56 protein-coding genes and 2 tRNA genes (2 of these 58 only partly in view) are annotated in these 56,637 nt (G+C 67.5%); 40 read left to right on the top strand and 18 right to left on the bottom strand.

All coding sequences use genetic code 11. The annotated features are described in order from the left end of the window. Positions 1-265 carry the final stretch of an NUDIX hydrolase gene (locus NWF22_RS01370; RefSeq protein WP_160900954.1) on the top strand. Its footprint begins 551 nt before the window's first position, so only the last 265 of its 816 coding nucleotides appear in the window; the start codon falls outside the window, past its left edge; the stop codon is at positions 263-265. 1 nt (position 266) lies between these two features. On the opposite strand, the gene ligD is transcribed toward NWF22_RS01370, so the two are convergent. Beyond that, on the bottom strand, positions 267-1,250 hold the full coding sequence (gene ligD / locus NWF22_RS01365) for a non-homologous end-joining DNA ligase (RefSeq protein WP_160900955.1): 984 nt from the start codon (positions 1,248-1,250) through the stop codon (positions 267-269). A 57-nt stretch (positions 1,251-1,307) separates the two neighbouring features. On the opposite strand from ligD, the gene NWF22_RS01360 reads away from it, so the two are divergent. The 3 genes from NWF22_RS01360 (at position 1,308) to NWF22_RS01350 (ending at position 4,404) form a co-directional block, all read left to right on the top strand. Further along, positions 1,308-2,096, top strand: coding sequence for an enoyl-CoA hydratase/isomerase family protein (locus NWF22_RS01360; protein WP_160900956.1), 789 nt, complete (start codon positions 1,308-1,310; stop codon positions 2,094-2,096). 66 nt (positions 2,097-2,162) lie between these two features. Beyond that, positions 2,163-3,140, top strand: a complete 978-nt coding sequence (locus NWF22_RS01355) for a class I SAM-dependent methyltransferase (protein ID WP_160900957.1) — start codon at positions 2,163-2,165, stop codon at positions 3,138-3,140. 49 nt (positions 3,141-3,189) lie between these two features. Continuing rightward, the gene (locus NWF22_RS01350) at positions 3,190-4,404 is read left to right on the top strand and encodes a THUMP-like domain-containing protein (protein ID WP_160900958.1); all 1,215 of its coding nucleotides are present in this window, start codon (positions 3,190-3,192) and stop codon (positions 4,402-4,404) included. A gap of 6 nt (positions 4,405-4,410) precedes the next feature. Here NWF22_RS01350 and NWF22_RS01345 read toward each other — a convergent pair whose 3' ends face one another. Next, positions 4,411-5,766, bottom strand: coding sequence for an outer membrane protein assembly factor BamB family protein (locus NWF22_RS01345; protein ID WP_160900959.1), 1,356 nt, complete (start codon positions 5,764-5,766; stop codon positions 4,411-4,413). 97 nt (positions 5,767-5,863) lie between these two features. On the opposite strand from NWF22_RS01345, the gene NWF22_RS01340 reads away from it, so the two are divergent. Beyond that, positions 5,864-6,610 carry an acyltransferase gene (locus tag NWF22_RS01340; RefSeq protein ID WP_160900960.1) on the top strand — a complete coding sequence of 249 codons (747 nt, stop codon included), beginning with the start codon at positions 5,864-5,866 and terminating at the stop codon, positions 6,608-6,610. Between the two features lie 17 nt (positions 6,611-6,627). On the opposite strand, the gene NWF22_RS01335 is transcribed toward NWF22_RS01340, so the two are convergent. From NWF22_RS01335 to NWF22_RS01320, 4 genes are read right to left on the bottom strand one after another with little or no spacing between them, the layout of a single operon-like run. Beyond that, the gene (locus NWF22_RS01335) at positions 6,628-7,296 is read right to left on the bottom strand and encodes an AIM24 family protein (RefSeq protein ID WP_160900961.1); all 669 of its coding nucleotides are present in this window, start codon (positions 7,294-7,296) and stop codon (positions 6,628-6,630) included. A 9-nt stretch (positions 7,297-7,305) separates the two neighbouring features. After that, positions 7,306-8,601, bottom strand: coding sequence for a glycosyltransferase family 4 protein (locus NWF22_RS01330; protein ID WP_160900962.1), 1,296 nt, complete (start codon positions 8,599-8,601; stop codon positions 7,306-7,308). Between the two features lie 19 nt (positions 8,602-8,620). Continuing rightward, positions 8,621-10,195 carry a 1,4-alpha-glucan branching protein domain-containing protein gene (locus NWF22_RS01325; RefSeq protein ID WP_160900963.1) on the bottom strand — a complete coding sequence of 525 codons (1,575 nt, stop codon included), beginning with the start codon at positions 10,193-10,195 and terminating at the stop codon, positions 8,621-8,623. A 16-nt stretch (positions 10,196-10,211) separates the two neighbouring features. Next, positions 10,212-10,979, bottom strand: coding sequence for a class I SAM-dependent methyltransferase (locus NWF22_RS01320; protein WP_160900964.1), 768 nt, complete (start codon positions 10,977-10,979; stop codon positions 10,212-10,214). 198 nt (positions 10,980-11,177) lie between these two features. On the opposite strand from NWF22_RS01320, the gene NWF22_RS01315 reads away from it, so the two are divergent. The 8 genes from NWF22_RS01315 to NWF22_RS01280 all read left to right on the top strand — a co-directional run bounded on the left by NWF22_RS01315 (position 11,178) and on the right by NWF22_RS01280 (position 19,245). Next, positions 11,178-11,963 carry an electron transfer flavoprotein subunit beta/FixA family protein gene (locus tag NWF22_RS01315; RefSeq protein ID WP_160900965.1) on the top strand — a complete coding sequence of 262 codons (786 nt, stop codon included), beginning with the start codon at positions 11,178-11,180 and terminating at the stop codon, positions 11,961-11,963. Between the two features lie 62 nt (positions 11,964-12,025). Then, positions 12,026-12,982, top strand: coding sequence for an electron transfer flavoprotein subunit alpha/FixB family protein (locus NWF22_RS01310; RefSeq protein ID WP_160900966.1), 957 nt, complete (start codon positions 12,026-12,028; stop codon positions 12,980-12,982). 172 nt (positions 12,983-13,154) lie between these two features. Beyond that, positions 13,155-14,036: a lysophospholipid acyltransferase family protein gene (locus tag NWF22_RS01305; protein ID WP_160900967.1), complete on the top strand. Its 882-nt coding sequence runs from the start codon at positions 13,155-13,157 to the stop codon at positions 14,034-14,036. A gap of 91 nt (positions 14,037-14,127) precedes the next feature. Beyond that, positions 14,128-14,613 carry a DUF4334 domain-containing protein gene (locus NWF22_RS01300; protein WP_160900968.1) on the top strand — a complete coding sequence of 162 codons (486 nt, stop codon included), beginning with the start codon at positions 14,128-14,130 and terminating at the stop codon, positions 14,611-14,613. 7 nt (positions 14,614-14,620) lie between these two features. Beyond that, positions 14,621-15,724, top strand: coding sequence for an NAD(P)-dependent alcohol dehydrogenase (locus tag NWF22_RS01295; protein ID WP_160900969.1), 1,104 nt, complete (start codon positions 14,621-14,623; stop codon positions 15,722-15,724). Positions 15,725-15,878: 154 nt separating this feature from the next. After that, a complete protein-coding gene (locus NWF22_RS01290; RefSeq protein ID WP_160900970.1) occupies positions 15,879-17,087 on the top strand; it encodes a cysteine desulfurase family protein in 1,209 nt (402 codons plus the stop codon). Continuing rightward, positions 17,087-18,232 (top strand): tRNA 2-thiouridine(34) synthase MnmA, encoded by a 1,146-nt coding sequence (gene mnmA / locus NWF22_RS01285; RefSeq protein WP_160900971.1) that lies wholly within the window; start codon positions 17,087-17,089, stop codon positions 18,230-18,232. Before NWF22_RS01290 ends, mnmA begins: the two co-directional genes overlap by 1 nt. Before the next feature lie 47 nt (positions 18,233-18,279). Continuing rightward, on the top strand, positions 18,280-19,245 hold the full coding sequence (locus tag NWF22_RS01280) for a uroporphyrinogen decarboxylase/cobalamine-independent methonine synthase family protein (protein WP_160901448.1): 966 nt from the start codon (positions 18,280-18,282) through the stop codon (positions 19,243-19,245). Positions 19,246-19,254: 9 nt separating this feature from the next. On the opposite strand, the gene NWF22_RS01275 is transcribed toward NWF22_RS01280, so the two are convergent. Then, positions 19,255-19,641 (bottom strand): MmcQ/YjbR family DNA-binding protein, encoded by a 387-nt coding sequence (locus NWF22_RS01275; RefSeq protein ID WP_160900972.1) that lies wholly within the window; start codon positions 19,639-19,641, stop codon positions 19,255-19,257. A 61-nt stretch (positions 19,642-19,702) separates the two neighbouring features. On the opposite strand from NWF22_RS01275, the gene ligA reads away from it, so the two are divergent. Then, positions 19,703-21,781 (top strand): NAD-dependent DNA ligase LigA, encoded by a 2,079-nt coding sequence (gene ligA / locus NWF22_RS01270; protein WP_160900973.1) that lies wholly within the window; start codon positions 19,703-19,705, stop codon positions 21,779-21,781. 1 nt (position 21,782) lies between these two features. On the opposite strand, the gene NWF22_RS01265 is transcribed toward ligA, so the two are convergent. After that, a complete protein-coding gene (locus NWF22_RS01265) occupies positions 21,783-22,451 on the bottom strand; it encodes an ACT domain-containing protein (protein ID WP_160900974.1) in 669 nt (222 codons plus the stop codon). A 104-nt stretch (positions 22,452-22,555) separates the two neighbouring features. On the opposite strand from NWF22_RS01265, the gene NWF22_RS01260 reads away from it, so the two are divergent. The 4 genes from NWF22_RS01260 (at position 22,556) to gatA (ending at position 25,505) form a co-directional block, all read left to right on the top strand. Next, positions 22,556-22,957: a VOC family protein gene (locus NWF22_RS01260; protein ID WP_258321291.1), complete on the top strand. Its 402-nt coding sequence runs from the start codon at positions 22,556-22,558 to the stop codon at positions 22,955-22,957. A 79-nt stretch (positions 22,958-23,036) separates the two neighbouring features. Then, entirely contained in the window at positions 23,037-23,627 is a 591-nt protein-coding gene (locus NWF22_RS01255) for an antibiotic biosynthesis monooxygenase (RefSeq protein WP_160900975.1), read from the top strand. A 79-nt stretch (positions 23,628-23,706) separates the two neighbouring features. After that, positions 23,707-24,021, top strand: coding sequence for an Asp-tRNA(Asn)/Glu-tRNA(Gln) amidotransferase subunit GatC (gene gatC, locus NWF22_RS01250; protein WP_160900976.1), 315 nt, complete (start codon positions 23,707-23,709; stop codon positions 24,019-24,021). Then, a complete protein-coding gene (gatA, locus tag NWF22_RS01245; RefSeq protein ID WP_160900977.1) occupies positions 24,018-25,505 on the top strand; it encodes an Asp-tRNA(Asn)/Glu-tRNA(Gln) amidotransferase subunit GatA in 1,488 nt (495 codons plus the stop codon). Before gatC ends, gatA begins: the two co-directional genes overlap by 4 nt. A gap of 4 nt (positions 25,506-25,509) precedes the next feature. On the opposite strand, the gene NWF22_RS01240 is transcribed toward gatA, so the two are convergent. Both NWF22_RS01240 and NWF22_RS01235 read right to left on the bottom strand, forming a co-directional pair. Beyond that, entirely contained in the window at positions 25,510-26,736 is a 1,227-nt protein-coding gene (locus NWF22_RS01240) for an alpha/beta-hydrolase family protein (RefSeq protein WP_160900978.1), read from the bottom strand. Further along, on the bottom strand, positions 26,733-27,377 hold the full coding sequence (locus NWF22_RS01235) for a hypothetical protein (protein ID WP_160900979.1): 645 nt from the start codon (positions 27,375-27,377) through the stop codon (positions 26,733-26,735). Before NWF22_RS01235 ends, NWF22_RS01240 begins: the two co-directional genes overlap by 4 nt. 141 nt (positions 27,378-27,518) lie before the next feature. Between NWF22_RS01235 and NWF22_RS01230 the strand changes: the two genes are divergently transcribed. From NWF22_RS01230 to NWF22_RS01220, 3 genes are all read left to right on the top strand, one after another. Next, positions 27,519-28,823, top strand: coding sequence for a sensor histidine kinase (locus NWF22_RS01230; protein ID WP_258321290.1), 1,305 nt, complete (start codon positions 27,519-27,521; stop codon positions 28,821-28,823). A 45-nt stretch (positions 28,824-28,868) separates the two neighbouring features. Next, the gene (locus NWF22_RS01225; RefSeq protein WP_202398370.1) at positions 28,869-29,489 is read left to right on the top strand and encodes a response regulator; all 621 of its coding nucleotides are present in this window, start codon (positions 28,869-28,871) and stop codon (positions 29,487-29,489) included. A gap of 123 nt (positions 29,490-29,612) precedes the next feature. Beyond that, positions 29,613-30,647 carry a 6-phosphofructokinase gene (locus tag NWF22_RS01220; RefSeq protein ID WP_160900981.1) on the top strand — a complete coding sequence of 345 codons (1,035 nt, stop codon included), beginning with the start codon at positions 29,613-29,615 and terminating at the stop codon, positions 30,645-30,647. 1 nt (position 30,648) lies between these two features. Here the strand turns inward: NWF22_RS01220 and NWF22_RS01215 are convergent, their stop codons facing one another. Next, positions 30,649-30,900 (bottom strand): PspC domain-containing protein, encoded by a 252-nt coding sequence (locus NWF22_RS01215; protein WP_160900982.1) that lies wholly within the window; start codon positions 30,898-30,900, stop codon positions 30,649-30,651. A 143-nt stretch (positions 30,901-31,043) separates the two neighbouring features. Between NWF22_RS01215 and gatB the strand changes: the two genes are divergently transcribed. Then, positions 31,044-32,546: an Asp-tRNA(Asn)/Glu-tRNA(Gln) amidotransferase subunit GatB gene (gene gatB, locus NWF22_RS01210; RefSeq protein ID WP_160900983.1), complete on the top strand. Its 1,503-nt coding sequence runs from the start codon at positions 31,044-31,046 to the stop codon at positions 32,544-32,546. Positions 32,547-32,551: 5 nt separating this feature from the next. On the opposite strand, the gene NWF22_RS01205 is transcribed toward gatB, so the two are convergent. Continuing rightward, the gene (locus NWF22_RS01205; RefSeq protein ID WP_373691999.1) at positions 32,552-33,652 is read right to left on the bottom strand and encodes a PQQ-dependent sugar dehydrogenase; all 1,101 of its coding nucleotides are present in this window, start codon (positions 33,650-33,652) and stop codon (positions 32,552-32,554) included. Between the two features lie 154 nt (positions 33,653-33,806). Between NWF22_RS01205 and NWF22_RS01200 the strand changes: the two genes are divergently transcribed. Further along, positions 33,807-34,985, top strand: a complete 1,179-nt coding sequence (locus tag NWF22_RS01200; RefSeq protein ID WP_258321289.1) for a DoxX family membrane protein — start codon at positions 33,807-33,809, stop codon at positions 34,983-34,985. A 51-nt stretch (positions 34,986-35,036) separates the two neighbouring features. On the opposite strand, the gene ilvD is transcribed toward NWF22_RS01200, so the two are convergent. Beyond that, the gene (ilvD, locus tag NWF22_RS01195; protein WP_160900985.1) at positions 35,037-36,881 is read right to left on the bottom strand and encodes a dihydroxy-acid dehydratase; all 1,845 of its coding nucleotides are present in this window, start codon (positions 36,879-36,881) and stop codon (positions 35,037-35,039) included. A gap of 117 nt (positions 36,882-36,998) precedes the next feature. Continuing rightward, a complete protein-coding gene (locus tag NWF22_RS01190) occupies positions 36,999-37,445 on the bottom strand; it encodes a PH domain-containing protein (protein WP_258321288.1) in 447 nt (148 codons plus the stop codon). 272 nt (positions 37,446-37,717) lie between these two features. Here NWF22_RS01190 and NWF22_RS01185 point away from each other — a divergent pair, with 272 nt between their 5' ends. From NWF22_RS01185 to NWF22_RS01155, 7 genes are all read left to right on the top strand, one after another. After that, positions 37,718-39,676, top strand: coding sequence for an acetolactate synthase large subunit (locus NWF22_RS01185; RefSeq protein ID WP_160900986.1), 1,959 nt, complete (start codon positions 37,718-37,720; stop codon positions 39,674-39,676). Continuing rightward, positions 39,673-40,176 carry an acetolactate synthase small subunit gene (gene ilvN, locus NWF22_RS01180; RefSeq protein WP_160900987.1) on the top strand — a complete coding sequence of 168 codons (504 nt, stop codon included), beginning with the start codon at positions 39,673-39,675 and terminating at the stop codon, positions 40,174-40,176. The genes NWF22_RS01185 and ilvN overlap by 4 nt, the downstream gene beginning before the upstream one ends. A gap of 42 nt (positions 40,177-40,218) precedes the next feature. After that, positions 40,219-41,232: a ketol-acid reductoisomerase gene (ilvC, locus tag NWF22_RS01175; RefSeq protein ID WP_160900988.1), complete on the top strand. Its 1,014-nt coding sequence runs from the start codon at positions 40,219-40,221 to the stop codon at positions 41,230-41,232. A 189-nt stretch (positions 41,233-41,421) separates the two neighbouring features. Then, the gene (locus tag NWF22_RS01170; protein WP_160900989.1) at positions 41,422-41,724 is read left to right on the top strand and encodes a type VII secretion target; all 303 of its coding nucleotides are present in this window, start codon (positions 41,422-41,424) and stop codon (positions 41,722-41,724) included. Further along, positions 41,721-43,025, top strand: coding sequence for a hypothetical protein (locus tag NWF22_RS01165; RefSeq protein ID WP_160900990.1), 1,305 nt, complete (start codon positions 41,721-41,723; stop codon positions 43,023-43,025). Before NWF22_RS01170 ends, NWF22_RS01165 begins: the two co-directional genes overlap by 4 nt. Beyond that, a complete protein-coding gene (locus NWF22_RS01160; protein WP_160900991.1) occupies positions 43,022-43,831 on the top strand; it encodes a hypothetical protein in 810 nt (269 codons plus the stop codon). The genes NWF22_RS01165 and NWF22_RS01160 overlap by 4 nt, the downstream gene beginning before the upstream one ends. Then, the gene (locus tag NWF22_RS01155) at positions 43,824-44,207 is read left to right on the top strand and encodes a hypothetical protein (protein WP_160900992.1); all 384 of its coding nucleotides are present in this window, start codon (positions 43,824-43,826) and stop codon (positions 44,205-44,207) included. Before NWF22_RS01160 ends, NWF22_RS01155 begins: the two co-directional genes overlap by 8 nt. An 80-nt stretch (positions 44,208-44,287) precedes the next feature. On the opposite strand, the gene NWF22_RS01150 is transcribed toward NWF22_RS01155, so the two are convergent. Beyond that, on the bottom strand, positions 44,288-44,953 hold the full coding sequence (locus NWF22_RS01150; protein WP_160900993.1) for a chymotrypsin family serine protease: 666 nt from the start codon (positions 44,951-44,953) through the stop codon (positions 44,288-44,290). Between the two features lie 313 nt (positions 44,954-45,266). Between NWF22_RS01150 and serA the strand changes: the two genes are divergently transcribed. From serA to NWF22_RS01130, 4 genes are all read left to right on the top strand, one after another. After that, positions 45,267-46,862: a phosphoglycerate dehydrogenase gene (gene serA / locus NWF22_RS01145; protein ID WP_160900994.1), complete on the top strand. Its 1,596-nt coding sequence runs from the start codon at positions 45,267-45,269 to the stop codon at positions 46,860-46,862. Continuing rightward, on the top strand, positions 46,859-47,869 hold the full coding sequence (locus NWF22_RS01140; RefSeq protein ID WP_160900995.1) for a 3-isopropylmalate dehydrogenase: 1,011 nt from the start codon (positions 46,859-46,861) through the stop codon (positions 47,867-47,869). Before serA ends, NWF22_RS01140 begins: the two co-directional genes overlap by 4 nt. Before the next feature lie 127 nt (positions 47,870-47,996). Further along, positions 47,997-48,350: a GntR family transcriptional regulator gene (locus NWF22_RS01135; RefSeq protein ID WP_160900996.1), complete on the top strand. Its 354-nt coding sequence runs from the start codon at positions 47,997-47,999 to the stop codon at positions 48,348-48,350. 46 nt (positions 48,351-48,396) lie between these two features. Beyond that, positions 48,397-49,368: a DUF1648 domain-containing protein gene (locus NWF22_RS01130; RefSeq protein ID WP_160900997.1), complete on the top strand. Its 972-nt coding sequence runs from the start codon at positions 48,397-48,399 to the stop codon at positions 49,366-49,368. Here the strand turns inward: NWF22_RS01130 and NWF22_RS01125 are convergent. Next, positions 49,325-50,557, bottom strand: coding sequence for an MFS transporter (locus NWF22_RS01125; RefSeq protein WP_233750884.1), 1,233 nt, complete (start codon positions 50,555-50,557; stop codon positions 49,325-49,327). The two genes, NWF22_RS01130 and NWF22_RS01125, sit on opposite strands and share 44 nt — an antisense overlap. A 113-nt stretch (positions 50,558-50,670) precedes the next feature. On the opposite strand from NWF22_RS01125, the gene NWF22_RS01120 reads away from it, so the two are divergent. The 5 genes from NWF22_RS01120 (at position 50,671) to NWF22_RS01100 (ending at position 54,073) form a co-directional block, all read left to right on the top strand. Next, positions 50,671-51,444 carry a fumarylacetoacetate hydrolase family protein gene (locus tag NWF22_RS01120; RefSeq protein ID WP_160900998.1) on the top strand — a complete coding sequence of 258 codons (774 nt, stop codon included), beginning with the start codon at positions 50,671-50,673 and terminating at the stop codon, positions 51,442-51,444. Continuing rightward, entirely contained in the window at positions 51,441-52,262 is an 822-nt protein-coding gene (locus NWF22_RS01115) for an alpha/beta fold hydrolase (RefSeq protein WP_160900999.1), read from the top strand. Before NWF22_RS01120 ends, NWF22_RS01115 begins: the two co-directional genes overlap by 4 nt. A 23-nt stretch (positions 52,263-52,285) precedes the next feature. Continuing rightward, positions 52,286-53,761 (top strand): glutamate--tRNA ligase, encoded by a 1,476-nt coding sequence (gene gltX, locus NWF22_RS01110; protein WP_160901000.1) that lies wholly within the window; start codon positions 52,286-52,288, stop codon positions 53,759-53,761. Between the two features lie 99 nt (positions 53,762-53,860). Continuing rightward, a tRNA-Gln gene (locus tag NWF22_RS01105) sits at positions 53,861-53,932 on the top strand. A 68-nt stretch (positions 53,933-54,000) separates the two neighbouring features. Next, positions 54,001-54,073: transfer RNA gene (locus NWF22_RS01100), tRNA-Glu, on the top strand. 53 nt (positions 54,074-54,126) lie between these two features. Here the strand turns inward: NWF22_RS01100 and NWF22_RS01095 are convergent. Together NWF22_RS01095 and NWF22_RS01090 are read right to left on the bottom strand one after the other, a co-directional pair. After that, positions 54,127-54,630 carry a PPOX class F420-dependent oxidoreductase gene (locus NWF22_RS01095; protein ID WP_160901001.1) on the bottom strand — a complete coding sequence of 168 codons (504 nt, stop codon included), beginning with the start codon at positions 54,628-54,630 and terminating at the stop codon, positions 54,127-54,129. A 34-nt stretch (positions 54,631-54,664) separates the two neighbouring features. Next, positions 54,665-55,402: an IclR family transcriptional regulator gene (locus NWF22_RS01090; protein ID WP_160901002.1), complete on the bottom strand. Its 738-nt coding sequence runs from the start codon at positions 55,400-55,402 to the stop codon at positions 54,665-54,667. A 59-nt stretch (positions 55,403-55,461) separates the two neighbouring features. Here NWF22_RS01090 and leuC point away from each other — a divergent pair, with 59 nt between their 5' ends. Then, on the top strand, positions 55,462-56,637 hold the 5' portion of the coding sequence (gene leuC, locus NWF22_RS01085; protein ID WP_160901003.1) for a 3-isopropylmalate dehydratase large subunit. It continues 261 nt past the right edge of the window; 1,176 of the gene's 1,437 nt are visible here — the first part of the coding sequence; the start codon lies at positions 55,462-55,464; its stop codon lies off the right edge, out of view.

Raw genomic sequence — 56,637 nt, 5'->3', positions numbered from 1 at the left:
CGAGGTCGCCGGTTGGGCCACGCCGCAGTCGGCGCTCGAGTTGTGGGCCGCAGACAAGCATGTCTTGCTGCCACCGACCTGGGCGCAGCTGACCCATCTCCGCGAGTTCGATTCGGTGGCCGACATCCTCGCCGCCGAACGCCGGGTCGAGGCCATCGAACCGTCGGTGGAGCCGGGCGCCGGCCTGGCCGGTCTCACGTTCGCGGGTTCGGACCGCTATTTCGCCGTTGCCGCCGAGCGTGAGGTACCCGGACTGAGTCGGTGATTCACCGATCCATATCGATGACGTCGGGCTGGTCGGTCCCGGCACCGATGTCGTCGCGGTCGGCCCACTCGAGCAGGGGGTCGAGGCGGTGGGCAACATCATCGATCTCGGCGTGCAGGTCACCGAGTTCGGCGAAGCGCGCCGGCATCGTCGCGATGGTGAAGTCATCCGGCGTGATGTGGTCGATCTCGTCCCACGCGATCGGCGCGGACACCGTGCCCCGTGGATTGCCGCGCACCGAATAGGCCGATGCCATCGTGTGATCGCGGGTGTTCTGGTTGTAGTCGACGAACACCGCAGCCGGATCGCGGTCTTTGCGCCACCAGGTGGTGGTCACATCCTCGGGTGCGCGCCGCTCGATCTCGCGTGCGAAGGCGAATGCGGCGCGGCGCACCTGGGCGAATCCCCACTCCGGTTCGATCCGGACGTAGATGTGCAGGCCGCGGCCGCCCGATGTCTTCGGGAATCCGCGCATCCCGAGTTCGTCGAGCATCTCCTCGACCACATGGGCCACCCGCTGGATACGTGAGAAGGGGCACTCGGGCATCGGATCGAGGTCGATGCGCCATTCGTCGGGGGCTTCGGGGTCGTCGCGACGGGAGTTCCACGGATGGAACTCGACGGTGGACATCTGCACCGCCCAGATCACACTGCCCAACTCCGTGACGCACAGTTCGTCGGCGGTCCGGCCGAACCGCGGAAACCAGAGCTCGACCGTCTCGAGCCAGTCGGGTGCGCCGGCCGGGATGCGCTTCTGGTGTACTTTCTTGCCGTCGACTCCCTTGGGGAATCGATGCAACATGCACGGTCGGTCTCGCAGTGCACGGACGATGCCGTCGCCGACGGCGAGGTAGTACTCGGCGAGGTCACGCTTGGTCTCGCCACGCTCGGAGAAATACACGCGGTCGGGACTGGACAGTCGGATGACCCGGTCGCCGACCCGTAGTTCGACCGGTTCGCCCGCATCGTTCGAGGCCTTGGCCATGGCTCAACTGTATGGCCTCGCCATCCGGTCGTGGCGGGCGAACGGTAGCCTTCGACCATGGCTGAGTTCGTCACACTCGAGACATCCGATGATCATCCCGGGGTCGGCACCATCCGGTTGCACCGGCCGCCGATGAACGCGTTGAACCGGCAGGTGCAGAACGAGCTCGCCGCCGCTGCCGACGAGGCGACCGTGCGCGACGACATCAAGGCCGTCGTGATCTACGGTGGCCCGAAGGTGCTCGCCGCCGGCGCCGACATCAAAGAGATGAACGAGATGACCTATGCCCAGATGAGCAAGGTCGCCGGCCGCCTGCAGTCGGCGCTCGGCGCCATCTCGGAGATCCCCAAGCCGACGGTTGCGGCCATCACCGGCTACGCGCTGGGCGGTGGACTCGAGGTGGCACTCGGCGCCGATCGCCGGATCGCCGGAGACAACGCCAAACTCGGCGTACCCGAAGTGCTGCTGGGCGTGATCCCCGGCGGCGGTGGTACCCAACGGCTGGCCCGGCTGATCGGACCGGCCAAGGCCAAGGACATGATCTTCACCGGACGCTTCGTCGCCGCCGCCGAGGCGTTGGAGATGGGGCTCATCGACGAGGTGGTGGCGCCCGACGATGTCTACGACGCCGCACTCGCGTGGGCGGGCCAGTTCTCGAACGCGGCGAGTATCGCACTCGCCGCCGGCAAGAAGGCCGTGGATCAGGGGCTCGGTGTGGACCTCACCACCGGTTTGAAGATCGAGGAGCAGCTGTTCGCCGCGCTGTTCGCCACCGAAGACCGTGCGATCGGCATGGCATCGTTCGTCGAGAACGGTCCCGGCAAGGCGCAGTTCCTGGGTCGATGAGGCCGCCCGGCACCAGGGGCGATGAGCCCCATCCGTCAGACCCGACCACGAAGAAAGCAGCTGTTGATGACCACGAACGTGACGCCGGGCACCGACCCCGAACCCAATCCGCATGCCACCGAGGAGCAGGTGCAGGCCGCGCTGGCCGACACCAAGCTCGCGCAGGTGCTTTACCACGACTGGGAGGCCGAGACCTACGACGACAAGTGGTCGATCTCCTATGACGAACGCTGCATCGACTATGCGCGTGGGCGTTTCGACGCAGTCGCCGCAGACCAGCCGCTGCCGTACGAGCGGGCGATGGAACTCGGTTGCGGTACCGGCTTCTTCCTGCTGAACCTGATGCAGTCGGGAGTCGCGAAGAAGGGGTCGGTCACCGACCTCTCGCCGGGCATGGTGAAGGTCGCCGTGCGCAATGCCGAGGGTCTCGGGCTCGACGTCGACGGCCGGGTGGCCGACGCAGAGAAGATCCCCTACGACGACAACACCTTCGATCTCGTTGTCGGACATGCTGTGCTGCATCACATCCCGGATGTCGAGCAGGCGCTGCGTGAGGTGCTGCGCGTGCTGCGGCCCGGTGGCCGGTTCGTGTTCGCCGGCGAGCCGACGACCATTGGTGACTTCTATGCGCGGTGGATGAGCCGCGCCACCTGGGCGGCGACCACGAACGTGACCAAGTTCGGACCGCTACGTGGGTGGCGGCGCCCGCAGGAGGAACTCGACGAATCGTCGCGCGCAGCCGCACTGGAGGCGGTCGTCGACATCCACACCTTCGATCCGGCAGAACTCGAACAGATGGCGCGCAACGCCGGCGCGACACAGGTGGGAACGGCCACCGAGGAGTTCGCCGCCGCGATGCTCGGCTGGCCGGTGCGGACCTTCGAGGCGGCCGTTCCGCCCGAAAAGCTCGGGTGGGGTTGGGCGATGTTCGCCTTCAACGGCTGGAAACGCCTGTCCTGGCTCGACGAGAAGGTGCTACGGAAAGTGGTGCCGCCGAAATTCTTCTACAACGCGCTGGTCACCGGGATCAAGCCGGACGCGTAAGTGGTATGGCTTCGCCGGACCGGGTGACGCGTCAGGGGGTTGGTGATCCATGGGATACCGCTTCACGCGCGACGATGTCGCCTTCCTGCGGTCGCAGAGTGGGTCCGAGGCACTCGAGTGCGCCTCGTCTCTCGCGCTGTCCTCGGCGACGATGCTGAGCGACATCGCCGAGTTGCGTGGCCGCTGGCCCTCGCACCATGCCGCGCTCATCGAGACGCTACTGTGTCGGCGGCGCGGGAAGACGAAAATCAATGCCGCCGAACGGATGTTGTTCACCGACGACGCGTTGCAGCAGGCGACCGCCTCCCCGGTCGCGGCTCATCGCGCAGTCGAGATCGCGACCCGCCATCCGGGTGCGGTGGTGCACGACGTCACCTGCTCGATCGGCGCGGAGTTGCGCGAACTCACTGCGCAGCAACATATCTCGGGTGTCATCGGTAGTGATCTCGACGATGTCCGCCTCGCCATGGCCCGGCACAACACGGTGCTCGATTCTCCACCGGCGACCCTGCTCGTCGCCGACGCACTCACGCCGACCTCGACGGCCGATGTCATCGTGGCCGACCCGGGCCGGCGTGCGGGTGCCGGACGGGTGTTTCGGCTCGATCAGCTCACGCCACCGCTGCTCGATGTGCTGACCACCTATGCGACGCGTCCCCTCGCGGTGAAATGTGCTCCGGGACTGGACTACCAGATATTGTGGGATCGGTTCGGCTTCACCGGTCAGGTGCAGCTCACGTCACTCGACGGCGCGGTCCGGGAGGCGTGCCTGTGGACCGACCGCGACGGTGAGCCACGCCGCCGCGCCACGGTGCTGCGCACCGACCCTTCCGGCTCGGTGCGGTCCTATGAGATCACCGACGCCGACGCCGATGACATCGGCAGCGGCGAGGTGGGGGAGTGGATCCTCGATCCCGACGGTGCGGTGGTGCGTGCCGGATTGGTGCGTCACTACGCCCGGCGGCACGGTCTGTGGCAGCTCGATCCGCAGATCGCCTATCTGACCGGGGACCGGATCCCCTCTGGTGAGCGCGGATTCCGTGTCCTCGAGGGGAGCGGCGTGTCGGAGAAGGAGTTGCGCCGTCGCCTCGCCGCATATGATTGCGGCACACTCGAGATCTTGGTGCGGGGGCTCGACGTGAACCCTGATCAACTACGAAAGAGGCTTAAACTCAAGGGATCACGTGCGCTGGCCGTGATCCTCACCAGAATCGGTCGCCGAGGTGTCGGGTTCATCTGCGAGCCCGGCGTGCGGATGCCGTGACGCGGGTCATCTGCTTTCCATCGATTGTTTGCTGTCGAAGAAGTAGACCTTGCCGATGTTGGTCGCCGTGGCGATCTGCCCGGACGGCGACACCGACACCCCGGTGGTGAAGCCGACCGATTCCGGCAGGCCCAGTGTCCGCTGCGTCGAGCCGTCGTCGGTGGAGACCTCGATGAGCGACAACGAGTCCTGGCCCTCGTCACGGATCACCGTCCACGCGGTGCCGGCGTCGGTCAGGGTGGACAGACTGACAACGGCGAGATCCTGGCGCTGCCAGACCTGTTCGGCGTGATCCCCGGCGTCGCGCAGCAGGGTCAGGGGGGCACCCAGCACACCGGTCGGGATGATCAGCCCGTCCGGCGACACCGTCATCGTCGCGAAACCGTGTCCGCCGTTGTCGTAGGTCCAGCGGGTCGTGCCCGACGCGGCGTCGAGGGCCACGATCTGGCCGAGCCGGCTGAACGCGTAGACCGTCGAGCCGTCGGCAGACAGCGTCGGTGGGCCGATGACGCCGCCCGGCACGTCGGCCTGCCAGATCTCGCGCATCGTCCGCGCACCGTCCTCGGCGCGGTAGCTCATCGCGCGGATCTGTGAGGCGATCGCACCCTGCGGCCAGAAGTTCAGGAAGAATCGTTCGTGCGCGGTGTCCACGGCGGGCGGTGCGGGGATCGGGCACCGCGGTCCGTTGGTGACGCATTCGCCGAAACCGAATGTCGGGTCGTCGGGATTCAGGTCGCTGCGCAACCGCACCTCGGGCGCGGTGAACTCACTGGTCTGGGAGTTCAGCAGCAGCAGTTGGCCCTGGGTGCTGGCCACCAGGACTTCGCCGGGGGCGGCGAACTTCGCCGACAGCGGCACACCGATCACCGGCATCCGCCAGCGGATCGCGCCACCGGCGTTGAACGCCAGGAACATCGACTCCTCGCCGACGTAGGGCTGGTCGTACTGGTCGACGAGCAGCGAGTTCACCTCGGTACCGGCCCGCATCCGCTTGCAGAAGTTCTTGCGCCCGTTGCGCGGATCTAGGATCAACAGGTTGCAGCCGTTGGCGGTGTTCGACGTCACGCCGACGTTGCCGTTGCCGGAGATGGTCAGCGGGGCCGTCACCGGCCCGCCGGTGGGACGTGTCCAGCTCAGTTCGAGATCGTCGGGGACCGCCGGATACGCGAAGTTGGAGTTCGCGGCGTTGCCGCCGTAGCTCGACCAGCCGGCGCTCGCCACCGATCGGATGTCGATGTGGCCGTCCGAACACGAGGTCACCAGCACCGCCACCACGCTCGCCAGGATCGTCGCGACGATCAGCGGTGTGCGTCGGGCCTTCTCGGTGCGGGCACCCTCACGTATCGGGGCTGCTGCAGCCATCGGCGCTCCTGTCTGGTCGCGGTTCGCCCCGTCGGTCGACGTGCCAGTCTCAGAGCCTAACGTGGGCGCATACCGTCCTCGATTAGGGTTTGTCGACATGACCACGATGTGGAACGCCTCCTTCCGCTCGCGTCTGCGCGCGGGCCGCCGTCGTGATCCGGCGCAGCCACGTTTCCTCACTTTCGACTCGTTGCGCTGGGTGAAACGCAATCGTGCCTACAGTCCGTGGTACCTGGTCCGCTACTACCGCTTGGCACGCTTCCGGCTGGCGAATCCGCATGTGGTCCTGCGGGGGATGGTGTTTCTCGGCCGCAACGTGGAGATCCACGCGACCCCGGAGATGGCGCGCCTCGAGATCGGGCGCTGGGTGCACATCGGTGACGGCAACTCGATCCGCTGTCACGAGGGCAGCCTGCGAATCGGTGACAAGACCGTCTTCGGGTGCAACAACGTGGTGAACTCCTACCTCGACCTCGAGATCGGCGGGTCCACCCTGATCGCCGACTGGTGCTACATCTGCGACTTCGACCACAAGATGGACGACATCACGGTGCCCATCAAGGATCAGGGCATCATCAAGGGCCCGGTGCGCATCGGTCCGGACACCTGGATCGCCGCGAAGGTGACGGTGCTGCGTAACACGATCGTCGGCCGTGGGTGTGTGCTCGGTTCGCACGCGGTGGTGCGCGGCGAGATCCCGGACTTCTCGATCGCCGTCGGCGCGCCGGCGCGAGTGGTGAAGAATCGCAAGGACGCCTGGGCGCAGACCGCGCAGCAACGAGCCGAACTCGAGCGTGCGCTGGCCGATATCGAGCGCAAGAAGGCGCAGACACACGATTCCTGAGGCCGCAGTGTCCGGCGTCAGCGGCCCACACCGGCCGCGACGCCTTCGCTCGGCTGGACGACGACGAACCCCGGTCCGTGGAAGGCGAGCTGGAACGACTCGCCCGAGCCGCGTCCGATCAGCGAACCGAGTTTGAAGTCGTTCTTGAGTCCCGGCGTGAGCGTGCTCGACCAGCACACCGCGGCCTGCGGGTCGACGAAGGTGGGCTGTACCGAGCAGTCGAGGATCATCGGCGGTCCGTCACTGGAGATCCCGACCGTGCCGTGACCGCTCACGGTCAGGTTGAACAGCCCACCGGCGAGCATGCCGGCGTTGCCGATGGAGGTGATCCGCCAGTCGAGCGACGCGTCGAAGGCGAGCAGGCTCGACGTGTTGATGGTGATCGAGTCGCCCTCGAGGTCGATGGTGAACACATTGCTGTTGGACCGCGCGAAGAACACCTCGCCCTGCCCGCGCACGCGCATCAGTTGGCCACCCTCGCTGGTGACCGCCTTCTTGAGGAAGTTCGACATCGATCCCGAGCTCTCGTGGGCGAAGTCGAACTGACCCTGGTAGGCCACCATCGCGCCCTTGGCCGCCAGTGCCTCGGGGCCGAACCCCACTCGCAACATCTTGTCCGACTGCAGGGTCCAGCGCTGGGCGCTCTGCTTCTCGTGGTTGACCTGATCGAAGATGGGACTGCGCACGAGGACTCCTCAGCTGTCGGTGTCGGTGGTCACCGTCGATTGTGGCCGATCGCGTTCGGGCAGTGGGCGTTGCGGGATGTGCGGTCGGCCGACCGGATGACGGACTCGTCGCTTGGCGGCGAGATACACGCCGGCGGTGCGTTCGGCCACCTCAGCCCAGGAGAACTCCACGGTGAGCCGTTCGCGGGCCCGCCGCGCGCGCAGGGCTGCCGCGGCCGGATCGCCGAGCCCCGCGCGTACCGCGGCGGCGATGCCGGCGACGTCACCCGGCGCGAAGGACAGACCGGTGGTCGGGTCCGACACCGCCTCGCCGAGCCCGCCCGCCGTCGACACGATCAGCGGGATGCCGGTGGCCGCCGCCTCGAGCGCCACGATGCCGAACGGTTCGTATCGGCTGGGCAGCACGATGGCGGCACAACGGTGCATGAGGTCGACGAGTCCGTCGTGGTCGACGGCGCCGAGGAAGCGGACCGACTTGGCGACCCGGTGGCGCCGGGCCTCGTCGCCGAGCCAGTCCAGTTGGGTGCCGGTGCCGGCGACGGTGAGTGTGGTGCCGGGGTGGGTCCGGCGGATACGCGGCATCGCGGCAAGGAGATCCTGGACGCCTTTCTCGTATTCGAGTCGGCCCGCGAACAACAGTTCCGGCGGTCCCGCCGCCGCAGGCCGGGGTGCGAACGGCCAGGTGCGGATGTCGATGCCGTTGTGGATCACCGACACATCCGGGATGTCCGGGCCGAACAGGCGACCGACCTCGTCGCGCATGGACGCCGAACAGGTGATCAGCGAATCCGACTCGTGGGCCAGCCACCACTCCACCGAGTGCACCTGCCGATTGGTGGGTCCGCTGACCCAACCGCTGTGCCGGCCCGCCTCCGTGGCGTGGATCGTCGACACCAGGGGCACGTCGAAGAACTCCGCGAGTGCGATCGCCGGATGGGCGACGAGCCAGTCGTGGGCGTGCACCACATCGGGTTCCCAGGGCGGTTCGCCGGCCGGATCTCGTCGTCCGCCGAACGCGGACATCCCGGCGCGGATCAGCGAATGGCCCATGGCCAGTGTCCAGGCCATCATGTCGCGCGCGAATTCGAACTCCGGCGGATCCTCGGCGGCCGCGATGACCCGAACACCGTCGGTGCGGGAGTCGGTGGTGGGGTGGCTGACCCCATCGGTGCCGGTGGGGCGCCGGGTCAGCACCACCACGTCATGGCCGGCGCGGGCGAGCTCGGTGGTCAGCTGGTGTACGTGCCGACCCAGCCCGCCCACCACGACCGGCGGGTACTCCCATGAGACGATCAACACCTTCATCTGTCATCCCCCATCGCGCTCACGCGCCGGTGCCCTCCGGCGGCGCGGCCGTGTACAGTCGCCGGGCGTCCAGACCGGCGAACAGATTGTCGGCTCGCGACCAGTTGTGGGCGAGTCGCCCGGCGAGGCCGGTCCGACCGCGGAGTGCGGCGTCGCAGATCTCGCGGGTGGCGTGCGCATGTTTGTGCGCCCGGTCCACAGCGTAGTGCGCAGCCGTGTCCTTGGAGACCATGAACGGCCAGTCCGACGACACGGTGAGCAGCGTCTCCCGCACGATCTGGTCGGCGATGCGGTTGCGCAGGCCCCGATGTCCGGGCGCTGCGCCCGGCGCGACCGGTTCGATCAGCTTGTCCACCGCCTCCAGTGCGGTTTCGGTGACCTCGGCGTTCAGCCGGACCAGGTGGTCGACCTGGGGGCCGTTCCAGACCCGCCAGTCCTTGCCCGAGCCCCACGATGACGCAGCCAGATCCACTGGCGCACCCACGAAACCGTCGCGGCGCGCCGAGTCGAGGGTGCCGACGCGGACACCCGCCTCCGGCAGTCGACGCAGCAGACGCTCGAGCCAGATCGGGCCCTCGTGCCACCAGTGCCCGAACAATTCGGTGTCGAAGGCAGCCACCACCAATGCGGGCCGGCCCAACCGCGCCGACTCGTCGACGAGCCGACGACGCACGTGGTCGATGAAGTCGTCCACGTGCCGGTCGACGACCGGGTCGACCCGCTCGGGGTCGTAGGGCTTCTTGTCCTCGGCGGGCACCGTGCGTCCGGTCACCCGGGCGGGCTTGAGACCGGTCAGGTGGTCATAGGTGTGGAAGTCTCGGTAGGTGGGATGCCCCGGATAGCCCGAACGAGGCGACCACACCCGGTAACTCACGGTCAGATCGCGGCCGAATGCGACGACGTCGGAATCGCCGACCGGTCTGCCCAGCGCGGTGTCGCCACGCAAGGTCGGCCCGTCGACCATGAAATGGCGTACCCCGGCAGCGTCGTATTCGACCTCCATGCCCGGCGTGAACGCACACTCGGGTGCCCAGATCCCGGTCGGCTCGGCCGCCCAGCGCGCCCGCGCGTCGGCCAGCCCCTCGCGTAGCGAGAACTGTCGCAGGCGGGCGTCGAGCAGCGGCGCGAACGGATGGGCCAGCGGCCCGCCGAGGAGTTCGATGACCCCGGTCGACGCCAGCGCGCGGATCTGCGGACTGCCCCCGTGCCGCCAGTGCGTCTCGAAGTCGGCCAGTGCAGCGTCGGCGGCCACGAACTCCCGTGTGCCCAGTTCGTGTCGCGTCGGGCCGCCGTCGCCCGCGGCGATCATCGCGCGCAGCTGCCAGTCGGCGAGCCACTCGTGCATCGACGCGGTGCAGTGCGGGTCGTCGAGCTGAGCGGCGAGCACCGGCGTGATCCCGAGGGAGAGTTGATCGCGCATCCCGGCGTCGGCGAGGCGGCGCAGCATGGCGAACACCGGCAGATACGAGGCGGCCCACGCCTGGTAGAGCCATTCCTCGCCGACCGGCCAGCGGCCGTGGTTGGCCAGCCACGGCAGGTGCGAGTGCAGCACCAGGGTGAACTGCCCGGGGACCGGCTGCCTGGACGCGCTCACGTCGTCGGTCCGCAGATCACGGGCACACGGCGACGGCGAGCAGGTCGAGGCCGGCGTCGATGTCCACCCCGGGTGTGGTGGCGTCGCGGATCTCGAAGTCGGTCATGCGGATTGCGGCCACATCGGCGGCCAGCGCGGCCGGCCATTCCTGCCCGGCGAGCGCCCGGTCGATCTGGGCGTCGATCACCGAGCCACCCCATTTCGCGTCGAGTGCGCTCAGCCCGGCGCCGTGGTGGACGCTGAGCATCGACTCCACGGTGAATCCGCCGTCGATCAGCAGCGTGCGCAGCTCGGCCGCATCGAGTTCGCGGGTGTGGAACGGATTGAGCGGGGTGTCGCGGCCGGGGGAGAAGGTGATGCGGTTCGGGGTGGAGATCAGCAGTCGCCCACCCGGCCGCAGGACCCGTCGGCACTCGGCGACGAATGTGGCCTGATCCCACAGGTGTTCGATCACCTGAAAATTGACCACCACGTCGACCGAATCGTCGGGCAGCGGTAGGTCGACCAGGTTGCCCTGGTGCACGGTCAGGCCCGGGTAGCGGCGTCGCGTGTGGGTCACCGCGGCCTCGTCGTAGTCCACACAGACCACCGACCGCGCCACCGACGCGAGCATCGCCGCGCCGTAGCCTTCGCCGGAGCCCGCCTCGAGCACATCTCGGCCACCGCAGCGATCGAGGACATGGGCGTAGGCGACCTCGTGCCGACGGAACCAATAGTTCTCCTCGGCGATCCCGGGGACGGTCCGCTCGCCGGTCAGCGCGAGGGTGTCGTGTGACTCGCTCATCCCCACGACAGTAGTGGGTCTGATCGGCGCCTCTTGCCACGTGCTCGCAGCGTCGACCGCCACCGTCGGCCGCCGCGCCCGTTATGTGAGGTAGTCGATGTTTTGTGCATACCGAGCAGACGCTAAAGTAGGGGAGACCGATAGCAACTTACTGGGCAGTAAGATGTTGAAACCGACGCAGGAGGTCGACGCAGACCCATGACAAACATTGTCGTTCTGATCAAGCAGGTTCCTGATACATGGTCCGAGCGCAAGCTGACCGAGGGTGACTACACGCTGGACCGTGAAGCCGCTGACGCCGTTCTCGACGAGATCAACGAGCGCGCGGTGGAGGAGGCCCTGAAGATCAAAGAGGCCGAGGGCGGCGAGGTCACCGTGCTGACCGCCGGACCCGAGCGTGCCACCGAGGCCATCCGCAAGGCGCTGTCGATGGGTGCCGACAAGGCCATTCACATCAAGGACGACCAGATGCACGGCTCCGACGCCGTTCAGACCGCCTATGTGCTCGCGCGTGCGCTCGGCACGGTCGAGGGTGTCGAGCTGGTCATCGCCGGCAACGAGGCCACCGACGGCCGCGTCGGCGCGATCCCGGCGATGATCGCCGAGTACCTGGAGCTTCCGCACCTCACGCACCTGCGCAAGCTGACGCTCGAGGGTGAGACGCTCAGCGGCGAGCGGGAGACCGACGACGGCATCTTCCACATCGAGGCGCAGCTGCCGGCCATCGTGAGCGTCAACGAGAAGATCAACGAACCGCGCTTCCCGTCCTTCAAGGGCATCATGGCCGCCAAGAAGAAGGAAGTTCAGGTCGTCACCCTGGCCGAGATCGACGTCGAGGCGAGCGATGTGGGCCTGGCGAACGCCGGCAGCGCGGTGACCGCATCGGCACCGAAGCCGCCGAAGACCGCCGGTGAGCGCGTGAGCGACGAGGGCGACGGCGGCACCAAGGTCGCCGAGTACCTGGTCTCGCAGAAGATCATCTAGTTCTCGACCGGTACTAGACGACAACTGGCGAAGAACAGACATTCAGGAGATAGAAGAACAACATGGCTGAAGTACTTGTGCTCGTGGAGCAGGACGCCGAAGGCGCCCTGAAGAAGGTCACCAGCGAACTCATCACCGCCGCCCGCGCGCTCGGCACCCCGTCGGCCGTCGTGGTCGGCAAGCCGGGCTCGGCCGACGGCATCGTCGACGGTCTCAAGGAGGCCGGCGCGGAGAAGATCTACGTCGCAGAATCCGACGATGCGGCGGCCTACCTGGTCACCCCGCAGGTCGACGTGCTCGCGTCGGTCGCCGAGCAGGCGTCGCCGGCCGGCATCCTGGTCGCCGCGACCCCGGACGGCAAGGAGATCGCCGGACGTCTCGCCGTGCGACTGGGCTCGGGTGTGCTCGCCGACGTCGTCGACGTCAAGGAGGGTGGCGTGGGCATCCACTCGATCTTCGGTGGTGCGTTCACCGTCGATGCCCAGGCCAAGGGCGATGTCCCGGTGTTCTCGGTCCGGCCGGGTGGAGTCGAGGCGGCTCCGCAGGCGGGCGCCGGCGAGCGCGTCGACGTCGAGGTCCCGGCGCAGGAAGACGGCGTCGTGAAGATCACCAAGGTCGAGCCCAACGTCGGCGGCGACCGCCCGGAACTCACCGAGGCCTCGATCGTGGTCTCCGGTGGTCGCGGCGTCGGCAGTGCCGACAAGTTCTCGGTGGTCGAGGAACTCGCCGACTCGCTCGGTGCCGCTGTCGGCGCCTCGCGTGCCGCAGTCGACTCCGGGTACTACCCGGGTCAGTTCCAGGTCGGTCAGACCGGCAAGACCGTGTCGCCGCAGCTCTACGTGGCGCTCGGCATCTCCGGTGCCATCCAGCACCGCGCCGGCATGCAGACCTCGAAGACCATCGTCGCGGTCAACAAGGACGAAGAGGCCCCGATCTTCGAGATCGCGGACTACGGCGTCGTCGGCGACCTGTTCAACGTCGCGCCGCAGCTGACCGAAGAGGTCAAGAAGCGCAAGTGAGTTGAGCGGCTCGCGCTGCCGAGCCCGAGCCTCGCGGCCCCCGACCGTCTCGGCATCGAGACGGTCGGGGGCCGTCGTGGTGTCTGGCGGGATGCCGGGTGTTCACCACCCGCGCACCGACACGCAACGTCGATGTGGTGGTCAGGTCGTTCGAAGTCGGTGTCATCAGGGCATGACCATCACCTCGAGTCCGCCCACCGACCCGGTCGTGGCATTGCCGGTGCTCGGTGCGTCGCCGCTCACGGTCGTCGGGTCGCCGCACGCGTGGTACCCCTACAGCGCCTGTGGGGATACGTGCCGCAGACTCGATCCGGCCGCGGCCGCCGGGCACCTGCTCGTCGCGGCCCGCCTGATGGGCCTGGTCGCCATCGCCGCCCTGCTCGCCGTGACCGGGCCGCTGGCGGCGGTGTGCCCACGACTCATCCGCCGCCGCTATCTCGTGCGGGCCGCCCGCGCATTGCTGTGGTCGATCGGCGTCTCGGTGCACGTCGACGACCGGCGTCCGTTCGTCGGCGGAACGCGTGGGCTCATCGTCGCCAACCACACATCGTTCCTGGACATCTTCGCGCTCGCGGTGATCAGCCCGGCGCACTTCGTCGCCAAGTCCGATGTGGCCGCGATGCCGGTGATCTCGGGCCTGGCCCGGCGATTGGGCGTCATCACCATCGACCGCGCGTCCTTGCGGCACCTGCCGGCCACGGTCGCCGAGGCGGTGGAGCGACTCCACCACGACAGTTCGGTCGCGGTGTTCCCGGAGGGGACCACCTGGTGTGGCCGCGAGGCCGGGCGATTCCGGCCCGCCTTCTTCCAGGCCGCCATCGACGCGGGCGTGCCCATCATCCCGGTTCACCTGGGCTTCACCGCCCATGACGGTTCGGTCACCGCGGCAGCCAGTCTGATCGGTGACGACTCGCCGCTGGACACCCTGCGCCGGGTCCTGGCCGCGCGCGGTCTCGTCGTGCGTGCCACCGTCCACGAGGCGCAACTACCCGATACCGACCGTCGTGCGCTGGCCCTGCGCTGCGAGCGACTGGTCTCCGGGGCTGCAGGTTGAGATGAAATCCTTGATATATCTCATATATGTTGTATCCCGAGCGCACGACGACCCGTCGGCGTGGTGATCCGACATCAGGAGGACTCCGAGGATGACGTCCGCACCGGCCCTGTCCCGCGCCGAGGCGCAGAAGCGCTTCGCCGATCTCGTCGCCGCCACCGGCCTCGTCGACGACGCCGAACTAGACGCCGTCTGGGCGGCGCTGGAGACCTTGCGGCCCGAAGAGATGTTCGGTGCGTGGAAGGGCGGTGAGTTCACCACCGGGCACCCGATCAACGGCATGCTGGAGAAGTCCGGGTGGTACGGCAAGACCTTCGTCTCCCGCAGCGATGTGCAGCCGTTGGTGTGCCGTGGCGAGGACGGAAAGCTGTTCTCCGACAAGAAGCTCGGAAAAGGCGAAGCGAGCCTCTGGGCCATCGAGTTCCGTGGCGAGGTGACCGCGTCGATGGTCTACGACGGTCAGCCGGTCATCGACCACTTCAAACGTGTCGACGCGAACACGGTGATGGGCATCATGAACGGTAAGGGCGGGGTCGTCGACGGTCGGCACCTCTACTTCCATCTCGAACGGGTCTGAGCGCGCAGTGCAGATCGACGCCGCGGTCGTCTCCACCCCGGGCGGCCCGTTCGAGGTGACGCCGATCGAGATCGACGGGCCCCGTGCCGGCGAAGTGCTGGTGCGGATGCGGGCGGTCGGTATCTGTCACACCGATCTCGGGATGAAGGCCACCTGGTCGCCCCGGCGGTTGCCGCAGGTCTTCGGGCACGAGGGCGCCGGTGTGGTGGCCGCGGTGGGGCCCGACGTCGAGGGGCTCGAGCCGGGACAGACGGTGAGTCTGACCTTCCGCAGCTGCGGTCACTGCGCGCAGTGCACGGACGCCCACCCCGCCTACTGCACGGCCGGGCTGAACATGGCCGGCCGCCCCGACGGCACCCCGACGCTGCGCCGCGCCGGCGAGCCCGTGTTCGGTGGCTTCTTCGGCCAATCGAGCTTCGCGACCTACGCGATCGCCCACGTCGACAACGCGATACCGGTCCCTGATGAGGTCCCGGCCAGGGTGGCGGCGCCGTTGGGATGTGGCGTGCAGACCGGTTACGGCACCGTCACGCAGGTGGTCCGTCCGGCACCCGGCTCCACCGTGACGATCTACGGCGCGGGCAGCGTCGGTCTGTGTGCGGTGCTCGCCGCCGTGCGCGCGGGCGCCGACGTGGTGGCGGTCGATCCGATCGCCGCGCGGCGTGAGCTGGCGGTGAAGTTCGGCGCGATCGGGACCGTGGATCCGACGACGGTCGACGACGTGGCCCGCGAGGTCCGCTCGATTCACCGCCGCGGGACCGACCACGGCATCGACACCACCGCGCGTCAGGACGTCTTCACCGCCGCGGTCGCTGCGGCCGAACCCCGCGGTGACATCGCGCTGGTCGGCATCGGTCGCACCCTCGAGTTCGACGTCATGCGCGTCCTCTACAAAGGACTGTCGATCCGCGGCGTCATCGAGGGCGACGTGGTCGCAGCCGACATCATTCCGGAACTCGCCGCGCTCTATCTCACCGGTGAGCTGCCGCTCGACGATCTCATCACGACCTATCCGTTCGCCGACATCGAGCGGGCCGCGGCCGATTCGCTCGCGGGCACGACCATCAAGCCGGTGCTGCTGTTCGATTCGGGGGACACCGCCGACCGATGATCCGGCGGTCGCCGCCGGGTCGACGAACGGCCCGACTCGTGTTGGTCATGTCCCCGACGCCTGTTGGTCTTGTCCCCGACTGCTGTTGATCTTGTCACTGTCGGCTCGCGCGGGAATTGGTGGGCCGTCGCTGCGCGTTTAAGCTTGCTGAGACATGTCCACGCCCTCCCGAGCCCCGATCTACCTCGATCACGCTGCGTCGACCGGCATGCTGCCGGACGCCATCGAGGCGATGACCGCTGTCTTCGCGCAGCCCGGCAACGCCTCGTCACTGCACGGGTCGGGCCGGTGGTCGCGTCGCCGCCTCGAGGAGGCGCGCGAATCGGTGGCGGCGTCGGTGGGTGCACGGCCCTCGGAGGTCATCTTCACCGGCGGTGGCACCGAGGCCGACAACCTCGCCCTCAAGGGCATCTACCGAGCACGGCGGCGTGCCGACGCCCGCCGTCGCCGGGTCATCGTGTCGGCGATCGAACACCACGCCATCCTGGACCCGGCGGCCTGGTTGTCGGATGCCGAGGACGCCGAGGTGGTGATCGCCCCGGTGGACGCCGACGGGTTCGTGTCGCCGTCGTGGTTGCAGGCCGAGCTGGCCGAGCACGCCGAGCAGACCGCGGTGATCTCGGTGATGTGGGCCAACAACGAGGTCGGCACCATCCAGCCGATCCACGAGCTCGCCGCCATCGGCGCCGAGTTCGGGGTGCCCGTCCACTCCGACGCGATCCAGGCGGTCGGGCACATCCCGGTCGACTTCGGTGCCGCAGGGCTGGCCGCGATGAGTCTGGCGGCACACAAGTTCGGCGGCCCCCAGGGAGTGGGCGCCTTGCTGCTGCGCCGCGACGTCGACTGTGCACCCCTGCTGCACGGCGGTGGTCACGAACGTGACGTGCGCTCCGGCACGCAGGATGTGGCCGGAGCAGCCGGCATGGCCGCGGCGCTGCGCTGGTCGACCGACCACCTCGAGGCCAACATCGAGTCCGTGACCGCGCTGCGCGACCAACTGTTCGCCACGCTCCTCGCACTGCCCGGCACGTCGGCCAACGGCCCACGCGACCGTCACCGACTGCCCGGCAACGTGCACGTCTCCTTCGCCGGATGCGAAGGAGACTCGCTGCTGATGCTGCTCGACGCCAACGGCATCGAATGCTCCACCGGGTCCGCCTGCACCGCGGGCGTGGCGCAGGCCAGCCACGTGCTGTTGGCGATGGGCCTCGACGTCCCGACGGCACGCGGCTCATTGCGTTTCTCGCTGGCCCCGACGTCCACGACTGCCGACGTCGATGCGGTCGGTGAGGTCATCGGCCAGGTCGTCGACCGCGCCCGCGCGGCCGGCCTGGTCTCGTCACCGAGTGGGAAGGTCAGCTGATGCGGGTACTCGCTGCGATGAGTGGCGGCGTCGACTCCTCGGTCGCCGCCGCCCGCGCCGTCGACGCCGGTCATGAGGTCGTCGGCGTACACCTGGCACTGTCGACCGCGCCGGGTGCGCTGCGCACCGGGTCGCGCGGATGCTGCTCGCGGGAGGACGCGTCCGATGCGCGGCGCGTCGCCGATGTCCTCGGCATCCCGTTCTATGTATGGGATTTCGCCGACCGATTCAAAGACGATGTGATCGACGAGTTCGTCGACGCCTACGCCGCCGGTCAGACCCCCAATCCCTGTTTGACGTGCAACGAGAAGATCAAATTCGCCGCGCTCGCCCAGAAGGCGGTGGCCCTGGGCTTCGACGCGCTGGCGACCGGACACTACGCACGTCTGGCCGACGGTGAGCTCCGCCGAGCCGTCGACGAGGACAAGGACCAGTCCTACGTACTCGCCGTGCTGACCGCCGACCAGTTGAGTCGGGCGATGTTCCCGGTGGGCGACACCCCCAAGAGCGAGATCCGCGACGAGGCCGCCCGCCGCGGCCTGGCGGTCGCGGAGAAGCCGGACTCCCACGACATCTGCTTCATCCCCACCGGTGACACCCGCGCCTTCCTCGGCGCGCGCATCGGCATCAGGCCCGGCGCGGTCGTCGACGCCGACAGCGGGGACCGCCTCGCCGAACACGAGGGTGTGCACGGTTTCACCATCGGGCAACGCAAGGGGCTCGGCATCGACGCGCCGGCCGCCGACGGCCGGCCTCGATATGTGACCGACATCGATCCGGCGTCGGGCACGGTGACGGTCGGATCGGCCGCCCACCTCGACGTCTGGTCCATCACCGCAGGGCGCGCCGTGTGGACCTCGGGTGCGGTGCCCGACGGACCGATCGAGGTGATGGTGCAGGTACGCGCACACGGCGGGCTGGCTCCGGCACTCGCCACCCCGGCGCTCGCCGACGGCGAACCCACCATCGAGATCGCGCTCGCCGAGCCCCTCACCGGCGTGGCCCGCGGGCAGGCCGCGGTGCTCTATGCACCCGACGCGCAGCGCGGTGATCTGGTGCTGGGCTCCGGACGCATCGTGGCCACCGACTCCGACCCCGCAACGGGTGCCCCGGACGTGCGGGTACCGGCCGGCACACACCGGTGACCGCCGCCGGCACCATTCTCGGTGGGGCCGGTACCGGCATCGGCTCGATGCCGGGCACCGACGCCCGCGAGGCGGCCGCCGTCGTGAACGGTGAACTCGACCTGGCCCATCTCGTCGAACTGCCGGCCCGCGGGGTGGGCGGCGACATGATCGGGCGGATGGCGGCGGTCCTCGTCGATCTGCCCATGGATGCCGACACCTGGGGCTATCGGCTCGGAGCGCGCGGAGCAGGATCGGCCCGCCGCGCCCGCGACTACCTGCAGGCTGACCTCGACGCCGTCGAAGAGCTCTGGGATGCAGCAGGTTTCGTCGGAACCTCGCGGCCTTTCAAGATCCAGGTGTGTGGCCCGTTCACGCTGTCGGCGTCGGTCGAACTGCCGGCCGGGCACAAGGTGCTGCGGGATCGGGGCGCATGGCGTGACGTGGTCGCGTCGACCACCGAGGGCACCCGGGAACTCGTGGGCGAGGTGGCCCGTCGGCTCGGTGCCGAGGTCATCGTGCAGATCGACGAGCCGATGATCGGTCGCGTGATCGACGGCACGGTGACGCCGCTCACCCGATTCGACACCATCCCGGCGGTTCCGGTGGTCGAGGTGGTGGATGCGTTGCGCGGGCTGGTCGATCAGATCGGTCGTCCGGCCATCGTGCACAGTTGCGCCACCCCGCGCTGGGACCTCGTGCAACGGATGACCGGGGTCGGATGGTCGCTCGACGTCACGTCACCGTCGTCGTCGGACCTCGACGGCCTCGGTATGCTGCTCGACCGCGGCGACCCGCTGATGGCCGGTGTCGTGCCGACCGCCGGTGATCGTCGAGTGCGTGCAGAGACCGTGGCGCAACACCTCGCCCGGCTCGTCGATCGCATCGGAATCGAGCGAAAAGTGCTGGCGCAGAGGGTTATCGTGAGTCCAACGTGCGGTCTGGCGGGTGCTGACCCGGCCTGGGCGACGGCGGCGCTGGGCATCTGCGCGTCGGCCGGCGAACTGCTGGCCACCGATCCCGGCGCTCTCTGAGCTGCCCGGCTACCGGGAATCCAACTTCGCGATCGACCGTTTCGGCGCGATCTGCCGGTAGCTGGCGTCGAGGAGTTCGGCGACCTCGGTCCAGTCGGAGTCGTCGTCGAGGAGGATGCCGAGCCACCCGTAGGCGCCCAGATAGGCGGGCAGATAGAAGCGCGGATCGGCCAGCAGCGCCGCACGCTCGGCGGCATCCGGGATGAACAGCAGGGACTGGTCGTGGCGCGTCCTGCTGCCCTTGACACTGCCACCGTAGTTGCCGAACATCTTGCCGCACCGGAACGTCGGCCGTCCGTGCGCGACGACCTCGGTGGTGTCGGGCAGCGCCAACGCCACCTCGCGCACGCGCACCAGGATCGGATCGTCGTCATCGAACATGATCGGATGCGGCATGGGCTCAGCGTAGAGCCATCGGCCGTCCGGGTGTGTCGGTCGGCTTCGATACGCTCGTGACGTGGCAGAACAAGGCAACCCGACCGACGTCGGCGGTGACCTGCGTGAGCAATGGACCGCACTCGCCGAGGAGATCCGCGATCACCAGTTCCGCTATTACGTCAAGGACGCGCCCATCATCTCCGACGGCGAGTTCGACCGGTTGCTGCGCAGGCTGCAGGAACTCGAGGACGCTCACCCGGAACTGATCACGCCGGATTCGCCCACGAAGCTGGTCGGCGGTGGTTTCTCCACAGCGTTCACCCCGGTCGATCATCTGGAGCGGATGCTGTCGCTCGACAACGTCTTCGACTCCGACGAGATGCGCACCTGGGTGGATCGCGTCCACGCCGACACCGGCAGCAGCGGCGACTTCCTGTGCGAACTCAAGATCGACGGGGTGGCACTGTCCCTGGTCTACATCGACGGGACGCTGACCCGTGCGGTCACCCGCGGGGACGGACGCACCGGCGAGGACGTCACCCTCAATGCGCGCACCATCGACGATGTGCCGCGACGGCTCACCGCCGCCGACGGTTTTCCCGTCCCACACGAACTCGAGGTGCGCGGCGAGGTGTTCTTCCGGGTGGAGGACTTCGAAGCGCTCAACGCCTCGCTGGTCGCCGACGGCAAACCGCCGTTCGCCAATCCGCGCAACTCGGCGGCCGGGTCGCTGCGGCAGAAGAACCCACAGGTGACCGCACGGCGCCGACTGCGGATGATCTGCCACGGGATCGGCCACACCGAGGGCTGGCGTCCGGCATCCCTGCACGATGCGTACCTCGCTCTCGGCGCCTGGGGACTGCCGGTCTCCGACCACACCACCAAGGTCGCCGGTGCCGACGAGATCCTGGACAAGATCGCCTACTGGGGTGAGCACCGCCACGACGTGGAACACGAGATCGACGGCATAGTGGTGAAACTCGACGACGTCGCACTGCAACGCCGGCTGGGATCCACGTCCCGCGCCCCGCGCTGGGCGATCGCCTACAAGTACCCACCAGAGGAGGCGACCACCGAACTGCTCGACATCAAGGTCGGGGTGGGCCGCACCGGGCGGGTGACCCCGTTCGCGTTCATGCAGCCGGTGCTGGTCGCCGGTTCCACGGTGTCCCGTGCCACCTTGCACAACGAGTCCGAGGTGAAACGCAAGGGCGTGCTCATCGGCGACACCGTCACCATCCGCAAGGCCGGCGACGTGATCCCCGAGGTCCTCGGCCCCGTCGTGGATGTGCGCGACGGCAGCGAGCGCGAGTTCGTGATGCCCACGCACTGCCCGGAATGTGGCACGGCGCTGCGTCCGGAGAAGGACAGCGATGTCGACATCCGTTGCCCCAACGCCCAATCGTGTCCGGCGCAGTTGCGCGAGCGGCTGTTTCATCTCGCCGGCCGCGGCTCGTTCGACATCGAGGCGCTGGGCTACGAGGCGGCCACCGCGCTGCTCACCTCCGGGGTGCTGACCAATGAGGGGGACCTGTTCTCGCTCACCGCCGACGATCTGACGACGACCGACCTGTTCCGCACCAAGGCAGGGGAGCTCTCGGCCAATGGGAAACGGCTGCTCGCCAATCTCGACGGCGCGAAGAAGGTGCCGCTGTGGCGGGTGCTGGTGGGGCTGTCCATCCGCCATGTGGGACCCACCGCGGCTCGTGCACTGGCCACCGAATTCGGTTCGTTGCAGGCGATCGAGGACGCGAGCACCGAACAACTGGCCGAGGTCGAGGGCCTCGGCATGACGCTGGCGCAGAGCATCCGCGACTGGTTCACCGTCGACTGGCACCGCGAGGTCGTCGAGAAATGGCGCGCGGCAGGCGTTTCCATGGAGGACGAGCGTGATGACTCGATCGTCCGGACATTGGAGGGCAAGACCGTCGTGGTGACCGGTTCCCTGCAGGACTATTCCCGTGACGGCGCCAAGGAGGCCATCCTGCAACGCGGCGGCAAAGCCGCGGGGTCGGTGTCGAAGAAGACCGACTACGTCGTCGTCGGCGACTCGCCGGGCAGCAAGGCCGCCAAGGCCGAACAACTCGGCGTACCGATCCTCGACGAGGCGGCGTTCACCCATCTGCTGGAGACCGGCGAGGCGCCGGACGCCGGGTGACTCAGCCCTCGGCGCGCAACACCGTACTGACGATCCCGGTGAGATAGCCGAGCCGGGCGATCTCCGACGGCCGGAAGTCCGGCCCGCCGATACGCCCGAGCAGCACCGCTCGCGCGCCATCGCCGAGCGGGGCGGCCGCCAGGCGGGTGTCCATGTCCTGCCAGGCCTGGGGCACCCAGCCGGCGGTGGAATCGAGTTGCGCGGCGCGATCGATGGGCAGCCAATCGGCCCGGGTGAGCGGTGTTTCGGGGGCTCCGGAGCTGCCGAACAGCTGCAGCACCCCGTTGCTGGCGCTGGTGATGACCATCGCCCAGGACACCCGCAGAACACGGGGTGCGTTGTCGACGAGCACCTGCAGCTTGTGGTGATCGGCCGTGGCCACCTGATCGACGAGCTCGAGTTCGCGGTGCGTGTCGAGCACACCGGCGTAGGGCCGGATGGAGTCGACCCGCACACCCTTGAGCTTCTCCGCCGCCGTGATCAGGCCATCCGGGAGCGAACCGGGCGCGATGTCGACGACCAGATCGTCGACGGCATAGCCTTCGCCGCGTTCGACCACTTCCAGCGACAGGATGTCGGCGCCCACCGAACCGAGCTGGACGGCGAGCAGTCCGAGACTGCCCGGGCGGTCCTCGAGGTACACGCGCAGCAGGTACGACACGCGGCTCATTGTTGCACCGAGGTGTGACCACCGTGTGACGAGAGGGGGCTTGCCGGGGTGCGACTGCGTGGGGGTGGTGACCATCACCAGCGCTGCGGACTACGGTGATGCAGGTGACCGCAACCCCGCCGCTGCACGGCCTGCACCATCTGACGCTCACGGTGAGCGATCTCGAGGCCTCGGTCCAGTGGTATGTCCGTGTCCTCGGGTTCACAGAGGTCACGCGCGTCCGGGCGGACGGTATGCACAAGTCCTTGCTGAACCGACCGGATCTTCCGCCGATCAGCTTTGTCGCCCACGGTGACTCAGCCGTCGTCGGTGCCTTCGACGAGCATCGGGTGGGTCTGGACCATCTGTCGTTCGCCGTCGCCGACCTCGCCGAACTCCAGCTGTGGGTCAGCGTGCTCGACCAGGAGGGTGTCGCACATGGCGACGTCGCGGCGGGCCGGAGCGGTTCGGTGGTGAGCTTCCGCGACCCGGATGGGATCGCGCTGGAGTTCTACACCCTCGTCTGATCCGGCCATCGTCGAACCCGGCCCCCGCACTGCCGGTGCGAGCGCTGCGTCGACGACGATCGGCGGCGACGATGATGTCATGGCAACCGACGACACAGGCGCCGCAGCAGAACAACCGCAGAGCTCGACTCAGGTCACCGCATCGGTCGCCCGCCGCATCGAGCCGGGCCGTGAGCACGATTTCGTGAGCTGGACCGATGCGGGGATCGCGCTGGCACGAACCTTTCCGGGTTTCCTCGGCGGCGGCTGGCTGCGCAACTCGCGCATCGACAACGAGTACTACGTGGTCTACCGGTTCGCCGACGAGAAGACGATGGACGACTGGGTGTCCTCACCGGTGCGCAAGGCCTGGCTGTCCCGTGGCGAGGGAGTCGCCGTGGAGTATGCGACGCACCGGTTGTCGGGTATCGAAGGCTGGTTCGAGCCGCAGCAGCACCTGACCCAGGCGGTCCGGGTCGCCGGCGCGCCGCCGCCGCGATGGAAACAGGCGATCACGATCTGGCTCGGCTTCTTCCCGATGTTGTTGCTCATCAACCTGGTCGTCGTCAGCCGAATCGACGGGCTCCCGGTGGTGCTCACCACACTCATCGCCACCCTGATCAACACCCCGATCATGGTGTATGTGGTGCTGCCCTGGATCACCGCACGACTGGCACGATGGCTGCACTGACCACCGCGTCACGCGCGCGCGATCGGCTCCCATAGGCTGGTGGGGAAACACGCATGCACTCGGCGAGAAAGGACCTGGCATGTCCAGCGGATCGGAGTCGGCCATCTCCCGGGAGGAGGTCGCGCACCTGGCTCGGCTGTCCCGGTTGGCGCTGACCGATGAGGAACTCGATCAGTACGCGCAGCAGCTCGACTCGATCCTGGCCCACGTGGCGCAGGTGTCGGAGGTGGCCGCCGATGAGGTACCCGGCACCGCACATCCCGCCGAGCTGGCCAACGTGCTGCGCCCCGACGTCGTGGTCCCCGGCCTGACCACCGATCAGGCGCTCTCCGGTGCGCCTCGTGTCGAACAGGACCGGTTCGCCGTCCCGCAGATCCTCGGGGAGGAACAGTGACATCAGCCCGCACCGCCGGCGAGATCACCGGACTGTCGGCCGCCGACCTCGCCGCCAAGATCTCGGCGCGCGAGCTGTCATCGGTGGAGGCCACCCAGGCCCACCTGGACCGGATCGCCGAGATCGACGACGATCTGGGTGCCTTCCTGCACATCAGCGGTGCAGAAGCGCTGGTCGCGGCCAAGGCCGCCGACGACGCGATCGCCGGTGGCGAGGCGCCCTCACCGCTCGCCGGTGTCCCGATCGCGCTGAAGGACGTGTTCACCACCACCGACGCGCCGACCACCTGCGGCTCCAAGATCCTCGAGGGTTGGGTGCCGCCGTACGACGCCACCGTGACCGAGCGGCTGCGCGCGGCGGGGATCCCCATCCTGGGCAAGACCAACATGGACGAGTTCGCCATGGGCAGCTCGACCGAGAACTCCGCATATCAGCTGACCCGCAATCCGTGGGACACCGACAAGATCCCCGGGGGCTCGGGCGGCGGCAGCGCTGCCGCGCTCGCCTCATTTCAGGCGCCGCTGGCCATCGGCACCGACACCGGCGGCTCGATTCGGCAGCCGGCCGCGGTGACCGCGACGGTGGGCGTGAAACCCACCTATGGCACGGTGTCGCGCTACGGACTGGTCGCCTGTGCATCCTCTCTCGACCAGGGTGGCCCGTGCGGGCGGACCGTGCTCGACACCGCGCTGCTGCACTCGGTCATCGCCGGCCACGATCCGCGTGACTCCACGTCCATCGACGCGCCCGTCCCCGACGTGGTCGCGGCCGCGCGCTTCGGTGCCGAGCAGGATCTGAGTGGCGTTCGGATCGGAGTCGTCACGGAGCTGCAGGGCGAGGGCTATCAGTCCGGAGTCCTGGAGTCGTTCCGGGCGGCTCTGGGGGTCCTGACCGATCGCGGGGCCGAGGTCGTCGAGGTGTCCTGCCCGCACTTCACCTATGCCCTCGGCGCCTACTACCTGATCCTGCCGTCGGAGGTGTCGTCGAACCTCGCCCGTTTCGATGCGATGCGCTACGGCCTGCGCATCGGCGACGACGGTGCCCACAGCGCCGAAGAGGTGATGGCGATGACCCGCGACGCCGGCTTCGGCCCGGAGGTCAAGCGGCGCATCATGATCGGCACCTACGCGCTCTCCTCGGGCTACTACGACGCCTACTACGGCCAGGCCCAGAAGGTGCGGACGCTGATCGCCCGCGACTTCGCCGCCGCCTACGAGCAGGTCGACGTCCTGGTGTCGCCGACGACCCCGACGACGGCGTTCGCGTTGGGGGAGAAGGTCGACGATCCGCTCGCGATGTACCTGTTCGACCTGTGCACCCTGCCGGTGAACCTCGCCGGAGTCGGCGCGATGTCGGTGCCGTCCGGTCTGTCCGCGGACGACGGCATGCCGGTCGGGCTGCAGATCATGGCTCCAGCGCTGGCCGACGACCGGCTCTACCGGGTGGGCGCGGCCTACGAGGTGGCCCGCGGTCCGATCGAATAGCGCGTCACGAGGACGGGCTGCCGACACCCTGTTCTGGTCCGTAGCGGTGGCCGACGCCGGGTGCGCCGTCGAGCGATCCGAGCAGATCGACCGAGGTCTGCAGAAATCCGATCAGCGGCAGCCAGAGCGGTTGTGGTGTGCGGCGGCCGACGATACGGGTGTCGGCCATGTGTCGGGGCGGCCGCCAGAGCACTGACCACGACCATCGCGGAATCGGGTCGGAATCGTTGGCGATCACGACGCGGGGGGAGCCGGCCCCGGGGTGCTCGGCCACCGCGTCACCCGGAATCCCCACGAGCACCGTCTCGGTGAGTGCGCCCGGACGTGTCCGGTCCGCCCACACGCGGGCGGTCTCGGCGCCCACGGCACCCAGGCTCTGTCCGTAGACATGGACTTCCGGTCGGCGCGCCGGCGGGCGGGCACCGATACGGTCGAGCACCTCCCGCAGCAGCGCGGTCGCCGTGTGCCCGGCCGACGACCGGTCGGCGACGAACGTCTGCCACGACGGCCGAGCCGAATACTGCATCGCCACCACCGTGACGTCGCCCCCGAATCGGCGACGGTAGCCGGCCACCGCGGCGGCGTCCACCCACCCCGAACCGGTCGGTACGGCGATCACCACGGCGCGGCGGTCGAGACCGCCGGCACGTACCCAGCGGGTGACGAGGTCGGCACTGCGCTGCGCTGCGGCATCCCGGTGGAGAGCAGACATGTCGTCGTTCTGGGCATTGGAGTCGTTCTGGGCATAGAAGATGCCCGCGGGTACGTCGGGTGTCTGATCGGCGGGGTCGTCGGCCTGCGCCGCGGGCAGGAAGCCGGCGAGCAGGGCGACGGTCATCGCCACGACCAGCGCCGTGATGCGGGGCAGCCACACAATCGCCACGAAGGCCAGCAGACCTCCGGTGACCGACACGGCCGCCCACCCCGGTCCCACCGCGGGAGCGCCGAGGGCGTCGCGCAGCCCGTTCTGCCAGGACATGCTGAGAAGGGCTGCGCAGCATGCGAACCCGAGCGATCCCGCGCCGGCGGCGACGATCGTGGCGGGCCGGGCCGGCGATCTCCGGGTGGCCATCAGCACGGACGCGGTGACGACGGCGACGCACCCCGCCGTCACAACCGCCGACACCATCGCCGACCGGGGCAACCCGGAGGGCCACAACGCCGCGGTCGCGGCCAGCGCCGCAGCCACCGAGACGATCGGATGCGGCCCGCAACGGCCGCGCGCGGTCACCGGCCACCGCCCGCGTGCAGAACCGCCCACCCGCGGCCGACCCCGGACGTCACGATCTCCGCGGTCGATTCGTCGGCCGTCGGTGGACCGTCGAACTGCCGCCAGGTGTTCACGCGCAGCCCGAGTTCGGCCGCGGTGGCGGCCAGCTGACACGCCGGAGACGTACAGGCCGCGCGCATCCGCTCGATCAGCATCCGATCCAGCCGCAGGCGCGCCCAGCCGCCGAGCCGATGACCGGACCGGTCGGCGAATCGCAGGACGTCGTAACCGAAGTCGTGGGCCCGGCACAGCACCTCGAAGCGGTGCGGCAACGGGATCGGCGACGAACACCCGCCGTGCGGATCCACCGGGTAGCCGGCACGCAGCTGCGGGCGATAGCCGAATGCCGCGGAGAACTCCGCGGGCACCTCGGCAGCCGCGCGTTCCGGCCGGCCGCTGGTCAGATCCCACACGATCCGGCCCGCAGGGGTCGAGATGTCGTGCGGTGTCGGGTTGCTCTCGGCTGGCTCCCGATGACCCTCCACGACATTCGGGGAGGCCTCCGCCGGTGCCGTCGAAAGTCCGAGAAGTAATGCGGCCGAAGCGAAACCGGCGACGATTCGGGTTGCGGTGCGGGTGGGCCCGCGAGGCTGTCGGGTCATGGATTCGACGCTAGGAATCGGCGTCGCGGTCCCACATCGGCCGCTGCGGTGAACGCCGTGCCCGTCGCGGGATCGCAATGTGCTGCGCGTTCTCACCCCGCCGGCCGAAGGGGGAATCCCCCGAAAGTATGAGGACGTGTGGTGGGTGCGCGTCCTACGGTGAGTGGCGAGGTGATGACGATGTTTCGTGGGGTGAGATCGCTGTCGGGTCGGGTGGCGACACTGGTGGCGCGAGAGATCGCCGAGCATCCGGCGGCGCGTGACCCGGCTGTTCAGCGCTACGTCCGTTCGCCGATGAACTGGTTTTTCCTGTTCGCGGCGACTGTGCTGTTCGCGGTGTCATGGCCGACGCTGTCGCTGACCCATTCGATACCTGCCTACGCCCAGCCGGTCGTGGCGGCCTTCGCCTCGTTCCCCCTCGCCTTCGCATTCTCTGCGCCGGTGGCCGGTTGGGCCGTGTCGGTGGTCTCGGCGCAGCTGATCGGTCTGCTGGTGCCGACGGTCAACGGCTGGCCGTGGTCCATTCAGGTCACGCACATCATCTCGTTGGTGGTGCTGACCTTCGCGGCCTGTCTGCGGTGCCCGTTGCGCTGGATTCCGGTGGTGTGGATCAGCACCTCCATCGTCTTCGTACTCGGCGCTCCCGCCGACGCGCGGGCCGGCTGGGCATTCGGGTTGGCGTTCGGCGCCGTGGTCATCGGCCTGATCCGAATCCTGGCCAGTTCGCGCCGCCAACTCGCCGCCAGCACCGAGCAGAAGCAGGTGGTCGAATCCCAGAAGGCCATCCTGCAGGAGCGGACTCGCATCGCGCGAGATCTGCACGACGTGGTGGCGCACCGGATGTCGGTGGTGGTGGTGATGGCGCAGACCGCGCGGTATCGGTTGGCGGACGTGAGTGACGAGGCGGCTGCGGAGTTCGAGGCGATAGCGGTGTCGGCTCGTGCGTCACTCGACGAGGTGCGCCAGATGCTCGGCGTGCTCCGTACCGATGGCGAGTCGCCGGCCGCACCGAATCCGGGCCTCGACGACCTCCCGTCGCTGGTCGGGCAGACCCGACTGACCGGCGCCACGGTGGATCTCGTCGACTCGGTTGTTCATGAGAAGATAAGTGCCACAGCGGGTGTGGTCATCTATCGGATTGTGCAGGAGAGCCTGGCGAATGCGACGCGGCATGCGCCGGGGTCGTCGGTGGAGATCACCGTGCTCCCGGCGCACGCCGGGGTCACCGAGGTGTGTGCACGCAACACCGCGCCCACCGCCGAACCGGTGTGTCTGCCGGGTGTGGGCGCCGGCATCGTGGGCATGACTGAGCGCGCCGCAGCGGTGGGCGGAGTGCTCACCGCCGAGCCCACCGCGGACGGCGGATTCCAGGTGCGTGCACTCATCCCGGACAACGCCGGCCATCGCGTCGACGCCGTCGGCTCGGCGGTGGGCGTGAGCGAATAGGCTGTCCGCGTGGCTGTCACGGTGGTGGTTGTCGACGATCAGGCGATGGTGCGCCAGGGCTTCTCGGCTCTACTCGGCGCGCAGGCCGATATCTCTGTCCTCGGCGACGCCGCCGATGGCGTCGCCGCAGTCGAACTCTGCGCCCGCGTCCGGCCGGACGTGGTGTTGATGGACGTACGCATGCCTCGCAAGGACGGACTGCGTGCCGCCGAGGAAATCCTCCGCGCGTCGTCGGGACGCGATGAAGTGACGCGGGTGCTGATGTTGACGACCTTCGACATCGACGACTACGTGTACGAGGCCCTGCGGATCGGTGCATCGGGCTTCATGCTCAAGGACGCACCCGCCGACGAACTCGTCCGCGCCGTCCGGGTCGTCGCGGCGGGTGAGGCATTGTTGGCGCCATCGGTGACCCGACGCCTCATCGAGGAGGTGACCTCGCGCAGATCGCGCACACCGCACAGCCGCGCGGCCGACCGACTCACGCCGCGGGAACGTGAGGTTCTCGATCTCGTCTCCGACGGGAGGTCGAACGGCGAGATCGCCGGGCACCTCTACGTCTCCGAACAGACCGTCAAGACCCACGTCAGCAGCGTGCTGAACAAGCTGGGTCTGCGGGATCGAGCCCAGGCGGTGGTCTTCGCCTACGAGAACGGACTGAAGTGAGCGGAGCGCAAAGTTCACCTGCCGATGCGCCGGTACGCGCGCGACACCCGGCGCGGGTCGGCCCGGGCCACTAGATTGAACGGGGTACGTGTCAGGGTTGGTCGACAGGAAGGTCTCGGGGCGATGGCCAAGAGGTTCGGCATTCTCACCAGCGGCGGTGACTGCCCTGGACTGAACGCGGTGATCCGCGGCGCAGTACTCAAGGGCGAAACCGTCTATGGACACGAGTTCGTCGGCTTCAAGGACGGCTGGTACGGGCTGGTGTACGGCGACATCATGGAGCTCAATCGCTCCACGGTCCGTGGTTTGTCCCATGAAGGCGGAACGATTCTGGGAACCAGCCGCTTCGGGCCGTACCAGGAACCCGACGGTGGCGCGGAGAACATCAAGAAGGTCATGAAGAACCTCGGCATCGATGGCGTGATCGCCATCGGCGGGGAGGGTACGGCCTCGGCGTCACGGCGACTGTACGAGGACGGCATCAACATCGTCGGCGTCCCCAAGACCATCGACAACGATCTCGACGCCACCGACTACACCTTCGGTTTCAACACCGCGGTCGAGATCGCCACCGAGGCCATCGACCGACTGCGCACCACCGGCAACTCGCACAAGCGGTGCATGGTCCTCGAGGTGATGGGACGTCATGCCGGCTGGATCGCCCTCTACTCCGGGATCGCCGGGGGAGCGCACGCGATCCTCATCCCCGAACAGCCGGAAAGCCTCGACCAGATCTGCGCCTGGGTCACCCACGTCAAGAACCGTGGTCGCGCCCCGATGGTGGTCGTCGCCGAGGGATTCAAGTTCCCGGACATGGGCGAGGCGTACTCGGTGAAGGGGCTGGACGGGTTCAATCGTCCGCGCCTCGGCGGTATCGCCGAGGTGCTCGCCCCCCTCATCGAGGAACGGACCGGGATCGAGACCCGGGCCACGGTGCTGGGGCACATTCAGCGCGGTGGTGTGCCGACCGCATTCGACCGGGTCCTCGCGACCCGCCTCGGGATGGCGATCACCGACCTGTGCGCCGACAAGGGGTGGGGCAAGATGGTGGCGCTCAACGGCACCGACATCGTCCGGGTCGACTTCTCCGACGCGCTGGCCAATCAGAAGTCGGTGCCCGCCGACCAGTACCAGGAGATCCGGGTCATCTTCGGCTGAGTCAGACCGCCGGTGGCTGCGTCGGGTAGGGCACGGGCGACGGTGGCACCACCGGTTCGCGCGGGATGATCAACCAGAGGACCAGGTAGAGCAGCACCTGTGGGCCGGGCAACAGGATCGAGGCCACGAACAGCACCCGGATGACGGTGACGTCCCAGCCGAAGCGCTTGGCGATGCCGCCGCACACCCCGCCGAGCCAGGCGTCGTCGCGCGAACGCATCAGTCGGGTGGAACCCGGAGTTGTGGTGGTCATGGGTCTTCCTTTCGTCTGAAGTCCACGCTACGGATCGCCGGTCACGGCGTCATCGGGGAAGACCCTGAATCGAACCCGGGTTCGTGCAGCGTGTCCGACGACCCGCGCAGCCGCCGGATCGGCGGAGCAATAAGATGGCAGCCATGACTGCCGCTGCCACCGAACTGCTCGACTACGACCAGGTCATCGCAGAGTTCGACCCCGTCCTCGGCCTCGAGGTGCACGTCGAACTGGGCACCGAGACCAAGATGTTCTGCGGCTGCCCGACCGCCTTCGGGGCGGAACCCAACACCCAGGTGTGTCCGGTGTGCATCGGGCTGCCGGGATCGTTGCCCGTCGCGAACGTCAAGGCCATCGAGTCGGCGATTCGGATCGGGTTGGCGCTCAACTGCAGCATCCGGCCCTCGAGTGTGTTCGCACGGAAGAACTACTTCTATCCCGATCAGCCGAAGAACTATCAGATCTCCCAGTACGACGAACCGATCGCCTTCGACGGGTTCCTGGAGGTGCTGCTGGGAGACGGCACGCCGTGGCGGGTGGAGATCGAGCGGGCGCACATGGAGGAGGACACCGGAAAGTCCCTCCACATCGGCGGATCCGGCCGCATCCACGGGGCCAGTCATTCGCTGCTCGACTACAACCGGGCCGGCGTTCCGCTGGTGGAGATCGTGACCAAGCCCATCGTCGGGGCGGCCGAGCGCGCACCCGAGGTCGCCCGCGCGTATGTGTCGGCGCTGCGCGATCTGCTCAAGGCACTCGACGTCTCGGACGTGCGGATGGATCAGGGGTCGCTGCGCTGCGACGCCAATGTTTCGCTGATGCGCAAGGACGCGACGGAGTTCGGCACCCGCACCGAAACCAAGAACGTCAACTCGCTCAAGAGTGTCGAGGTGGCGGTGCGCTACGAGATGCAGCGGCAGGCCGCGCTGTTGCTCGCCGGTGGTGAGGTGGTGCAGGAGACCCGACACTTCCACGAGGCGGACGGCACCACCTCGCCGGGACGGCGCAAGGAGACCGCAGAGGACTACCGCTACTTCCCGGAGCCCGATCTGCCGCCGGTGGCCCCGGACCCGTCGTGGATCGCCGAGTTGGGCACCACGCTGCCGGAGATGCCCTGGGTGCGGCGTGCCCGTATCCAGGAGGAATGGGGTGTCTCCGACGAGGTGATGCGTGACCTCGTCAACGTCGGCGCGATCGACCTGGTCATCGCCACCGTGGACGCCGGTGCCGGCGTGGAGGCCGCCCGCGGCTGGTGGGTGTCGTTCCTCGCGCAGCAGGCGAACACACGGGGCACCGAACTCGCCGACCTGCCGATCACCCCGTCACAGGTCGCCACGATCATCGGTCTCGTCGACGAGGGCAAGCTCACCACCAAACTCGCCCAACAGGTGGCGGTGGGTGTGCTCGACGGGGAGGGTGAGCCCGAGCAGGTCGTCGCCGACCGCGGGCTCGAGGTGGTGCGTGATGACTCGGCGCTGCAGAAGGCCGTCGACGAGGCGCTCGTCAACAACCCCGACATCGCCGACAAGATCCGCGGCGGCAAGGTGGCCGCAGCCGGGAAGATCGTCGGCGACGTGATGAAGGCCACGCGGGGTCAGGCCGACCCGGCGCGGGTCAAGGAACTCGTCCTCGCCGCCTGTTCCTGAGTCCGTCAGGTCCGGTCTTCGGTCGACGACGGTGGTAGCCAACGCACCACCCGGTCATCGGTGCTGACCGGGGTGCCCGAGGTCCGGTTCACCGTCGCGAATTGGAGGACCCCGTTGTCCAACGCCGTCATCCGGCCCAAGGCGCCGTAGCGCTTCTCCAACACGACGGCAGGTGGAGTGATCGCCGGCTTCTCCCGGGTCGGCTCGTTGAGCGCCTCGATGTGCTGAGTGCGGGTGGTGGACACGAAGATCGCGCCGGAGGTGACCGCGCAGCCGGCGATCTGCGGGCGGTCGGGCCACGTCCACAACACCTTCGGACCGGACGGCTCCAGCACCTGGATGCGATCCTCGGTGGCCGTCTGGTCGGCGACATAGAGCGACCCGGTCGTCGTGCTCGGGCACAGCGACACATTCGAACCGAAGCCCGAGGCGAGGATGCGCGGGGGCGGGTTGGCACCCGAGCCCAGCGACGTCACCGACAAGACCTTGCCCGCCAGCGACGCGGGGTCCGCCGCCGCGGCCGGGTTGCCGGCGTTGCCGGTCGCGACGACCAGCTCTGTCGGGGAGCGGAAGAACATCGCGCCCATGTTGCCGGTCGCGCCCTTGGGGATGCCGACGAGAATCGGTTTCGGCACGTCGTTGGGTGCCAGCCGCACGACGCGGTTGTCCGACGCGGTCGTGATCAGCGCGTAGATCAACCGGTCCTGGTCGTAGGTGGGGGAGAACGCGAAATCGATCAGTCCACCGTCGCCCGCCGCATCCACCGGCGCCGTCGCCAGAACACGCTGCGGCCCATAGCGTTTGGTGGTGACGATCTTTCCGGTGGTGCGCTCGGCCACCACCGTCACCTCGCCCTGGTCGTCGCCCGGCATCACCGCGGCGGTGGATTGCAGGCAGGTGGCGATGACCGCCGGATCCGGGTCCACGCACGGGCCGGGCGGCGGTGGCACCGGCGGCTCGGTGGGGGAGGGACGAGGCTGTTGCTGCTGTGCCGGCGATTCGTTGTTGGCGCTCCAGGCACCGGCATCCTTCGCACGATCCTGCTCGGTGAAGTCGGCGCATCCGCTGGTGCCCAGCACCAGCAGACCGAGGGCCGCCGCGGCGATCATGCCGCGGGTGTGCGTCGATGCGGCCGACCGTCCACGGTTTCGTCCTGCCGTCGGCCACCCCATGCGCATGGACCCCAGGGTAGGCGATCGTTTCCGACTCACCGCGCGCTGCTCGACGCGCCCCGCGGTGACTGCGCCTACAGTCGGAACCGTGAGCGAACGTGACCCGGCCGCAGGCGGCGGCTCCAGTCCGTACGACGAACCGACGGGCGAGATCGATCTCGGTGCGGTCGCATCCCAGCGACGTCGACAGGTCCCCAGCGAGGAGCGTGACACCTTCTACGACCGGCACGCGGCGGCCGGCCGCAAGCGGGTCGACGACCTCGATGACGTCGAACCCGACGAGGTGGCGACCCGACGCTTCGCGCCACCGGCGGGCGAGACCGAGTCGATGCCGACCGAGTCGGCGCCGACCGAATCGATGCCGACCGAATCGATGCCGACCGAATCGATGGCGGCCGCCCCGACGCCGGCGACCGAGGCGATCGACCGAAGGCCGGCGGGTGCGGTCGACCGGCCGCCGCCGGCCGAGGAGGACGCCACCACACCGTTTGCCGCGCCGACCTCGGCCGGCGCGGCAGATCCGACCCCGCCCACCACTGCGTTCAACGCGGAAACGGCACCACCGACGACCGCGTACGCAACGGACACCTCGGTGGTCGGTGACCCCGACACCTACGCGGCTGCGGACAGCTACCCGACCAGCGATGAGCGTCTGCGTTCGGTGGAAGAGGATCTCGCCGAGTCCGAACGACGAGCTCGTCGGGGCACCCTTGATCTCGGCCTGCTGCTGTTGCGGGTCGCGGTGGGGCTGATCGCGATGGCGCACGGGGCACAGAAACTGTTCGGCTGGTGGAACGGTCCGCGACTGTCGGGTTTTCAGGACATGCTGGTCAACGCGCCCAATCCGGCGATCGGCTTCGGTACCGACGCCGCCCGGCCCCTGGCCATCCTGGGTGCGCTCTCGGAGACCCTCGGCGGATTGATGCTGGTGATCGGGCTGTTCACGCCGTTGGCCGCCTCAGCAGTGCTCGGCGTGATGCTGGTGGCCGCGGCCTACAAGGCGACGCTGGCCGGCGGCGTGTGGTTCTTCGCTGCCGGTGGCGCGGGCGCCGGGATCGAGTACGAACTGCTGCTGGCGGTGTGTGCGGGCGTCATCATCCTGACCGGGCCGGGCCGGATCTCGGTGGATGCTCCGCGGGGCTGGGCGCGTCGCCCCTCCTGGGGTTCGCTGGCCCTGCTGATCGTCGGGGTGGGTGCCGCGGTCGCGGTGTGGCTGCTGTTCAACGGGACCAACCCGTTCGAGTCGCCCGGCAACCCGACCGGCTGACGAACGCGGGACCGGCGGCGGGGTGGACGTGACCGGGTGTGCTGCGGTCCCTCAGTCGACGACGCGCACCGCGCCCCGATCGGCCGAGGTGGCCAGCTTCGCGTAGGCACGCAGTGCGGTGGTGACCGGTCGCTGTCGGTCCTTGGGCTGCCACGGTCGTTCGGACGCCTCCATCTTCGCGCGGCGCTCGGCCAACACGTCGTCGTCGACGAGCACCTCGAGGCGACGGGTCCGGACGTCGATCACGATCGGGTCGCCATCCTCGACGAGCCCGATCGCGCCGCCCGATGCCGCCTCGGGCGACATGTGTCCGACCGAGAGCCCCGACGACCCGCCGGAGAACCGGCCGTCGGTGATCAACGCGCACTTACGACCCATGCCGGTGCCCTTCATGAAGGCGGTGGGGTGCAGCATCTCCTGCATACCGGGTCCACCGGCGGGCCCTTCATACCGCACCACGAGCACCTCGCCGGCCTGGATGGTCTTCGACAGGATCACCTGCACGGCGTCCTCTTGGCTCTCCACGACGCGCGCCGGCCCCTGGAAATGCCAGAGTTCCTCGTCGATCCCCGCCGTCTTGAGCACGGCGCCGTCGGGCGCCAGATTGCCGCGCAGGACACACAGTCCGCCCTCGACGGTGTAGGCGTGCTCGAGATCGCGGATACAACCGCCGGCCGCATCGGTGTCCAGTGACGTCCATCGGTTCGCCGTGGAGAACGGGGTGGTGGTCCGTACACCGCCAGGCGCCGCGTGGAACAGCTCGACGGCCGCGTCGATGGCCGCGCCGCCGCGGATGTCCCAATCATCGAGGAACTGCCCGATCGTCGGGCTGTGCACGGTCGCGGCGGTGTCGTCGAGCAGACCGGCCCGGCGCAGTTCGCCCAGGATCGCGGGAATTCCACCGGCGCGATGCACGTCCTCCATGTGGTAGTCGGAGTTCGGTGAGACCTTCGACAGGCACGGCACGTTGCGACTGATCTCGTCGATGGTGGCGAGGTCGAAGTCGGTGACCTCGCCCTCCTGTGCGGCGGCAAGGATGTGCAGGACCGTGTTGGTGGAGCCGCCCATCGCGACGTCGAGCGCCATCGCATTGCGGAATGCGGTAGGGGTGGCGATGTTACGGGGCAACACCGAACTGTCGTCGTCGCGGTACCAGCGCAGGGCCGCCTCGACGATCACGGTGCCGGCACGCTCGAACAGCGCGCGGCGGGCCTCATGGGTGGCCAGCGTGGATCCGTTGCCGGGCAAGGCCAGGCCGAGGGCCTCGGTGAGACAGTTCATCGAGTTCGCGGTGAACATGCCCGAGCACGATCCGCAGGTGGGGCATGCCGATCGCTCGACCTCGGACAGGCCCTGTTCGTCGACGGCACTGTTCGCCGACGCCGAGATCGTGGTGATGAGGTCCGACGACGGGTGGGCGACATCGCCGACCACCACGGCCTTGCCGGCCTCCATCGGTCCACCCGACACGAACACCGTCGGGATGTTCAACCGCATCGCGGCGTTGAGCATGCCGGGAGTGATCTTGTCGCAGTTGGAGATACACACCAGTGCATCGGCGGTGTGGGCGTTGACCATGTACTCGACGGAGTCGGCGATGATCTCGCGACTCGGCAGCGAGTAGAGCATTCCGCCGTGCCCCATCGCGATTCCGTCGTCGACGGCGATCGTATGGAACTCACGCGGCACCCCGCCCGCCGCGCGCACCGCGTCGGCGACGATCTCGCCGACGTCCTTGAGATGCACGTGGCCGGGTACGAATTGGGTGTAGGAGTTGGCGATGGCCACGATCGGCCTACCGAAGTCGTCGTCTGTCATGCCGGTGGCGCGCCACAACGAGCGGGCACCCGCTGCTTCGCGTCCGACGGTGGTGGTGGCAGACCTCAGAACTGGCATCGCGATTTCCTCGTGTCGACATTCCGCCTGGGCTCGGGCGGATGAGTGAACGCCCACAGCCGGGGCAGTTCACGAGGAACGAGGCTACTCCGCCCCGACCAGCACGAACAAAACGGTTCAGCCGGTTTGGTTCTCGTCGTCGGCGGCCGCCGCGGCATAGGGATCGGGGATGCGGCCACGGCTGGCCGCCGAGAGCCGGGGCAGGTCGGCGAAGGTGATGGCAGGCAGTCGGACCCGCGTGCCGTTGACCAATACCGCCCGCACCGAACTCCATCGGGGGAACTGCAGGCCATCGATCTCGCTCCACGGGACCTCACGGGTGGAGAAGGTGTGCACGGCTCGCAGGCCGTCCTCGGTCACGATGGTCCGGATCCGGACGATCCACCAGCCCAGCAGTACGGGCAGGACGAGGGTCCAGCCCAGCCAGACCAGCGACGCACCGGCGAGGATCACGGTGACGACGAACATCATCGGCACCGCGAAGTAGGCGAGACGTTGAATCCGGAACGTCTGCGGCAGTTCGACGGCGGGTGCATCATGAGAGGCGGGCGATGGAGTTGACACACGACTATTGTCTCACTTCACGCATCCCGTCGATTCACCAGTGTGTTCCCACGATGTGGGATGCCGATGGGCGCGGTTTGACTCTTGACACGCGCCGGTCCTACCGTGAAGGCGTGATGCAGCATCAGATTCTCGTAGTACTCGGCCGGCGCGTCGTCGCCTGACGGGTCACTTCGTAGACCTCCAGCATCGACGCGCCACCCTCGAACAGCTCAGCTGTCGGGGGTTTTTTCTTGTCAATTGAACGAACACCAGAGCAAAAGGATCGTGCAGTGAGCGCACCAACAGCACGTACCGACGACGCGCGGGGAACCGCGCGCGAAGCGGCGCCGCGTCAACAGTCACCAGCGGGCGGGAATCTACGCGCCGTAGGTCAGCACACGGTTGCTCCCGAACGCGTCAGCGGGGCGCAATCAGTGGTTCGTTCGCTCGAGGAACTCGGCGTCGAGATCGTCTTCGGCATCCCGGGCGGAGCCGTTCTGCCCGTCTACGACCCGCTGCTCGACTCAGCGAAGGTGCGTCACGTCCTGGTGCGCCACGAGCAGGGTGCGGGCCACGCGGCCACCGGTTACGCGCAGGTCGCCGGACGTGCCGGCGTCATGATGGCCACGTCGGGTCCCGGCGCGACCAACCTGGTCACCCCGCTGGCCGACGCGCAGATGGACTCGGTCCCGGTGGTCGCGATCACCGGCCAGGTGGGTCGCGCGCTCATCGGTACCGACGGCTTCCAGGAGGCCGACATCTCCGGCATCACCATGCCGATCACCAAGCACAACTTCCTGGTGAACAACCCCGCCGACATCCCGCGGGTGATCGCCGAGGCATTCCACATCGCCGAGAGCGGCCGGCCTGGTGCGGTCCTCGTCGACATCCCCAAGGACATCCTGCAGAGTCAGACCACCTTCTCCTGGCCGCCGCAGATCGACCTGCCCGGCTACCGTCCGGTGACCAAGCCGCACGGCAAGCAGGTGCGCGAGGCCGCACGGCTGATCCAGTCGGCCAAGGCGCCGGTGCTCTACGTCGGTGGCGGTGTCATCAAGGCCAATGCGGCCGAGGAACTGCGAGAGCTGGCCGAGCTGACCGGCATCCCGGTGGTCACCACGTTGATGGCGCGCGGTGCATTCCCGGACAGTCACTCCCAGCATCTGGGTATGCCGGGTATGCACGGCACCGTCGCCGCGGTCGCGGCGCTGCAGCGCAGCGATCTGCTCATCACCCTCGGCGCCCGCTTCGATGATCGGGTGACCGGTCAGCTGTCGTCGTTCGCGCCCGACGCGAAGGTGATCCACGCCGACATCGATCCGGCCGAGATCGGTAAGAACCGGCACGTGGACGTGCCGATCGTCGGCGATTGCAAGGCGGTCATCGGCGACCTCCTCGAGACGATCCGCAACGAGCGCGCAACCACCACCGAGGCGCCGGACCTGTCGACGTGGTGGCGGTACCTCGACGGCATCCGGCGCACGTATCCACTGAGCTACGACCGTCAGGCCGACGGCTCGGTGTCGCCGGAGTTCGTCATCTCGGCCATCGGCAAGGCCGCCGGGCCCGACGCGGTGTACTGCGCAGGCGTCGGGCAGCACCAGATGTGGGCCGCGCAGTTCATCTCCTATGAGAAGCCACGGACCTGGCTCAACTCGGGCGGTCTGGGCACCATGGGCTATGCCGTGCCGGCAGCGATGGGCGCCAAGGCCGCCGCGCCGGACACCGAGGTGTGGGCCATCGACGGTGACGGCTGCTTCCAGATGACCAACCAGGAGTTGGCCACCTGCGCGATCGAGGGCATTCCGATCAAGGTCGCCCTGATCAACAACGGCAATCTGGGCATGGTTCGCCAATGGCAGACGCTGTTCTACGAGGAGCGCTACTCCAACACCGACCTGGCGACGCACTCGCGTCGCATCCCGGACTTCGTGAAGCTCGCAGAGGCGTTGGGCTGTGCGGCATTCCGGGTGGAGAACGAAGCCGACGTCGACGAGGTGATCGCCAAGGCCCGCGAGATCAACGACCGGCCGGTCGTCATCGACTTCATCGTCGGTGCCGACGCGCAGGTGTGGCCGATGGTCGCCGCGGGTACCGGCAACGACGAGATCATGGCGGCGCGCGACATCCGCCCGCTCTTCGACGATGACGAATCCGCCTCGGTCGACACCCCGGAGATCCATGAGGCCATGGGCCGCACGGATGCCGCGGTGCTGGCCGCTTCCGCAGACAAGAAGGACGAGCAGTGAGCACCACCCATACCCTCAGCGTTCTGGTCGAGGACCGGCCCGGCGTGCTCGCCCGTGTCTCGGGCTTGTTCTCGCGGCGCGGCTTCAACATCGAGTCGCTCGCCGTGGGACCGACCGAGCTGAAGGGGATGTCGCGGATGACCATCATGGTCACCGTCGACGATTTCCCACTCGAGCAGGTCACCAAGCAGCTCAACAAATTGATCAACGTCATCAAGATCGTCGAACAGGACCCGGAGAGTTCGGTGTCCCGAGAACTGATGATGATCAAAGTGCGTTCGGACTCGGCGGTGCGATCAGAAGTGATCGAGGTGGTGAACCTGTTCCGCGCGAAGGTGATCGACGTCTCGCCGGAATCACTGACCATCGAGGCCACCGGCACGAGTGAGAAGCTCGAGGCGCTGCTGCGGATGCTCGATCCGTATGGCATCCGGGAGATCGCGCAGTCGGGCGCGGTCACATTGGGTCGGGGACCCAAGAGCATGTCGGCCAACCGCTGACACGAACGAATCACAAGAGAAGAAATCGAAGGGAATCCAACTGTGGCGATCGAACTGTTCTACGACGACGACGCCGATCTGTCGATCATTCAGGGCCGCAAGGTCGCGGTGATCGGCTACGGCAGCCAGGGACACGCACATTCGCTGTCGCTGCGTGACTCCGGAGTCGACGTCGCGATCGGCCTGCGCGAGGGCAGCAAGTCGCGCGACAAGGCCGCCGAGCAGGGCCTGAAGGTCATGACCGCCGCCGAGGCCGCTGCCTGGGCCGACGTCATCATGATCCTCGCCCCGGACACCTCGCAGGCGAAGATCTTCACCGAGGACATCGAGCCCAACCTGAAGGATGGCGACGCCATCTTCTTCGGACACGGCCTCAACATCCACTTCGACCTGATCAAGCCTGCCGCCAACATCACCGTGGGCATGGTTGCGCCGAAGGGCCCCGGCCACCTGGTTCGTCGTCAGTTCGTCGACGGCAAGGGCGTGCCCTGCCTCATCGCCATCGACCAGGACCCCAAGGGTGAGGGCCAGGCTCTCGCGCTGAGCTACGCCAGCGCCATCGGCGGTGGCCGTGCCGGCATCATCAAGACCACCTTCAAGGAAGAGACCGAGACCGACCTGTTCGGTGAGCAGGCCGTGCTCTGCGGTGGCACCGAGGAACTGGTCAAGACCGGCTTCGAGGTCATGGTCGAGGCCGGTTACGCGCCGGAGATGGCCTACTTCGAGGTGCTGCACGAGCTCAAGCTCATCGTCGATCTCATGTACGAGGGCGGCATCGCGCGCATGAACTACTCGGTGAGCGACACCGCGGAGTTCGGCGGTTATCTCTCGGGGCCGCGCGTCATCGACGCCGACACCAAGGAGCGGATGCGCGGCATCCTCAAGGACATCCAGGACGGCACCTTCGTCAAACGTCTCGTCGCGAACGTGGAGGGTGGCAACAAGGAACTCGAGGGTCTGCGTAAGCAGAATGCCGAGCACCCGATCGAGGTCACCGGCAAGAAGCTGCGCGATCTGATGAGCTGGGTCGACCGGCCGATCACCGAGACCGCCTGAGCGACTTCACGTCCGTAAGGGTTCTTCCCCCGGGTCTCGTTTCTTCCCCCGTGAACAACGGGAGGAAGAACGGAGACCCGGGGGAAGAACTGTATGAGCGCTCTGACGGTCAGGTTGGGTCCACGGTGGCGGCGCGCTCGTGCGCTACGATCTTGCAGAATCGGGCACTGAACGTACGGGGGAAGTTCGATGGCGGATGCAGAAGTCGATCCAAGCGCTCTGCGCGAATACTCGGTCGCTGTAGACGATGCATCAGGTGCGGTGTCTCGTTCTCGCTTGCCCGATGGATTTCATGATCTCGCTGCATGTATGCCAGGTTCCTCAACTGCCTACGCATCGAACACTTCAGTGCCGGTGCTTCGAGGGGCACTCGATGACCTCGCCGATTACTACTCCGACCTGTCATCAGCGGTCAGGAATGCCGCCGGCGAATTCGAAGGGACCGACGACGACATCGCCGCCAAGCTCCGCGGCGTGCTGGAGTCGAAATGATTCCCAGTCGGCCGGTCTTCCAGACATGGAAAGTCGACCAGCTCGTCGCTTGTGGTGACGACCTGGAAACGAAGGCCGCTGATCTCGACGATCTCGGATCGGGACTCGGTCACAGGATTCGCGCAATGGGACCGGCTGGAGGCCCGAGCGGACATTGGACCGGACTGGCCTATGAGGCGGCAGTCGACGGTGTGGAGCGCGGGGAAGGAAGCGCGCGGGCGGTTTCGAATATTGCCACGTCGAGCGTAGTCGGCATAGAGAAGTACGGACCCGCGCTCGCACATTCCGCGCGTGTCATCAGCGATCTGGTTCGAACCATCGAATCCGGGGACTTGTTTGTCACCGATGACTGGGTCGTGCTGGTCCGGGAAAAGTTGATGTCGCCGGCGATGGCCAAACTCATGGTTCTGGCAGCAACAGGTTTCCAGGATCAGTTGAATCCCAATCTCATGGATCTGGGACATGCCGACTACGACCTAGGCAACTACATTCGTCGACAAATTCAGCTCGCGGACCCGGATTTACCGGATCTGCCTGGCGACGCACACGCGCCCAAGGACTTCACGACCGATGCGTATTCAGACGATAGTCGAGCCGAGGACCCGACCCTAGGTCGAGAGAACCAGCGTAAGAGGCTCGCAGAGCACATGCTGGGCACCGTTGTCGACAAGGAAACAGTTGCCAAGGATGGGACGACGGTGACGACTCTGAGAATGCTGGACGGTAGTCGACAGGTTTATACCGACGCCCATCACGGAGGTAGCGGCGATACGTTCGATCTGTACAACGAGAAGGGGATGCTCATCTCGTCGAGAGTGACGAACTCCGATGGATCGACAACAACGACGCTGATGCGCGAGGGCAAGAGTCCCGTCGTCGTCACCGAGACTCGTGGCAGGCAAGCGACCGCCGAGGTGGATGGCGTGCGGGTGCAGGTTCCGAATTCCGATCAGGTTGCTCAGGCGCTCGCCGGCGGCGGGTTGGCGGCACTCGAACCACACGTCAGTGACGGCCTTCCATATCTCTCTGCAGCACAGGCGGAGAAGTTGCAGGTGGGTGCCAAGGCGGCTGGGCCAGCGCTGAATATCCTCGGCACTGCAGTTGCAGTTGTGGACGCGAAGTCGGGGTACGACAGATGTGTGGCGGGAACCACAGGGGCAGTGACTCTGACGGGCGACCTGGCTGTCAGCGCGATGATGTCCGAAACCGCAGGTGCGGCGAGGCTATTTGGTGTGGGCGCCGTCAGCGGGTTGGTATTCGGAGTGGTCGGTAACCTGGTGGGACAGGCGGTGTGTAAGTGACGGTCCGCAGATTGCTTCCTGTGCCCAGTCGGTGGGGCATAGGATTTTCGAAGGGTGATCGCGGCACCCTTTGCATTTACATCGGATTGTCGGCTGCGATCGGAGCAATCGGTATCGCCGCCGCGATTTCTGGTCAGCTTCTCGGTCTTGTTTGTGCTTCCCTGGTCTCCGTCGGCTTTGTGTTCGAAGCGCTATCTGTACTTCGATCTGTGCGGCGTCGACGCGATAGCCAGGAACTCGATCTAGATTCTGGCGTGCATCTGCGAAAAGGTGTCCTTGTTCTACGCCGCGATACGCTGATTCGCGGCTATGAGATCGCGGCAGCAGCGACGACGGGCCTCGGCTTCTTGATGTTCGCGTATGGCGTGTGGCAGGAGAAGGTAACCGTTCCAGTGGCCGGTATGGGGCAGCTTGGTATCTACTCACCTGTTGCGCTTGTCCTCGGTTCCCTGTACGTCGGTCGAGCCCTCAGGGTTTCACAATCTCAATCTTGCGAGTACGTACTCTCGCCCAGCGGGATCCGACGCGGTCAGACCGGTGTCGCGCGCGAATGGGGAACGATCGGTTGCGCTGTGCCTGCGGTCATCGCAGGAGACAAGAGGATGGGCGCATGGGTGGCCCTCGAGCCCGGTCATCGACGCGATGAATTGCGAGTAGACGAAACTGCGATCGGCGCAACAGCCTCGCTCTGGCTCTTTGACTTCTACATTCGTCATCCGGAACTTCGTGAGGAACTCTCTTCGACAGCCGCGATCGCCCGATTGCGGAATGGTTCGATCGTCGAGGAAGAGTCGCGGTATGTCTGACGCGGACGGCATGCCCCGCGAGTACCTCGAGGTCCTTCGCAGCCTCGCCCTCGACCCCACAATCCGGCCTCTCGTTCGTGAGGCCGTTTTCGATCTGAACTCCGAATCACTCACCGACTCGGTGATACCGATGCCGACTTCGTGGCGTTCGGACGACTACCGATTGTTCTGTGAGGATCGACGGGTTCGTCACGCGGAATTGGCTCGACGAGTCAATCAGGCTGTCGATGATTCGATCGAGTGGGGCGCGCGGACACATCTGGCGGGTGTGCAAACAGAGGAGCGTGAAGCAATCGAGGCGTGGACTCGCGACCAATTCGAGCGTGAGTTGCGCGCGTGGCTGCGCGTCAATCCCTCTGTCACCTATGAGCGCTGATTGCGATTGCACAACTACTCCTCGTAGAAACGACAGCGGCCCCGAGACCATGGTCTCGGGGCCGCTGTCGTGGGTGACGATCAGATCGGGCGGAAGCCGCCGTACTGCGGCAGTGACCCGACCCGCTTGAGGATCGGGGCGATGTTGGTGCCCGTCTCGGGTCCGAGGCAGGCGAGAAAGTAGTAGGCGTTGACCATGCCCACGAGGCGGTCGCCGACAACCACCGGGCTGCCCGAATCGCCCTCGATCACGCACAACTGGCTGAAGTGCACGTCACCGTCGGAGAACCAACTGATGCCGCAGGTGTTGCCGGTGGTGCGGCCCTGCTTGCAGGCGACGGCCGGGAACGCCAGCGGCTTGGTGTCCACGCTGCGGATGGTCAATCCGCGCACGGAGCGCAGCGGCACGACCTTGGCCGGATTGAACTCGATGACCGCGATGTCGAGGTCACTGGCGGAGTACGTGATGGTGCCGGCCTGACCACGGTCCTGGAAGGTCTCGGAGTACACCTTCTGGCCGGGGTTGCCGCAGTGACCGGCGGTGATACCGATCAGCTTGCCGGTGTTGGACTTGCCGATGGTGGTCAGCGTGCACGCTGCCGCGGAATTCCCGCCCTTGAGCACCAGGATTCCCGACCCACCACCGAGATAGATCTTCGCCGGTGCGGCATCTACTGAGCCAGCCCCCAAGCCGGCCAGCACTGTTGCAGCCAGAACAGCCAACAGTGCTGTCAGCTTTCTCATCATCCACTCTCCGCTCATCGATGCGCACAGAATCAACGGCCCCGGAGCCGAGCCCGGGGCCAAGCACACGGTACCGGGCGGTAGCCGCGCGATGCGTGGTGCGGAATCGTCCCGGGGTCGGTTTGCAACCTATCCGTAATGCCGATCACAATCTACCGTGAATTTCCGGGGGTGGACCCGAGCAGCGGATACCGCCTGTAAATCCGACATGCGGCGACGACTAAGCTGTCCGCGGAAGTCCCCGTGGTCGCCTCTGCGCCGCCTGCGGCGATCTCCGCCTTCTCACTGACTTTGGCCCCCGACCATGGAGACTATCGTGACCTCAGCTGGCCGTCCGGTCGTTCTGATCGCCGACAAACTGGCTCCCTCGACCGTCGAAGCGCTCGGCGACGACGTCGAGGTCCGCTGGGTGGACGGCCCCGACCGGCCGAAACTGCTCGAAGCCGTGGCCGACGCCGACGCGATCCTCGTACGCTCGGCCACCACCGTCGACGCCGAGGTGCTCGACGCCGCACCCGGAGTCAAGATCATCGCGCGCGCAGGCGTGGGCCTCGACAATGTCGATGTCCCGGCCGCCACCAAGCGCGGCGTGATGGTGGTCAACGCCCCGACCTCCAACATCCACACCGCCGCCGAACATGCCGTCGCACTGCTGATGTCGGCGGCGCGGCAGATCCCCGCCGCCGACGCCACGCTGCGGGAGCACACGTGGAAGCGCTCGGCATTCAACGGTGTGGAGATCTTCGACAAGACGGTCGGCGTGGTCGGCCTCGGCCGCATCGGCCAGCTCGTCGCCGCGCGGATGGCCGCGTTCGAGACCTCCATCATCGCCTACGACCCGTACGTGTCGCCGGCTCGCGCCGCTCAGCTCGGCATCGAACTGGTCAGCCTCGACGAACTGCTCGAGCGTGCCGATTTCGTCACCGTGCACCTGCCGAAGACGCCGGAGACGTTGGGACTCATCGGCAAAGATCAGCTGGCGCGCACCAAGAAGGGGGTCGTCATCGTCAACGCGGCGCGCGGTGGCCTCATCGACGAGCAAGCACTCGCCGATGCGATCAACTCCGGGCACGTCCGCGGCGCGGGACTCGACGTCTACGCCACCGAGCCGTGCACTGATTCGCCGCTGTTCGAGCTGCCGCAGGTCGTGGTGACCCCGCACCTGGGTGCCTCCACCAGTGAGGCCCAGGATCGCGCCGGCACCGACGTCGCCAAGAGTGTCCGGCTCGCGCTGGCCGGCCACTTCGTGCCCGACGCGGTGAACATCACCGGCGGCGCCGTGGATGAAGAGGTGGCGCCGTGGCTCGAGGTGGCACGCAAGTTGGGCGTGCTGGTCGGTGTCATCAGCAACGAGCCGCCGACCTCGCTCGTCGTCGACGTCCGCGGCGAGCTCGCCGCCAACAACGTGGAGGTCCTCGGCCTCTCGGCACTGCGCGGGCTGTTCTCTGCGGTCCTCGACGAACCGGTCACCTTCGTCAATGCCCCGGCTGTGGCCGCCGACCGCGGCGTGACCAGTGAGGTCACCACCGCGCCGGAGAGCCCGAATCACCGCAGCGTGGTGGACGTGAAGGCCGTCTTCGCCGACGGGTCGGTGCACAACGTGTCGGGCACGCTCACCGAACCGCGCCTGGTGGAGAAGATCGTCAACATCAACGGCCGCAACTTCGACCTGCGGGCCGAGGGCCACAACCTGATCGTCAGCTACGCCGACAAGCCGGGCTCGCTCGGCCGGATCGGCACCCTGCTGGGCAACGCCGACATCGACATCCAGGCGGCCGGTCTGTCGCAGGATGCCGACGGTCCGGGCGCGACCGTGGTGCTGCGCGTCAGCGCGCAACTGTCCGACGATCTCGTCGCCGCCATCGGAGAGGCCGTGGGCGCCACCCTGATCGAGCAGGTGGACCTGTCATGAAGCTGGCCGTCATCGCCGGCGACGGAATCGGGCCCGAGGTCATCGGTGAGGCCATCGGCATTCTCGAAGCCGTCGTCTCCGACGTGTCCACCACCGAGTTCGACCTGGGAGCGCGCCGGTATCACCGCAACGGGGAACTGCTGACCGCCGAGGACCTGGCATCGTTGCGCGAACACGACGCGATCCTGCTCGGTGCCATCGGTGATCCGTCGGTGCCGTCGGGGGTGCTCGAGCGCGGCCTGCTGCTGAACATGCGATTCGCACTCGACCATCACGTCAATCTACGACCGGCCCGCAAGCTGCCCGGGGTGACCTCGCCACTTGCGGGTGATCCGGAGATCGACTTCGTGGTGGTGCGCGAGGGGACCGAGGGGCCCTACACCGGCAACGGCGGTGCGATCCGCGTCGGGACCCCGCATGAGGTCGCCACCGAGGTCAGCGTCAACACCCGCTTCGGTATCGAACGAGTGGTGCGCAACGCCTTCGAACGCGCCCGCGCGCGCCGCAAGAAGCTGACCCTGGTGCACAAGACCAACGTGCTGACCTTTGCGGGTTCGATGTGGAGCCGTACGGTCGCCGACGTCGGCGCCGAGTACCCCGACGTGACGACCGACTACTGCCACGTCGACGCCGCGACCATCTATATGGTCACTGACCCCGGGCGATTCGACGTGATCGTCACCGACAACCTCTTCGGCGACATCATCACCGACATCGCGGCCGCGGTCACCGGCGGTATCGGGCTCGCCGCGTCGGGCAACATCGATGCCACCGGAACGAATCCGTCGATGTTCGAGCCGGTCCACGGCAGCGCCCCCGACATCGCCGGACAGGGCAAGGCCGATCCCACCGCCGCGATCCTGTCGACGGCGCTGTTGCTGGCCCATCTCGGGGAGACCGACGCGGCCGAACGGGTCGAGAAGGCAGTCGCCGACGATCTCGCCGACCGGGGTTCGGAGGCGTTGAGCACCACCGAGATCGGGCGCCGCATCCGCGAACGCGTCTGAACTCCATAGCGCGAACGTCGCGTCAGAGCCCCGCCCGGGAGTCATCCGGGGTGGGGCTCTGGTCGTCTTGGCCCGTGCCGAATCCGGCCGCATTGTTCTATTTGAGATAGAACTATAGGATCAGTGCGTGTTGATCCGTATCGACCCCTCGTCGCGTGTGGCGCTGTACGAACAGATCGCGTCGTCACTTCGCGGCTCGATCGCACGTGAGGAGATCAGGAGCGGTGAGCGGCTCCCGACCGCACGCGATCTGGCGGCGTCGCTCGACGTCAACCTGCACACCGTATTGCGTGCCTATCAGTTGCTCCGCGACGACGGGCTCGTCGAACTACATCGGGGGCGTGGCGCGGTCGTCACTCACGCGGCCGCCGGCGGCGCCGAACTCGCCGATGCCGTGGAGCGGCTGATCCGGGTGGCGCGGCGACTGGGCATGTCGGCCGAGGCGACGGCCGCCGAGATCCACGGGAGGTGGACGCGGTGAGTGTGGACCGGACGAACAGGGGGACATCATGAACAGGAAGGCAAGGATGAACCGGTGGGTGATCGGGGCGCTCGGGATGTTTCCGTCGATGATTGCCGGAGTCGTGGGCTCCCTGCTCGTCGCATCATGGGCCGATGGGTTGCCCGATCCGGTGGCCACGCACTGGGGTGGCGATGGCGCCGACGGCTTCACCAGCGTCGGGGTGGTGATTGCCCTGCCGGCAGTTGTGGGGATCCTCGGTGCCGTCCTCGGGGTTCTGTCGGTGCTGGTGCGCGATCGCGGCGCCGTTCGCCTCACACTCGGAATCGTTGTGGGCGTGGCTGTGTCGACGATCGCCATCATCGTCGGCTCGACCGAGATGCAGCGCGGTCTCGCGGATGCCGGTGACGCCGCCACCCCGACGTGGCAGCTCCTGGTCGGCTGGCTCGTGGGACTCGCGGCGGGCGTCGGAACGGCTGCGCTCGTGCCGAAATGGACGACGGCGGAGCAGCCGGCAGATGTTGGCGAACGGCCCGACGTGGCGCTTGCCCCCGGCGAACGGGCACTGTGGACGCGCGTCGTGACGACGTCCCGCGTGGCGACGTCGATCATCGCCATCGCGCTGATGATCCTGATCTCGGTGGCGCTGCTGGTGCGCTCATGGCCGGTCATCGTCATTGCGGTCGTGGTACTCGTCGTGTCTGTCGCGATGTGGAGTGTGCGGGTGACGGTCGATCGTCGGGGCGTGGCGGTTCGCGGCCGACTCGGCTGGCCGCGCACGGTGATCCCGATGGGGGAGATCGATCATGCCGAGTACGTGCGCGTGCGGGCAGTGCGTGATTTCGGCGGTTTCGGCTACCGGGTGGCGATGCACGGGGACCTGAAGGGAGCCAAGGGTTTCGTGCTCAGGTCCGGGGATGCGCTGCTGATGGTCCGCCGCGGCGGAGCGCGCGACGTCGTCGTGGTGGACGACGCTCGCACCGCCGCGGGGCTGATCAATCGATTTGTCTATCCCGCGGGACGAGGGGAATGGCGATGAGTGGTGTCACCGCGGTCAGCGCGAACGCGATGGGGAAGCCGGACGCGGCGATCACAGCGCCGAGTACAGGGGTGCTCGCCGAGGTGGCCAGGTACTGGGCCGTGTTCTGAATCGCCAGACCGCGCCCGCTCCATGACGGGCCGGCGTATTCGGCGATGGCGGTGAACGCCAAGCCGTTGTCGGCGACCGAGGCGATCGAGGCGATCGCCATCACCAGCGGCGCGACGGGGCTACCCAACCAGTCGGTCAAGGCCAGCGCCAGCGTCGCCACCGCGGCGATCAGGGCGATCATCCGGATCGGACGCATCCGCGAACCCCAGGCATCCGACACCCGGCCCGCCACGATGCGTCCGATCGCACCGATCACCTGTGTCACGGTGACGAGGACGCCCGCGGCGGCCGGCGGCCACTGGTGCGCCACGATCAACCAGGTGGGCACGAAGGTCCACATCATGGCCTGTGGGATCACCAGCAGCACGCTCACTCCGTGGACCCGAGTGAGGAAACCGCTACTGCGATAGGGATTTCGAACATTGCTCGGCTCTGTGTCGTCGGCCGGGCGCCGCGGCGGCGCCGGTGGATCGACGATCCCGACGATGCACGCGAGCAGTCCGAGGCCGGTCACCACCATCGGAACCGCCAGAGCCGCGGTGACACCGACGACCTGCGCGGTCACCGGCATGGTGAGCGCGCACACCGCGATGCCGAGCGGCTGCGCCATCTGCCGAACCCCCATGGCGGTGCCACGTTGCCGCGCCGGGAACCAACCCACCACTATTCGTCCGCTGGCTCCGTTGGCCGCCCCCGAGCCCAACCCGCCGACGAAGAGCGCGGCGCCCCAGGCCCAGTACGGCGCATCCACGGCGGAGGTGGCCACGGCGGCGACGGTGCCGGCCAGGGTGATGCACAACGAGGTGATCAGGATCCGCCGCTCGCCGTAGCGGTCCAGCAGCGCCCCCCAGGGGATGATCAGCAGCATCAGCCCCACCGTCGGGATGGTTGCCAGCACCGATCCCTGCGCCAGCGACATCCCGTGGTCGGCATGCAGGGCCGGGATGAGGTAGGCGATCCCGCTGACCGCGCAGGTGGTGGTCATCGCCGCCACGAGTGCGCAGCACAGCATTGTCCAGCGGCGAGCCGGCGTCATCGTCGGCGCGATGGGCGTACCGGGTTCGGCGACTCGATCCATCTCATCTCCGATCTCAACATATGAAATGCAGTTTCCACATTGTAAAACCGATGAGGGCTGTGTCCAACCCGAGTCCCGGCTGCTGAGAATCGTCGGTGCGATACTGTCGTGCCATGCGTTTAGGTCGAGTAGCCAGCCCTGACGGGGTCGCTTTTGTCGCCATCGAGGACGTCGACGGCGGCCCGCGGGCGCGAGAGATCGCAGAGCATCCGTTCGGCACGCCCTCGTTCACCGGTCGTTCCTGGGCGTTGGCCGACGTCCGTTTGTTGGCGCCGATCCTTGCCTCGAAGGTGATCTGCATCGGCAAGAACTACGCCGCGCACGCTGCGGAGATGGGCGGCGAGGCACCGGCGGACCCGGTGATCTTCATCAAGCCGAACACGTCGATCATCGGGCCGGAGGTGCCCATCGTCCGACCGCCGAATTCCGAGCGGGTCGACTTCGAAGGCGAGTTGGCCGTGGTGATCGGTCAGCCGTGCAAGGATGTCGCGGCAGCCAAGGCCGCCGACGTGATCCTCGGTTACACCGTCGCCAACGATGTGACCGCCCGTGATCAGCAACGGGCCGACGGCCAGTGGACCCGCGGCAAGAGCTACGACAGCTTCTGCCCGTTGGGGCCCTGGATCGAGACCGAGTTCGACCCGTCCGACGTGGAGGTGATGACCGAACTCGATGGGGAGGTCAAGCAGCGTTCGCGAACCTCGCTCATGCTCCACGGCATCGGTGAGATCGTCGAGTGGATCTCGCGGATCATGACCCTGTTGCCCGGTGACGTGATCCTCACCGGCACACCGGAGGGTGTCGGTCCGATGGTCGCCGGACAACGCGTCGCGGTCACCGTCGAGGGGCTGGGAACCCTGGCCAACCCGGTGGTGGACAAACCATGAAGGGCCCGAAGATCGCCCGGGTCAACGGGATCGAGCTCGCCTACGAGGATGTCGGCAGTGGGCCCCTGGTGGTGATGGTGATGGGCACCGGTAGTCCGGGCCGGGTGTGGCAGGCCCACCAGCAACCGGCCCTGGTCAAGGCCGGCTACCGCGTGGTCACTTTCGATAACCGGGGCATCGCGCCGTCGTCGGAATGTGCGGAGGGCTTCACCGCCGACGACATGGTCGCCGACACCGCCGCGTTGATCGAACACCTCGCGGCGGGTCCGGCGCTGGTCGTCGGGACCTCGCTGGGTGCGCGCGTCACCCAGGAACTGGCACTTGCTCGGCCGGACATCGTCAAGGCCGCGGTGATGATCGCCACCTACGGTCGCAACACACCGCTACAGCAGGCGATCTCGGCGGGGGAGCGGGCGCTCTACGACAACAAGATCACGTTGCCGCCCGACTATGCGGCGGCGATCACCGCGCACCTGAATCTGTCGCCGCACACCCTCGACGACGATCGGACGGCCAAGGACTGGCTCGATGTGATCGGTTTCTCGCCGCAGACGGTCACCGCCGGTGTCCGCGCGCAGTTGGGGCTGCACGACCGCGAGGCCGACCGTCTCGCCGCCTACCGCGCCATCTCGCGGCCGGCCCTGGTGATCGGTTTCGCCGACGATCGCACGCTCCCGCCGAAACTCGCGCGTGAGGTCGCCGACGCCATCCCCGGCGCCCGGTACGAGGAGATCGCGAAGGCCGGACACTTCGGGTACCTGGAACAGCCCGCGGAGGTGAACCGACTGCTGATCGAGTTCCTCGGCACTGTCCGCTGAGACGGTTCGATACGCTGACCACCATGAGTGGTTCCGATGTGCGCGTTCGTTTCTGTCCGTCACCGACCGGTACCCCCCATGTGGGGCTGGCCCGGACGGCGTTGTTCAACTTCGCGCAGGCGCGCCACGACCAGGGCACGTTCGTCTTCCGGATCGAGGACACCGACGCGGCGCGCGACACCCAAGAGTCCTACGAGGCGATCCTCGACGCGCTGCGTTGGTTGGGACTCGACTGGGACGAGGGGCCCGAGGTAGGCGGTCCCTATGGTCCCTATCGGCAGTCGGAGCGACGTGAGCTTCATCTCGATGTGGTGGCGCGCCTGCTCGAGTCGGGTGAGGCCTACGAGGCCTTCTCCACCCCGGAGGAGGTCGAGGCCCGGCACCGTGCCGCCGGCCGCGACCCGAAACTCGGCTACGACAATTTCGATCGCGACCTGACCGACCAGCAGCGGGCCGATTTTCGCACCGATGGCCGCAAACCCGTTGTGCGACTGCGGATGCCGGATCACGACATCACCTGGGACGATCTCGTGCGAGGGACCACCACGATCAAGGCGGGCACGGTGCCCGACTTCGCGCTCACCCGGGCCAGCGGGGACCCGCTCTACACCCTGGTCAACCCCGTCGACGACGCGATGATGAAGATCACCCACGTGCTGCGTGGGGAGGATCTCTTCTCGTCGACCCCGCGGCAGATCGCTCTCTACGACGCGCTCATCAGGTTGGGGATCGCCGAACGGGTGCCGGAGTTCGGCCACCTGCCGTTCGTGATGGGGGAGGGCAACAAGAAGCTGTCCAAACGTGACCCGCAGTCGAATTTGTTCCACCACCGGGATCGCGGGTTCATCCCGGAAGGCCTGCTGAACTATCTGGCGCTGCTCGGGTGGGGCTTCTCCGGCGACAACGACGTGTTCACCCTCGATGAGATGGTCGCGGCTTTCGATGTGCGCCAAGTGAACTCGAATCCGGCGCGCTTCGATCAGAAGAAGGCCGACGCGATCAACGCCGAACACATCCGGCGGCTGGAGCCGGCCGACTTCACCGGTCGGCTGCGGCGCTACCTGGTCGAGGCGGGCAAACTCACCGAGCCGGTCGACGACGACTCCTTTGCCGCACTCGCCGAACTCGTCCAGACCCGGATTCAGGTGCTGGCCGATGCGTGGCCGCTGATGTCTTTCCTCTACCTCTCCGACGCCGACTTCGTGATCGACGAGAAGTCGGCGGCCAAGAACCTCGGCGCCGATGCGGCCGAGGTGCTCGACGCGGCATCGGGTGCGTTGACCGCGCTGGAGGGCTGGACCGGACCGGCCATCGAGGGAGCGCTCAAGACGGCGCTCGTCGACGACCTGGGGCTCAAACCCCGCAAGGCGTTCGGACCGGTACGCGTCGCCGTCACCGGGTCGCAGGTGAGCCCTCCGCTCTATGAGTCGATGGAACTGCTCGGTCGTGACAAGAGTCTCTCGCGGCTGGCCGCAGCGCGCGAGATGGCCGCAAATTAGGGGTTTGACCTGCCGATTTGTGGTCTAGGGGGTTACCTTTGGTAGTCTTCTCCTCGGTTCTTTTCCGGCCGGGACGCCGAATCGGAGAAGGGAAAACCTTGGGGTATGGTGTAATTGGCAACACAGCTGATTCTGGTTCAGCCATTCTAGGTTCGAGTCCTGGTACCCCAGCGAGCTGTTGGGATACGACCTCGGATCGAGGCCACATCCCGGTGGTTCCAACTGAATAGCAAGTCCATGGCCCCGTCGTCTAGCGGCCTAGGACGCCGCCCTCTCAAGGCGGTAGCGCGGGTTCGAATCCCGTCGGGGCTACAACGAAGGCGCCTCCTCCGATCTCGGAGGAGGCGCTTTCGCTCTGCTGGGGTTCAGTTGTCGCCGAACGGCGCGGTGCTGCCCGCGACGGGCATCGGATCGAGTCCGAGCTTGCGGTGATCCCACGACCGCACCTTCGCCGGAATCAGTCGTACGGCGACCCGCTTGTGCATCATCTGATCGACGAAGGGACGCATCTCGTCGGTGTAGGGACCGGTGTAGCGCTCCCAGACGCTGATGCCGACGCTCAGGCAGGAATCCGGGTCGTCGAGGATCTCGGCGCTGCCCTCGAACGACACACCGCGCAGGGTGTCGTAGGTGTCCCCGTCCTCGATCATCACTGTGCAGCGGCTGTTGCGGCGGAGATTGACCGCCTTCTGCGACTTCGCCTTCGTCTCGAACCAGATCTCACCGTTGACCACGCCGTACCACATGGCCACCAGGTGGATGCCGCCGTCGGGCCCCGTCGTCGCCAGCGTCGCGGTCCGACTGGTGGCGACGAAGGCCTCGATCTCGGCGTCGGACATGACGATCTGACTGCGTTGATTGACTCCCATGCAGTGACGCTAACCGACGGCGTCTGTCTGCGGGTCAGCTGCGGGTCGGTTGCAGCCGTTTGTGGATCGCGTCGGCTGCGGCGAGCAGATCCGCCGCCCAGCGCGCCCCGGGGCGTCGCCCCATCCGGTCGATGGGGCCGGAGACCGAGATGGCCGCCACCACGTCGCCGGTGGCGTCCCGTACCGGCGCGGACACGCTCGCCACCCCGGCGGCGCGTTCCCCGGCGCTCTGGGCCCAACCGCGGCGTCGGATCTCGTGGAGTGCACGCTCGCTGAAGACGCTGTCGTGGACGAGTGCGCGCTGGGTGCTCGAGTCGGCCCACGCGAGCAGCACCTTGGCCGCCGATCCGGCACTCATCGGGAATCGGGTGCCCACCGGGACGGTGTCGCGCAGGCCGGTCGGTGGTTCCATGGCGGCGATGCAGACCCGTTCGGCGCCCTCGCGACGATACACCTGGACCGATTCGCCGGTGATCTCACGAAGCCGCGGCAGCACCATCAGGGCTGCCTCGCGGACCGGGTCGTGCGAGGAAGCGGCGGCTAATTCGGCCAACGCGGGCCCGGGGTACCACCTGCCCGAGGTGTTACGCGCCAACAGGCGATGGGTTTCCAACCCGACCGCGAGGCGGTGTGCCGTCGCCCGGGGCAATCCGGTGCGCTCGCACAGCTCGGTGAGATTGCACGGAGTCTCGGCGATCGCATGGAGTACGACGACGGACTTGTCGAGCACGCCAATTCCGCTCGTCGGTGGCGATGCGCTATCCTTTCCCATAGGACGATACTAGCGTCCCAGATAATGAGAAGTACACCCCGACAGATGCGAGAAGTGCCATGAGCTCCAGCCCCAACGCGCCGCGTACTCTTGCCGAAAAAGTGTGGGACGACCATGTCGTCGCACGCGGCGACGCCGATGGCGCCGGGAACCGCAATCCCGACCTCATCTACATCGACCTCCACCTCGTGCACGAGGTGACGAGTCCGCAGGCCTTTGACGGGCTCCGGCTGGCCGATCGGCCGGTGCGCCGGCCCGATCTGACCATCGCCACCGAGGACCACAACGTCCCGACGGTCGACATCTTCAAGCCGATCGCCGACGAGGTCTCGCGTACCCAGGTCGAGACGCTGCGCCGCAACTGCGAGGAGTTCGGGATCCGCCTGCATCCCATGGGCGATGCCGAGCAGGGCATCGTGCATGTGGTCGGTCCGCAGCTCGGGCTGACCCAGCCGGGCATGACGGTGGTGTGCGGCGACAGCCATACCTCCACGCACGGTGCGTTCGGATCGATCGCGATGGGCATCGGGACCTCCGAGGTCGAACACGTGTTGGCCACGCAGACCTTGTCCCTGCGGCCGTTCAAGACCATGGCCATCACGGTCGACGGTGAACTGCCCGCGGGCGTCACGAGCAAGGACCTCATCCTCGCCGTGATCGCCAGGATCGGGACCGGCGGCGGCCAGGGACACATCCTGGAGTATCGCGGGCCGGCCATCGAGAAGCTGTCGATGGAAGCCCGGATGACCATCTGCAACATGTCGATCGAGGCGGGAGCCCGCGCGGGGATGATCGCGCCCGATGAGGTGACCTACGATTTCCTCAAGGGCCGGCCACACGCACCCACCGGCGCGGACTGGGATGCCGCGGTGGCCTATTGGGACAGTCTGCGAACCGATCCCGACGCCGAATTCGATGCCGAGGTCCACATCGATGCCTCGCAGCTGACGCCGTTCGTCACGTGGGGCACCAATCCCGGGCAGGGTGCACCTCTCGGGTCGCGAGTGCCCGATCCCGCCGAGATCGTCGACGAGAACGACGCGATCGCGGCCCGACGGGCTCTGGAGTACATGGATCTGGAGCCGGGTACGGCGCTGCGCGATGTGAAGGTGGACACCGTGTTCGTCGGTTCCTGCACCAACGGACGGATCGAGGATCTGCGAGCGGTGGCCGACATCTTGAAGGGGCGCACCGTCGCCGACGGGATGCGCATGCTGATCGTCCCGGGATCGATG

Source organism: Gordonia mangrovi (genome assembly GCF_024734075.1).
In the GTDB taxonomy this organism is placed as follows: Bacteria; Actinomycetota; Actinomycetes; order Mycobacteriales; family Mycobacteriaceae; genus Gordonia; species Gordonia mangrovi.
This window is presented reverse-complemented; position numbering and strand designations above follow the sequence as displayed.

Excerpts from the sequence above, each read along its gene's own strand:
- ligD (WP_160900955.1), bottom strand. The coding sequence starts at position 1,250 with ATGGCCAAGGCCTCGAACGATGCGGGCGAACCGGTCGAACTACGGGTC.
- NWF22_RS01360 (WP_160900956.1), top strand. The coding sequence starts at position 1,308 with ATGGCTGAGTTCGTCACACTCGAGACATCCGATGATCATCCCGGGGTC.
- NWF22_RS01355 (WP_160900957.1), top strand. The coding sequence starts at position 2,163 with ATGACCACGAACGTGACGCCGGGCACCGACCCCGAACCCAATCCGCAT.
- NWF22_RS01350 (WP_160900958.1), top strand. The coding sequence starts at position 3,190 with ATGGGATACCGCTTCACGCGCGACGATGTCGCCTTCCTGCGGTCGCAG.
- NWF22_RS01345 (WP_160900959.1), bottom strand. The coding sequence starts at position 5,766 with ATGGCTGCAGCAGCCCCGATACGTGAGGGTGCCCGCACCGAGAAGGCC.
- NWF22_RS01340 (WP_160900960.1), top strand. The coding sequence starts at position 5,864 with ATGACCACGATGTGGAACGCCTCCTTCCGCTCGCGTCTGCGCGCGGGC.
- NWF22_RS01330 (WP_160900962.1), bottom strand. The coding sequence starts at position 8,601 with ATGAAGGTGTTGATCGTCTCATGGGAGTACCCGCCGGTCGTGGTGGGC.
- NWF22_RS01320 (WP_160900964.1), bottom strand. The coding sequence starts at position 10,979 with ATGAGCGAGTCACACGACACCCTCGCGCTGACCGGCGAGCGGACCGTC.
- NWF22_RS01315 (WP_160900965.1), top strand. The coding sequence starts at position 11,178 with ATGACAAACATTGTCGTTCTGATCAAGCAGGTTCCTGATACATGGTCC.
- NWF22_RS01310 (WP_160900966.1), top strand. The coding sequence starts at position 12,026 with ATGGCTGAAGTACTTGTGCTCGTGGAGCAGGACGCCGAAGGCGCCCTG.
- NWF22_RS01305 (WP_160900967.1), top strand. The coding sequence starts at position 13,155 with ATGACCATCACCTCGAGTCCGCCCACCGACCCGGTCGTGGCATTGCCG.
- NWF22_RS01300 (WP_160900968.1), top strand. The coding sequence starts at position 14,128 with ATGACGTCCGCACCGGCCCTGTCCCGCGCCGAGGCGCAGAAGCGCTTC.
- NWF22_RS01290 (WP_160900970.1), top strand. The coding sequence starts at position 15,879 with ATGTCCACGCCCTCCCGAGCCCCGATCTACCTCGATCACGCTGCGTCG.
- mnmA (WP_160900971.1), top strand. The coding sequence starts at position 17,087 with ATGCGGGTACTCGCTGCGATGAGTGGCGGCGTCGACTCCTCGGTCGCC.
- NWF22_RS01280 (WP_160901448.1), top strand. The coding sequence starts at position 18,280 with ATGCCGGGCACCGACGCCCGCGAGGCGGCCGCCGTCGTGAACGGTGAA.
- NWF22_RS01275 (WP_160900972.1), bottom strand. The coding sequence starts at position 19,641 with ATGCCGCATCCGATCATGTTCGATGACGACGATCCGATCCTGGTGCGC.
- NWF22_RS01265 (WP_160900974.1), bottom strand. The coding sequence starts at position 22,451 with ATGAGCCGCGTGTCGTACCTGCTGCGCGTGTACCTCGAGGACCGCCCG.
- NWF22_RS01255 (WP_160900975.1), top strand. The coding sequence starts at position 23,037 with ATGGCAACCGACGACACAGGCGCCGCAGCAGAACAACCGCAGAGCTCG.
- gatC (WP_160900976.1), top strand. The coding sequence starts at position 23,707 with ATGTCCAGCGGATCGGAGTCGGCCATCTCCCGGGAGGAGGTCGCGCAC.
- NWF22_RS01235 (WP_160900979.1), bottom strand. The coding sequence starts at position 27,377 with ATGACCCGACAGCCTCGCGGGCCCACCCGCACCGCAACCCGAATCGTC.
- NWF22_RS01225 (WP_202398370.1), top strand. The coding sequence starts at position 28,869 with ATGGTGCGCCAGGGCTTCTCGGCTCTACTCGGCGCGCAGGCCGATATC.
- NWF22_RS01220 (WP_160900981.1), top strand. The coding sequence starts at position 29,613 with ATGGCCAAGAGGTTCGGCATTCTCACCAGCGGCGGTGACTGCCCTGGA.
- NWF22_RS01215 (WP_160900982.1), bottom strand. The coding sequence starts at position 30,900 with ATGACCACCACAACTCCGGGTTCCACCCGACTGATGCGTTCGCGCGAC.
- gatB (WP_160900983.1), top strand. The coding sequence starts at position 31,044 with ATGACTGCCGCTGCCACCGAACTGCTCGACTACGACCAGGTCATCGCA.
- ilvD (WP_160900985.1), bottom strand. The coding sequence starts at position 36,881 with ATGCCAGTTCTGAGGTCTGCCACCACCACCGTCGGACGCGAAGCAGCG.
- NWF22_RS01170 (WP_160900989.1), top strand. The coding sequence starts at position 41,422 with ATGGCGGATGCAGAAGTCGATCCAAGCGCTCTGCGCGAATACTCGGTC.
- NWF22_RS01165 (WP_160900990.1), top strand. The coding sequence starts at position 41,721 with ATGATTCCCAGTCGGCCGGTCTTCCAGACATGGAAAGTCGACCAGCTC.
- NWF22_RS01155 (WP_160900992.1), top strand. The coding sequence starts at position 43,824 with ATGTCTGACGCGGACGGCATGCCCCGCGAGTACCTCGAGGTCCTTCGC.
- NWF22_RS01150 (WP_160900993.1), bottom strand. The coding sequence starts at position 44,953 with ATGATGAGAAAGCTGACAGCACTGTTGGCTGTTCTGGCTGCAACAGTG.
- NWF22_RS01140 (WP_160900995.1), top strand. The coding sequence starts at position 46,859 with ATGAAGCTGGCCGTCATCGCCGGCGACGGAATCGGGCCCGAGGTCATC.
- NWF22_RS01130 (WP_160900997.1), top strand. The coding sequence starts at position 48,397 with ATGAACCGGTGGGTGATCGGGGCGCTCGGGATGTTTCCGTCGATGATT.
- NWF22_RS01125 (WP_233750884.1), bottom strand. The coding sequence starts at position 50,557 with ATGGATCGAGTCGCCGAACCCGGTACGCCCATCGCGCCGACGATGACG.
- NWF22_RS01120 (WP_160900998.1), top strand. The coding sequence starts at position 50,671 with ATGCGTTTAGGTCGAGTAGCCAGCCCTGACGGGGTCGCTTTTGTCGCC.
- NWF22_RS01115 (WP_160900999.1), top strand. The coding sequence starts at position 51,441 with ATGAAGGGCCCGAAGATCGCCCGGGTCAACGGGATCGAGCTCGCCTAC.
- gltX (WP_160901000.1), top strand. The coding sequence starts at position 52,286 with ATGAGTGGTTCCGATGTGCGCGTTCGTTTCTGTCCGTCACCGACCGGT.
- NWF22_RS01095 (WP_160901001.1), bottom strand. The coding sequence starts at position 54,630 with ATGGGAGTCAATCAACGCAGTCAGATCGTCATGTCCGACGCCGAGATC.
- NWF22_RS01090 (WP_160901002.1), bottom strand. The coding sequence starts at position 55,402 with ATGGGAAAGGATAGCGCATCGCCACCGACGAGCGGAATTGGCGTGCTC.